The sequence below is a fragment of the Arthrobacter pascens genome (assembly GCF_017052465.1).
Classification (GTDB): Bacteria; Actinomycetota; Actinomycetes; order Actinomycetales; family Micrococcaceae; genus Arthrobacter; species Arthrobacter pascens.
Genome location: NZ_JAFHKT010000151.1, coordinates 113,813 through 170,334 on the forward strand (window position 1 = coordinate 113,813; position 56,522 = coordinate 170,334).

The 56,522-nt window shown below is 65.2% G+C and carries 54 protein-coding genes and 3 tRNA genes (1 of these 57 cut by a window edge); 27 read left to right on the forward strand and 30 right to left on the reverse strand.

Annotation, left to right across the window (positions count from 1 at the left end):
• From gyrA to JYA52_RS18705, 6 genes are all read left to right on the forward strand, one after another.
• On the forward strand, positions 1-103 hold the final stretch of the coding sequence (gene gyrA / locus JYA52_RS18685) for a DNA gyrase subunit A (RefSeq protein WP_205654755.1). Its footprint begins 2,579 nt before the window's first position; the window shows 103 of its 2,682 coding nt (coding positions 2,580-2,682); its start codon lies off the left edge, out of view; its stop codon occupies positions 101-103.
• The gene (locus JYA52_RS18690) at positions 100-765 is read left to right on the forward strand and encodes a DUF3566 domain-containing protein (protein ID WP_205654756.1); all 666 of its coding nucleotides are present in this window, start codon (positions 100-102) and stop codon (positions 763-765) included. The genes gyrA and JYA52_RS18690 overlap by 4 nt, the downstream gene beginning before the upstream one ends.
• Positions 766-865: 100 nt before the next feature.
• Positions 866-939: transfer RNA gene (locus tag JYA52_RS18695), tRNA-Ile, on the forward strand.
• Positions 940-997: 58 nt separating this feature from the next.
• Positions 998-1,114, forward strand: a complete 117-nt coding sequence (locus tag JYA52_RS22570) for a DLW-39 family protein (protein WP_307869443.1) — start codon at positions 998-1,000, stop codon at positions 1,112-1,114.
• A gap of 72 nt (positions 1,115-1,186) precedes the next feature.
• Positions 1,187-1,262: transfer RNA gene (locus JYA52_RS18700), tRNA-Ala, on the forward strand.
• An 88-nt stretch (positions 1,263-1,350) separates the two neighbouring features.
• Entirely contained in the window at positions 1,351-2,274 is a 924-nt protein-coding gene (locus JYA52_RS18705; RefSeq protein WP_205655268.1) for a DMT family transporter, read from the forward strand.
• Between the two features lie 34 nt (positions 2,275-2,308).
• Here JYA52_RS18705 and JYA52_RS18710 read toward each other — a convergent pair whose 3' ends face one another.
• Together JYA52_RS18710 and JYA52_RS18715 are read right to left on the reverse strand one after the other, a co-directional pair.
• Positions 2,309-3,184: a glycosyltransferase family 2 protein gene (locus tag JYA52_RS18710; RefSeq protein WP_205654757.1), complete on the reverse strand. Its 876-nt coding sequence runs from the start codon at positions 3,182-3,184 to the stop codon at positions 2,309-2,311.
• 128 nt (positions 3,185-3,312) lie between these two features.
• Positions 3,313-4,266, reverse strand: a complete 954-nt coding sequence (locus JYA52_RS18715) for a hypothetical protein (RefSeq protein ID WP_205654758.1) — start codon at positions 4,264-4,266, stop codon at positions 3,313-3,315.
• A 156-nt stretch (positions 4,267-4,422) separates the two neighbouring features.
• Here JYA52_RS18715 and JYA52_RS18720 point away from each other — a divergent pair, with 156 nt between their 5' ends.
• The 3 genes from JYA52_RS18720 (at position 4,423) to JYA52_RS18730 (ending at position 7,210) form a co-directional block, all read left to right on the forward strand.
• Complete coding sequence (locus JYA52_RS18720) at positions 4,423-4,968, forward strand: peptidylprolyl isomerase (protein ID WP_205654759.1); 546 nt, start codon at positions 4,423-4,425, stop codon at positions 4,966-4,968.
• An 8-nt stretch (positions 4,969-4,976) separates the two neighbouring features.
• On the forward strand, positions 4,977-5,858 hold the full coding sequence (locus JYA52_RS18725) for a rhomboid family intramembrane serine protease (protein ID WP_205654760.1): 882 nt from the start codon (positions 4,977-4,979) through the stop codon (positions 5,856-5,858).
• An 884-nt stretch (positions 5,859-6,742) separates the two neighbouring features.
• Positions 6,743-7,210, forward strand: coding sequence for a carboxymuconolactone decarboxylase family protein (locus JYA52_RS18730; RefSeq protein ID WP_205654761.1), 468 nt, complete (start codon positions 6,743-6,745; stop codon positions 7,208-7,210).
• A 191-nt stretch (positions 7,211-7,401) separates the two neighbouring features.
• Here the strand turns inward: JYA52_RS18730 and JYA52_RS18735 are convergent, their stop codons facing one another.
• Both JYA52_RS18735 and JYA52_RS18740 read right to left on the reverse strand, forming a co-directional pair.
• On the reverse strand, positions 7,402-7,998 hold the full coding sequence (locus JYA52_RS18735) for a DNA-3-methyladenine glycosylase I (RefSeq protein WP_205654762.1): 597 nt from the start codon (positions 7,996-7,998) through the stop codon (positions 7,402-7,404).
• A 16-nt stretch (positions 7,999-8,014) separates the two neighbouring features.
• Entirely contained in the window at positions 8,015-8,269 is a 255-nt protein-coding gene (locus tag JYA52_RS18740; protein WP_205654763.1) for a cell division protein CrgA, read from the reverse strand.
• A gap of 176 nt (positions 8,270-8,445) precedes the next feature.
• Between JYA52_RS18740 and JYA52_RS18745 the strand changes: the two genes are divergently transcribed.
• Positions 8,446-9,246: a class E sortase gene (locus JYA52_RS18745; RefSeq protein WP_205654764.1), complete on the forward strand. Its 801-nt coding sequence runs from the start codon at positions 8,446-8,448 to the stop codon at positions 9,244-9,246.
• A 170-nt stretch (positions 9,247-9,416) separates the two neighbouring features.
• On the forward strand, positions 9,417-10,058 hold the full coding sequence (locus JYA52_RS18750; protein ID WP_205654765.1) for an aminodeoxychorismate/anthranilate synthase component II: 642 nt from the start codon (positions 9,417-9,419) through the stop codon (positions 10,056-10,058).
• A gap of 28 nt (positions 10,059-10,086) precedes the next feature.
• Here JYA52_RS18750 and pknB read toward each other — a convergent pair whose 3' ends face one another.
• Genes pknB through JYA52_RS18785 form a run of 7 tightly spaced genes read right to left on the reverse strand, consistent with a single transcriptional unit; the run spans position 10,087 to position 19,780 of the window.
• On the reverse strand, positions 10,087-12,036 hold the full coding sequence (pknB, locus tag JYA52_RS18755) for a Stk1 family PASTA domain-containing Ser/Thr kinase (protein WP_205654766.1): 1,950 nt from the start codon (positions 12,034-12,036) through the stop codon (positions 10,087-10,089).
• Between the two features lie 3 nt (positions 12,037-12,039).
• On the reverse strand, positions 12,040-13,878 hold the full coding sequence (locus JYA52_RS18760) for a protein kinase domain-containing protein (protein WP_205654767.1): 1,839 nt from the start codon (positions 13,876-13,878) through the stop codon (positions 12,040-12,042).
• Positions 13,875-15,332, reverse strand: coding sequence for a peptidoglycan D,D-transpeptidase FtsI family protein (locus JYA52_RS18765; protein ID WP_205654768.1), 1,458 nt, complete (start codon positions 15,330-15,332; stop codon positions 13,875-13,877). The genes JYA52_RS18760 and JYA52_RS18765 overlap by 4 nt, the downstream gene beginning before the upstream one ends.
• Positions 15,329-16,789 (reverse strand): FtsW/RodA/SpoVE family cell cycle protein, encoded by a 1,461-nt coding sequence (locus JYA52_RS18770; RefSeq protein ID WP_205654769.1) that lies wholly within the window; start codon positions 16,787-16,789, stop codon positions 15,329-15,331. The genes JYA52_RS18765 and JYA52_RS18770 overlap by 4 nt, the downstream gene beginning before the upstream one ends.
• Entirely contained in the window at positions 16,786-18,558 is a 1,773-nt protein-coding gene (locus tag JYA52_RS18775) for a PP2C family protein-serine/threonine phosphatase (RefSeq protein ID WP_205654770.1), read from the reverse strand. Before JYA52_RS18775 ends, JYA52_RS18770 begins: the two co-directional genes overlap by 4 nt.
• Positions 18,559-18,560: 2 nt before the next feature.
• Positions 18,561-19,043, reverse strand: coding sequence for an FHA domain-containing protein FhaB/FipA (locus JYA52_RS18780; protein WP_205654771.1), 483 nt, complete (start codon positions 19,041-19,043; stop codon positions 18,561-18,563).
• On the reverse strand, positions 19,040-19,780 hold the full coding sequence (locus tag JYA52_RS18785) for an FHA domain-containing protein (RefSeq protein ID WP_205654772.1): 741 nt from the start codon (positions 19,778-19,780) through the stop codon (positions 19,040-19,042). The genes JYA52_RS18780 and JYA52_RS18785 overlap by 4 nt, the downstream gene beginning before the upstream one ends.
• 396 nt (positions 19,781-20,176) lie before the next feature.
• Here JYA52_RS18785 and JYA52_RS18790 point away from each other — a divergent pair.
• Positions 20,177-20,259: transfer RNA gene (locus JYA52_RS18790), tRNA-Leu, on the forward strand.
• Positions 20,260-20,357: 98 nt separating this feature from the next.
• Here the strand turns inward: JYA52_RS18790 and JYA52_RS18795 are convergent.
• A complete protein-coding gene (locus JYA52_RS18795) occupies positions 20,358-21,308 on the reverse strand; it encodes a 2-hydroxyacid dehydrogenase (protein ID WP_205654773.1) in 951 nt (316 codons plus the stop codon).
• A gap of 297 nt (positions 21,309-21,605) precedes the next feature.
• Between JYA52_RS18795 and JYA52_RS18800 the strand changes: the two genes are divergently transcribed.
• Genes JYA52_RS18800 through JYA52_RS18825 form a run of 6 tightly spaced genes read left to right on the forward strand, consistent with a single transcriptional unit; the run spans position 21,606 to position 27,949 of the window.
• Entirely contained in the window at positions 21,606-23,165 is a 1,560-nt protein-coding gene (locus JYA52_RS18800; RefSeq protein WP_205654774.1) for an ABC transporter substrate-binding protein, read from the forward strand.
• Positions 23,166-23,196: 31 nt separating this feature from the next.
• On the forward strand, positions 23,197-24,126 hold the full coding sequence (locus JYA52_RS18805) for an ABC transporter permease (protein ID WP_205654775.1): 930 nt from the start codon (positions 23,197-23,199) through the stop codon (positions 24,124-24,126).
• A gap of 8 nt (positions 24,127-24,134) precedes the next feature.
• Complete coding sequence (locus tag JYA52_RS18810) at positions 24,135-25,142, forward strand: ABC transporter permease (protein ID WP_205654776.1); 1,008 nt, start codon at positions 24,135-24,137, stop codon at positions 25,140-25,142.
• Positions 25,139-26,203, forward strand: coding sequence for an ABC transporter ATP-binding protein (locus JYA52_RS18815; RefSeq protein ID WP_205654777.1), 1,065 nt, complete (start codon positions 25,139-25,141; stop codon positions 26,201-26,203). Before JYA52_RS18810 ends, JYA52_RS18815 begins: the two co-directional genes overlap by 4 nt.
• Positions 26,196-27,221 (forward strand): ABC transporter ATP-binding protein, encoded by a 1,026-nt coding sequence (locus JYA52_RS18820; RefSeq protein WP_205654778.1) that lies wholly within the window; start codon positions 26,196-26,198, stop codon positions 27,219-27,221. Before JYA52_RS18815 ends, JYA52_RS18820 begins: the two co-directional genes overlap by 8 nt.
• Complete coding sequence (locus JYA52_RS18825) at positions 27,218-27,949, forward strand: sulfite exporter TauE/SafE family protein (RefSeq protein ID WP_205654779.1); 732 nt, start codon at positions 27,218-27,220, stop codon at positions 27,947-27,949. The genes JYA52_RS18820 and JYA52_RS18825 overlap by 4 nt, the downstream gene beginning before the upstream one ends.
• A 56-nt stretch (positions 27,950-28,005) precedes the next feature.
• On the opposite strand, the gene JYA52_RS18830 is transcribed toward JYA52_RS18825, so the two are convergent.
• A complete protein-coding gene (locus JYA52_RS18830) occupies positions 28,006-29,013 on the reverse strand; it encodes a 2-hydroxyacid dehydrogenase (RefSeq protein WP_307869446.1) in 1,008 nt (335 codons plus the stop codon).
• On the reverse strand, positions 29,010-30,311 hold the full coding sequence (locus JYA52_RS18835; RefSeq protein WP_307869447.1) for a glucarate dehydratase family protein: 1,302 nt from the start codon (positions 30,309-30,311) through the stop codon (positions 29,010-29,012). Before JYA52_RS18835 ends, JYA52_RS18830 begins: the two co-directional genes overlap by 4 nt.
• A 117-nt stretch (positions 30,312-30,428) precedes the next feature.
• Between JYA52_RS18835 and JYA52_RS18840 the strand changes: the two genes are divergently transcribed.
• A complete protein-coding gene (locus JYA52_RS18840) occupies positions 30,429-31,415 on the forward strand; it encodes a LysR family transcriptional regulator (RefSeq protein WP_205654781.1) in 987 nt (328 codons plus the stop codon).
• 40 nt (positions 31,416-31,455) lie between these two features.
• On the opposite strand, the gene JYA52_RS18845 is transcribed toward JYA52_RS18840, so the two are convergent.
• From JYA52_RS18845 to JYA52_RS18885, 9 genes are all read right to left on the reverse strand, one after another.
• On the reverse strand, positions 31,456-32,832 hold the full coding sequence (locus tag JYA52_RS18845) for an MFS transporter (protein WP_240460536.1): 1,377 nt from the start codon (positions 32,830-32,832) through the stop codon (positions 31,456-31,458).
• A 177-nt stretch (positions 32,833-33,009) separates the two neighbouring features.
• Positions 33,010-33,702, reverse strand: a complete 693-nt coding sequence (locus JYA52_RS18850; protein ID WP_205654782.1) for a FadR/GntR family transcriptional regulator — start codon at positions 33,700-33,702, stop codon at positions 33,010-33,012.
• 10 nt (positions 33,703-33,712) lie between these two features.
• Positions 33,713-34,840: an L-talarate/galactarate dehydratase gene (locus JYA52_RS18855; protein ID WP_205654783.1), complete on the reverse strand. Its 1,128-nt coding sequence runs from the start codon at positions 34,838-34,840 to the stop codon at positions 33,713-33,715.
• Between the two features lie 117 nt (positions 34,841-34,957).
• On the reverse strand, positions 34,958-36,886 hold the full coding sequence (locus tag JYA52_RS18860) for an HNH endonuclease signature motif containing protein (protein WP_205654784.1): 1,929 nt from the start codon (positions 36,884-36,886) through the stop codon (positions 34,958-34,960).
• A 35-nt stretch (positions 36,887-36,921) separates the two neighbouring features.
• Entirely contained in the window at positions 36,922-37,842 is a 921-nt protein-coding gene (locus JYA52_RS18865) for an AEC family transporter (RefSeq protein WP_205654785.1), read from the reverse strand.
• Positions 37,843-37,950: 108 nt separating this feature from the next.
• On the reverse strand, positions 37,951-39,279 hold the full coding sequence (locus JYA52_RS18870; RefSeq protein WP_205654786.1) for an enolase C-terminal domain-like protein: 1,329 nt from the start codon (positions 39,277-39,279) through the stop codon (positions 37,951-37,953).
• A complete protein-coding gene (locus JYA52_RS18875; protein ID WP_205654787.1) occupies positions 39,276-40,895 on the reverse strand; it encodes an aldehyde dehydrogenase (NADP(+)) in 1,620 nt (539 codons plus the stop codon). The genes JYA52_RS18870 and JYA52_RS18875 overlap by 4 nt, the downstream gene beginning before the upstream one ends.
• An 8-nt stretch (positions 40,896-40,903) precedes the next feature.
• A complete protein-coding gene (kdgD, locus tag JYA52_RS18880) occupies positions 40,904-41,818 on the reverse strand; it encodes a 5-dehydro-4-deoxyglucarate dehydratase (RefSeq protein ID WP_205655270.1) in 915 nt (304 codons plus the stop codon).
• A 147-nt stretch (positions 41,819-41,965) separates the two neighbouring features.
• A complete protein-coding gene (locus JYA52_RS18885) occupies positions 41,966-42,850 on the reverse strand; it encodes a LysR family transcriptional regulator (RefSeq protein ID WP_205654788.1) in 885 nt (294 codons plus the stop codon).
• 148 nt (positions 42,851-42,998) lie between these two features.
• Here JYA52_RS18885 and JYA52_RS18890 point away from each other — a divergent pair, with 148 nt between their 5' ends.
• The 4 genes from JYA52_RS18890 to JYA52_RS18905 are packed head-to-tail and all read left to right on the forward strand — an operon-like array spanning position 42,999 to position 46,485.
• Positions 42,999-44,000 (forward strand): tripartite tricarboxylate transporter substrate binding protein, encoded by a 1,002-nt coding sequence (locus tag JYA52_RS18890; protein ID WP_205654789.1) that lies wholly within the window; start codon positions 42,999-43,001, stop codon positions 43,998-44,000.
• 5 nt (positions 44,001-44,005) lie between these two features.
• Entirely contained in the window at positions 44,006-44,542 is a 537-nt protein-coding gene (locus JYA52_RS18895) for a tripartite tricarboxylate transporter TctB family protein (RefSeq protein ID WP_307869449.1), read from the forward strand.
• Positions 44,543-44,551: 9 nt separating this feature from the next.
• Complete coding sequence (locus JYA52_RS18900) at positions 44,552-46,084, forward strand: tripartite tricarboxylate transporter permease (protein ID WP_205654791.1); 1,533 nt, start codon at positions 44,552-44,554, stop codon at positions 46,082-46,084.
• Positions 46,081-46,485, forward strand: coding sequence for a universal stress protein (locus JYA52_RS18905; RefSeq protein WP_205654792.1), 405 nt, complete (start codon positions 46,081-46,083; stop codon positions 46,483-46,485). Before JYA52_RS18900 ends, JYA52_RS18905 begins: the two co-directional genes overlap by 4 nt.
• Positions 46,486-46,569: 84 nt before the next feature.
• Here the strand turns inward: JYA52_RS18905 and JYA52_RS18910 are convergent, their stop codons facing one another.
• The gene (locus tag JYA52_RS18910) at positions 46,570-48,963 is read right to left on the reverse strand and encodes an ATP-binding cassette domain-containing protein (RefSeq protein WP_205654793.1); all 2,394 of its coding nucleotides are present in this window, start codon (positions 48,961-48,963) and stop codon (positions 46,570-46,572) included.
• 67 nt (positions 48,964-49,030) lie between these two features.
• The gene (locus tag JYA52_RS18915) at positions 49,031-49,387 is read right to left on the reverse strand and encodes a VOC family protein (RefSeq protein ID WP_205654794.1); all 357 of its coding nucleotides are present in this window, start codon (positions 49,385-49,387) and stop codon (positions 49,031-49,033) included.
• A 235-nt stretch (positions 49,388-49,622) separates the two neighbouring features.
• Between JYA52_RS18915 and JYA52_RS18920 the strand changes: the two genes are divergently transcribed.
• A complete protein-coding gene (locus tag JYA52_RS18920) occupies positions 49,623-49,841 on the forward strand; it encodes a DUF2188 domain-containing protein (RefSeq protein WP_205654795.1) in 219 nt (72 codons plus the stop codon).
• A 67-nt stretch (positions 49,842-49,908) separates the two neighbouring features.
• Complete coding sequence (locus JYA52_RS18925) at positions 49,909-50,346, forward strand: SHOCT domain-containing protein (protein ID WP_205654796.1); 438 nt, start codon at positions 49,909-49,911, stop codon at positions 50,344-50,346.
• 12 nt (positions 50,347-50,358) lie between these two features.
• On the opposite strand, the gene JYA52_RS18930 is transcribed toward JYA52_RS18925, so the two are convergent.
• A complete protein-coding gene (locus JYA52_RS18930; protein ID WP_205654797.1) occupies positions 50,359-50,931 on the reverse strand; it encodes an MOSC domain-containing protein in 573 nt (190 codons plus the stop codon).
• An 89-nt stretch (positions 50,932-51,020) separates the two neighbouring features.
• Here JYA52_RS18930 and JYA52_RS18935 point away from each other — a divergent pair, with 89 nt between their 5' ends.
• Positions 51,021-51,356 carry a hypothetical protein gene (locus JYA52_RS18935; RefSeq protein WP_205654798.1) on the forward strand — a complete coding sequence of 112 codons (336 nt, stop codon included), beginning with the start codon at positions 51,021-51,023 and terminating at the stop codon, positions 51,354-51,356.
• A gap of 41 nt (positions 51,357-51,397) precedes the next feature.
• On the opposite strand, the gene JYA52_RS18940 is transcribed toward JYA52_RS18935, so the two are convergent.
• Both JYA52_RS18940 and JYA52_RS18945 read right to left on the reverse strand, forming a co-directional pair.
• Positions 51,398-52,405: a sugar phosphate isomerase/epimerase family protein gene (locus JYA52_RS18940; RefSeq protein ID WP_205654799.1), complete on the reverse strand. Its 1,008-nt coding sequence runs from the start codon at positions 52,403-52,405 to the stop codon at positions 51,398-51,400.
• Positions 52,402-53,580, reverse strand: a complete 1,179-nt coding sequence (locus JYA52_RS18945; RefSeq protein WP_205654800.1) for a Gfo/Idh/MocA family protein — start codon at positions 53,578-53,580, stop codon at positions 52,402-52,404. Before JYA52_RS18945 ends, JYA52_RS18940 begins: the two co-directional genes overlap by 4 nt.
• Positions 53,581-53,731: 151 nt before the next feature.
• Here JYA52_RS18945 and JYA52_RS18950 point away from each other — a divergent pair, with 151 nt between their 5' ends.
• Positions 53,732-54,736, forward strand: coding sequence for a LacI family DNA-binding transcriptional regulator (locus JYA52_RS18950; protein ID WP_307869450.1), 1,005 nt, complete (start codon positions 53,732-53,734; stop codon positions 54,734-54,736).
• A gap of 22 nt (positions 54,737-54,758) precedes the next feature.
• On the opposite strand, the gene JYA52_RS18955 is transcribed toward JYA52_RS18950, so the two are convergent.
• Positions 54,759-56,003: an RNA polymerase sigma factor gene (locus JYA52_RS18955; RefSeq protein WP_205654802.1), complete on the reverse strand. Its 1,245-nt coding sequence runs from the start codon at positions 56,001-56,003 to the stop codon at positions 54,759-54,761.
• Positions 56,004-56,039: 36 nt separating this feature from the next.
• Positions 56,040-56,468, reverse strand: a complete 429-nt coding sequence (locus JYA52_RS18960) for a YciI family protein (RefSeq protein WP_205654803.1) — start codon at positions 56,466-56,468, stop codon at positions 56,040-56,042.
• Positions 56,469-56,522: the final 54 nt, after the last annotated feature.

The window sequence follows — 56,522 nt, forward strand, 5'->3', positions numbered from 1 at the left end:
AGAGGCAGAAACAGCAGAGGCAGAGTCGGCAGTGCCCGCAGCATCCCAGGATGCGGACAATGACGCCGAGCTGAACGAAGACAACACCGGAGGTAACGAGTGAGTAATTCCGACTCATTTCCCAAGCCGAGCAGTAATGGTCCCGGCGGGATACGGCAGCCGGCGGCCGCTCCACGAGTGAACGCCCCGGTGCGTCCCCAGCAGAGCCCGGGCTCGGCGTCGGGACCTTCGGGTCAGCGGCCCGCTGCGCCCGGCCAGCGGCCGGGCCAGGAGCCAGGGCAGGGGCAGCGCCCCCAGGCGCCCGGACAGCGCCCCCAAATGCCCGGCCAGCGGCCCGCAGTGCCCGGCCAGCGGCCCGGGCAGGGTACCCCCGGGCTCGTAAAGCCCGCACCGAAGGCCAAGGTCCGCCGCGCGCGCCTGCTGGTCAGCAAGGTGGACCCTTGGTCCGTCCTGAAGATGGCCTTCCTCCTCTCGGTGGCCCTCGGGATCGTCACCGTGGTGGCGGCCATCGTGCTCTGGACGGTGCTGGACCTGACCGGCATCTTCGACCAGGTGGACAGCCTGCTCGGCACCCTCGCCGGCTCCGAAGGCGGCGGATTCGAACTGAAGAAGGTTGCGTCCCTCGGCCAGGTGGCTTCCTTTGCCACCATCATCGCCGTGGTCAACGTTGTGCTGCTGACGGCCCTGTCCATGCTGTCAGCCGTTCTGTACAACATCTCTGCCACCCTTGTGGGCGGCATCGGCGTCACGCTGACGGACGACTAAAAAAGCCCGTGATTCCGCGGAAATAGCACCACGGAATGCCTCGATTTGAGATCGGGCCGGGATGTGCTGTAAAGTCATGTCTCGGCCCGATGAGGCATCGGGGCGTATAGCTCAGGCGGTTAGAGCGCTTCGCTGATAACGAAGAGGTCCCAGGTTCAAGTCCTGGTACGCCCACGGAACCTGCACAGGTTCAAGTAAAGGATCAGGTAAAACTGACCGGAACGGGGTGCGTGTGAAGAAGTTGCTGGCAATTGCAGCTGCGGTCGCAGGCGTCCTGCTCTACAAGAAAGTGCAGGAATCCGAAGCCCGGAAAACGGTCTGGAGCAAGTCAACCGACACGGTTGAATAGTCCGGATCCCCGGTACGGAGGCTGGTCAGACAGCCTTCCGAACTAGGGTATGATTGATGGGTTGCTTCTTATGGGGGCATGGCGCAATTGGTAGCGCACCTGCTTTGCAAGCAGGGGGTTCGGGGTTCGAGTCCCCGTGCCTCCACCATAAGGAAAGTCCCGGTCAGAGATGGCCGGGGCTTTTTGCTTAACCAGGGTTTCGACAGGCTCAACCAGTGGCACACTACGCCGTAACCGTGACGTTCTTCCTCGCCGCCTTGGGCGTCCTCGGCGTGGCTTCCTCCGGCCCCCTCATCGCCGCAACCCTCGGTTCCACCACGGTGACGGCCCTGGCCGTTGCCTTCTGGCGCAACGCGATCGGTGCTGCGGTCATGGCGACTCCCACCCTCGTCAGGGAACCGGCGCAGTTCGGGCGGATCACGGGGCGGGAGTTCCGATGGTCGCTCATGGCAGCCCTCGCCCTGGCATTGCATTTCGCCTGCTTCATCACCTCCCTGCAGCTGACCTCCGTCGCCGCCGCCACCGCCCTCGTCTGCCTGCAGTCCGCCTGGATCGTCGTCATACAGCTGTTCCGCGGCGTGAAGCACCGGTGGCAGGTCCTCGCGGGCCTCGGCACAGCGTTCGGCGGCGTGGTGGCCATCACCGGCTTCGACATGGGCACATCACCTGACGCACTGCTGGGCGACCTCCTGGCCGTGGCTGGGGGCCTCTTGGCGGGCGTCTACACCCTGGCAGGGGGCAGGGCCCGGCAAAGCATGACGACGGGAACCTACACCACGCTCTGCTACGGGATGTGCGCCGCGTTCGTCGCGGTGCTGGCGCTCTTCACCAACCAGCCGCTCGTGGGGTTCGAGGCGGCCGGCTGGATGGGGATCATAGCCATCACTGTCTGCGCCCAGCTGATCGGGCACACGGCCTTCAACCACCTGCTGGCGACCATGAGTCCGCTGCTTGTGTCCATGATTATCCTGCTGGAGATTCCCGGGGCGGCGCTGCTTGCCGCCGTCTTCCTAAATGAGTCGCTGCCGGCGGGGACATACGGTGGCCTTGCGCTCATCCTGGTGGGGCTCGCCGTCGTCGTTGCAGGCCAGCGCACCGGCAAGGCCGGGCGCGGAAGACCTCTGGCGGAGCGGCCACTGGCGGATTTGGGCACAGACTGAGGGACAGCCGGCCGCGCCGGCCACCGGCCTGCAGCTACTGGCCGCCGCGGCGGGCGGGCTGGCTGGTATTGACGGTGTGGATGGCGCGAAGCAGCTTGGCGGGAAAGTACACGGAGAAGAAGACCACCATGGGGGCCTTGAGGGCCATTTTCTTCACGTTGTGCGCCTTGTACGTCCGGTCGAAGCGGGTCACGTAGTAGCGGTAATCGCGGGGCGAGTCTTCGAGGCGCCGGGCCGACATCCCGGAGACCATCTGCGGCCAGTACTGGATCCTCAGATCGTGGTCCGCAAGATGGAGGGAGAGGTCGATGTCCTCGTGCATCTCGTCTTTCTCATCCCGGCAGGCCTCGTTCCGGATGGTCTCCCACGCCGAGCGGCGGAGCGCCATGTTGGATCCGAAGAGGAAATGGTACTGATGCTTGGCCAGTTTGAGCATGAGTTGGCGCATCTTGTCGTCGGCTTTGAGGCCGAACCGGCGCATGGGCATGTCGTAGTAGACCACGGGTCCCGTGGCGGCCTGGGTGGACTGGTCCGCAAAAGCTTTCTGGACCTGTTCCACCCAGTCAGGTTCCACCACTGAGTCGGCATCGATGCGGCCAAGGATATCCCCGGTTGCGTGGTTGAGGCCGAAGTTGCGCGTGGGGATGAGGCCCTGTTCCTTGTCCTGGCTCAGCAGGATGATGGGGCTCTCGGGGTACTCCTGCTGCATCTGCCGGACAATGTCTGCCGTGCGGTCCTTGGACATGTTGTCCACAACGATGATCTCGTGAGCCGGAACGGACTGATAGACGGCAGCGATCAGGCACTGCCGGATGACGCTTTCCTCGTTATATGCCGGTATGACGATAGATACGCCCGGCAGCTGCGGAGCGTCATGCAAGGCATCCTCGGAGGATCTATCGGGTGACATCACCTCAAATTTAGCACCGATCAATTTTCTTCCCCGCTGGGCCGCAACCGCGCCGGGCAATGAAAGAGGGGCCCCGCACCAGGCGGGACCCCTCTACACGCACGCTCGTTCGGCGTGGGCGCTGCTGTTTACTTGTCAGCTGCCTTGCTGGCACCGTTGTCGATGTTGGCCGCAATGTTCTTGACGGCGGTCTTTGCGTCGGTGGTGGCATTGCCGGCGTCGGTGTCGGCGTCGGAATCCTCGGCGACGTGCTTGGCCTTCTCCGCCGAACCTTCGTCGGTGTCCTCGGCGGCGGCAGCCGCCAGGGGCGTGGGCTCGGCATCGGCTGCTGCCGGCTCCGTGACCGCCGTAGCCGGCACCGGGGACGGAGTCTCAGCGGCAGGGGTTGACGGCGCCGGCGTAACGGGCGCCGGGGTCTTCCACGGGTCCTCGACCGGCTTGGAAGCCTTCCAGGCGGCGACTCCTGCGGCCACTGCAGCGGCGATCACTCCAACGATCAGCAGCCCGCGCTTCTTCGGCTTTTCCGGCTGGACCAGCGCTTTGCCGGTGACCGCGCGGCTTGCCTCCGAAGCCGCCGACTTCAACTGGGTGCCGGCAACCTGCGCCTGCTCCTGCAGGGAGTGGATGATCCCGGCATCCCCAAGCCTTTGGGCTACGGCGTCCACGCGGGCCGGAGCGCTCTCAAGAGTGCGGTGCACCACCTCGGACGCCGTGCCGATCTGGTCGGAGAGCCGCGGCAGGTATTCCACCACCACGCGGTCACGGGCATTTGCAATCACGGGGGTGGCCTTGTCCAGGGCCTCGTGCAGCCGCGGCGTCGCACCTTCAACGGCGTCGTGAATCCTGGGTGCCAGGTGTGCCAGCCCGTCCTGGATGCGGGGCGTCACGGTGGCAACTCCGTCAGCCAGGTTGTAGGCCGCCGTCTTGAGCCCGTCCTGGATCTTGGGGGAAGCGGTGTCGATGCCATGTTGCAGCCGGGGTACCGCCCAGTCCACTGCGGCTTCCACCCGGTCTTTTGCGTTCTCCACTGCGGAACTGACCGACAACTCCAGTTCACGGGCAATACGATCCGATTTCTTCACAACTACCTCCCGATTAATGTGACGGTTCTGTTGTTAGCCTACGTGGAGGATGACCGGCGCTGCTATCGTTCCCGGGGATTGCGGGCGGATTTCACCCAACGCGGAACTGCCTTTGCCGCCCCGTGCCGCGTTGACCCTCCGTGAAAGAATGACCGTATGACTGCCACAGCAACTGCAAAAGCGACCATCCACACAAGCCTCGGCGACATCGTCGTGAACCTCTTCGGCAACCACGCGCCGAAGACCGTCAAGAACTTCATTGGATTGGCCACCGGCGAACAGCCGTGGACGCACCCCGAGACCGGCGAGGAAAAGACCGGCACGCCGCTGTACAACGGCACCATTTTCCACCGCATCATCAAGGACTTCATGATCCAGGCCGGCGATCCCCTGGGCCGCGGCACCGGCGGACCGGGCTACCGCTTCGACGACGAGATCCACCCCGAACTGAGCTTCAACGCCCCCTACAAGCTGGCCATGGCCAACGCAGGCATCCAGATGGGCAAGGGAACCAACGGCTCCCAGTTCTTCATCACCACCATCCCCACCGACTGGCTGCAGGGCAAGCACTCCATCTTCGGCGAAGTGGCTGACGAGGAATCCCGCAAAGTCGTCGACGCCATCGAGGGCGTTCGCACCGGCATGGGCGACCGTCCGGTCGAAGATGTGACGATCAACAGCATCGACATCGAGCAGCTCTAACCCACACTATGAGTTACGGAATTCCGTCGGTCGAGCCGTCCGCGCAGGTACCCGTGTGCCCCCGGCACCCGGACAGGCCCTCCTACGTGAGCTGCCAGCGCTGCGGGCGTCCCGCATGCCCTGAGTGCCAGCGGGCGGCCGCCGTCGGATTCCAATGCGTTGACTGCGTCAACGAAACAAAACGTACGACGCCGGCTGTCCGGACCGTCTACGGCGGAGCCGTGACGGAGGGCAAGCCGCTGGTGACTTTCGGGATCATCGCGCTGTGTGCAGTGCTCTATGTGCTGCAATGGCTGATTCCCGGCGATGAGGTCTATCAGAACCTTGCCTTCGCAACCGTTTATGCCACTCCGGAGTACGGGGTGTTCGAACCTTGGCGGATGCTGACGTCGGCGTTCCTGCATTCGCAGGGCTTTATCCTCCACATCGTGCTCAACATGTACATGCTGTGGATGTTCGGCCAGGCGCTGGAGCCGCTCCTCGGACGCATCCGTTTCCTGGCCGTGTATATCCTGTCCGCGATCGGCGGCTCAGTCGGCTACCTCCTGCTGACCGCCGGCTATGTTCCCGGCCAGCCCCTGACCGGAGTGGTGGGCGCCTCGGGGGCAATCTTCGGGCTCTTCGGAGCCATGCTCGTCGTCCAGCGTCACAGGGGCGGTGACACCCGACAGCTGTGGGTGCTCATTGCCATCAACGGCGTCATCGGATTCATGGTCCCCCAGATCGCCTGGCAGGCCCATCTCGGTGGCTTGGTCACCGGCGCGCTCTGCGCTGCCGCCATCGCCTATATCCCCCGCGGACCCCGCCAGCACCTTCTGCAGTTTGCCGGCCTGGCCGCCGTCCTGGCATTGCTGGCTGCCGCGACCTGGTACCGCGTCGTCGGCGGCTGACGGGCGCTTTCCCACTTCTCATACTCCGGCCGTGCCCCTGCGGCCTTGAACGGCTTCCTCCGCTGCTTCACGTGACCGTGCTTGCTGCTGCTCACGCGGCCGTTCGTCGCTGCACAGCACCGCTTCCCTGAACAGCGTCACTTCCCTTTACAGCGTCACTTCCCTGTAAGCACTTTCTGGCAGGTAATACTGTCCAGCACACCATCGCCGCGCCCTTCGGCGAATGCTTATAAGCCCCGCGTCTGTCCCACTCAGGCTCGTACCCACCGACGGGAACGCGGCTTCTTCGAAGAGTTTTCCACAGGAGTTATCCACACTGTTGGTAACTTACAAGCCTGTAGTTCAGCTCAGCACCCGCCGACTTCCCCGTCATCTAGGCGTTCTGGGGATTTCCGCAGCGGAACGTCCACAATTGTGGATAACCCCTAGGGAGCTGCCTGTGGTTAAGTGGACAACTTTTTCTGGGACGGGACGTCGGCGGCGCCCCGCCTGCCTAGGGAAAGCCACGGCCCAAACGTGAAACCATCCGCCTCTCGGCGTGAGGCCGCAGCGCGGCAAGGTCCGGCCATGCCGCCCGCCCGGACGCTCTGGATGTCAACAGGGTTATACACAACTGTTAATAACTTACATCGGTGTAGTTTGTCGGCGGGATGCCGTTCTGAGGCCTACATCGCGGTGCTTTCCGCCGTTCTTCCCCACAGGTTATCCCCAGCTGTGGATAAGTTGTGGGTACCCGCCTGTTGTTAAGTGGATAACCGGACCGCCACGGGTGGCAAGGATCGCGCCAGCCGGGACAGGCCGCGTGTAGTCTCGGACTAAACCGCCAGCCAGCGCTACTGTCCGCCGGTGACTTCCGGCAGGCTCATTCACCCAAGGAGTACGCCGTGAGCACCACCGAACACATCTTCCTGGACAAGTACCACCCCGCCTCATGGCGCGCCCTCAACGGCCTGGGACTCAAGGTGCGGGAAGCGGCCATTGAAGCCGGGCTGGATCCTAAGCTCATTGAATTGCTGAACGTCCGCACGTCGCAGCTCAACGGCTGCGCGTACTGCCTGGACATGCATGTAGCCGACGCACTCGAGGGCGGCGAGTCCAGCCAGCGGCTGGCTGTGCTCCCCGCGTGGCGCGACACGGAACTCTTTGACGGCATCGAGAGGGCAGCACTGGCACTGGCCGAGAGCATCACGAACCTCCCCGACGCGCGAACACGCGAATCCGAGGACGCCTACGCGCGCGATCACCTTACGGCCGAGCAGTATTCCGCCGTCAGTTGGCTGGCCATCACGATGAACGCGTTCAACAGGGTTTCCATCACGAGCCAGCACCCGGTCCGCCGGAAAAGTGACTAGGGCCGGCGTTATCCACAGAGTTTCCACACTTGTTAATAACTTGCGCGGGCCTTTTCGTGAGGGAAAACAGACATCAGAGGCCTTGACCCGCGTATCAGCCCAAAGCCCTTGCACGGATTATCCACACTGTGGATATCTTTACCAACATCTGTGGATGCCGGCCACCTGCATTGGGAGAGCCGAAAAAGCGTCTACGCCCAGACGCCTGATGTTCCGCGGCGGTGGCTGTCGATGAGATGGGTGTCCACCATGCCGATGGCCTCCATGAGGGCAAACATCGTGGTGGGGCCGACGAACGCGAAGCCCTCTTTCCTCAGTGCCTTGGACAGTGCAATGGATTCAGGGGACGTGGTGGGTACGTCAGCGTAGGTCATGGGCGCGGGAGTGGAAGCGGGCTGAAACTTCCACACGAAATCCACGAGCCCGCCCTCCTTGCGCAGGGCAAGGGTCGCGCGGGCGTTGGTGATGGCGGCACGGATCTTCAGCCTGTTTCGCACAATGCCGGGATCCTGGAGCAGCCGTTCGACGTCGTCCTCGGTGAACGCCGCCACAGTCTCGGGATGGAAGTTGGCGAAGGCTGCACGGAACGCGGGCCGCTTGCGGAGGATGGTTGCCCAGGACAGCCCGGCCTGGAACGCCTCCAGGCTGATGCGCTCGTACAATCCTTGTTCGTCCCGGACGGGCAGTCCCCATTCGGTGTCGTAGTACTCCCGCATCAGTGGATCGGTGGAGGCCCACACCGGACGGGCAAGGCCGTCGTCGCCGATGATGATGCCTTCGGGAGTCATGGCAACGGGACGGCCGTCAGGAACGCCAGCGCGTGGTCATGAGGAAGCCCATGATGGCAATGCCGAATCCGGCCACGATATTCCATGAGCCCCAGTCGCCCACGGGGAGCTTACCCTCGCTGATGTAAAAGGTGATGATCCAGAGCAGGCCGATGATCATCAGCCCGAACATGACAGGCTTGAACCACACGGCGTTGGGCTTGTTCGCCTGCGTTGCGGAGACGGACTCGGCCGCGCGGGCAGTCTTCTTACGTGGCTTTGACTCGGGCACATGTCCTCCTTGGCGGGATGAATCAAGAACGGCGACCTCGGCTTGATATCCTGCTAGCAGGAATATTGCCGGCGGTCTGCGCGCTCCTGGTCAAGTCTGAAGTCTTACTAGCAGCCAATTCTAGCTGTAGTTCAGGCCCCACCAGCGCCCACCGCACCCGCCTTGGAGGAGATTGCGTGGTACTGCAGGAGAAGGTGAGACCCCCTGCTGCGCCGGTTTCCGGCGTCGTAATCCTGCGAAGGGCCGTGCAGATCATCGGTGAGCTGCTGATCACTGCCGGCATTGTGCTCCTGCTTTTCGTCGCATGGCAGCTGTGGTGGACGAACGTTGCGTCTGATGCCAGGCAGGGCGAGGTGGTCAAGAACTTTGCCCGCGAACTGGCTGCACCGGTGACTCCCGCGCCCGTCCCCAGTCCGGGCGGATCGGCGGCAGAGTCGGGGACGGCCGACTATGGTGCCCCCGCGGTCGCCCGGGCACCCGGCCACGGTGGCACCATCGGCATCATGTACATTCCCAGGTTCGGCGAAAACTACACCCGGCCCATCGTTGAAGGTACCAGCCCGGACGTGCTGGACACCCTTGGCCTGGGCCATTATGGGAGTACTGCCATGCCAGGGGCGGTGGGGAACTTCGCCGTAGCCGGTCACCGGCAGACGCACGGTGCCGTGCTGGACAATATCCACACCCTGGTTCCGGGCGACAAGATCTACGTCCAGACCAAGGACGGCTACTACATCTACGTTTTCCGGAACAACCGGATCGTGATGCCGTCCAACGCTGACGTCCTGCTTCCGGTGCCCTCGCAGCCCGGAGCGAGGCCGACCGAAAGATTCCTGACCATGACCAGCTGCAACCCCCGCTTTGGTTCACAGGAGCGGATCATTGCCTATTCGGTCCTGGACCACTGGCAGCCCGTATCAGCGGGGCCCCCGCCCGAAATCGCGGCACAGGTGGCACGCGCCCGAGGGGAAGGCTGAGACTTGTACGGTTGGATATTCCGGCACCTTCCCGGCCCGCTCTGGCTCCGCATCCTCACATCTGCGGCGCTGATTGTCGGGGCACTGTTCCTGATGGTCGAGTTCCTGTTCCCCTGGATGTCACAGTTCACACAATTCACCGACTCAACGATTGGTGCGGCAAGCAACCCATGAGTACAACCAAGATCCTCGTCGTGGACAATTACGACAGCTTCGTCTACACCCTGGTGGGCTACCTCCAGGAGCTGGGCGCCGAAACCACCGTGGTCCGCAATGACGACGTCACGCTCGCCGAAGCGGTCGAAATGGCGGAAACGCGCGACGGCGTACTCATCTCGCCCGGTCCGGGCTCGCCGTCCGAGGCCGGCGTCTGCATCGAGCTGATCAGGTGGTGCGGAGACAACGACAAGCCCATGTTCGGCGTCTGCCTCGGCCATCAGGCCCTGGCCGAGGCATATGGCGGCACCGTGACACATGCGCCGGAACTGATGCACGGCAAGACGTCCCTGGTCCAGCACGGGGGCACCAGCGTGTTTTCCGGCCTGCCCTCCCCCGTCACGGCAACGCGCTACCACTCGCTGGCCGCTGTGCGGGAGTCCATTCCCGAGGTTCTCGAAATAACCGCGGAAACCGCCACTGGCGTGGTCATGGGCCTGCAGCACCGCACGGCGCCGCTGTGTGGAGTCCAGTTCCACCCGGAATCGGTCCTCACCGAGGGCGGCTACCAGATGCTGGGCAACTGGCTCGAGTCACTCGGCATGAAGGGTGCGGCCGAACGCGCCGCTAAGCTCAGCCCGCTCATCCAGCACTAGCAGCCCGTTCAGCCCGGGCCACCGGCTGCTAGCGCTTCCCGGTGGCGCTGGGCGAGGCCGTCGGCGATGGCGTGGGAGTCGGCTTTGGCGCCGGAGCCTTGGCCACAGTGATGGTGATGGATTTGCCTTGCTCCACGAGGGCGTTCAGCGGGTCGCTTTGTCCCGTCACCTTGCCCGGAGCCACCTGGGAATTTTCCACTTCCCGGATGACAACCGGCAGGCCCAGCTCCTTCAGCGCGGCCTCCGCTTCGGCTTGTATCATGCCGCGGAGCTCGGGCATGGGCACCTTGCCTGTGGAAATGATGATTTCCACGCTGCTTCCCACAGCAACCTGCTGGCCCGGAGCCGGCTTGGTGGTGATCACCAGGCCGCCCGGGACCGTTGTGCTGTTGGCCATGGTGGTGGACGGTGCGCCCACCAGTCCGACCTGCCTCAGGATGTCACGCGCTGCCGCCTCCGTCCGGCCAGGCAACGCTTCCGGGATCTTGACGGCGCTGGGCCCGGCCGAAACATTAAGGGTCACTTCCGAATCCAGATTGAGGAATGATCCAGCCGCGGGCACAGTTCCGATGGCGGTGCCCTTGGCGACCGTATCGTGCTGGACGCGCTTGATCTGGGGCCGCAGCTTGGCGTCATAAAGCACCTGCAGGGCTTCGGTTTCCGTGCGGGCTTCCACCGAGGGGACCGCAACCTTCACCGGCTCCGCCGGCGGCTGGTTCATGACGTTATACAGCCACAGTCCGCTGCCCGCCAGCACGAGCAGGGTAAAAATCACAAAGGTGGCGGTCCAGGCACGGCGGCGGGACTTCTGTACGGTCGTGCGCTCCCTTTCCCGCGGGAGACCCAGGGGAAGATCGTCCTGTTCAGCCGTCTCGTACATCGCGGCGGCCTCCGCGGGCAGAACCGCCTCGCCGCCGGAAGGCTCGTGGGCAGGACGGAGCCTGCCGCCCGGGGCATCGTCGAGGAAGCTGGCACCCGTCATGGAGAACGCTTCGGTGGGAGGCGTGCGCTGGGGGTGCGGAACGTGGTCGTTCGGGTCTGTCGGGGCTTCGCTGGCGGACACCCCGGGCACGGGGATGCCGTTCTGGGCGGCGCGGAGCGCACGCCTGAACGCCGCGGCATCCTGGAACCGGTCGACCCGGTTTTTCTGGAGTGCCTTCGCCAGGACGCTGTCGAGCGCTTCAGAAACGTCCGGGTTGAGGCTGCTGGCAGGCTCAGGAATCTCGCGCACGTGCTGGTACGCCACGGATACCGGGCTCTCACCGATGAACGGCGGGCGGCCGGTCAGCATTTCATACAGCAGGCACGCGGCGGAGTACAGGTCGCTGCGGGCATCCACGGTCTCGCCGCGGGCCTGCTCCGGCGACAGATACTGGGCAGTTCCCACGACAGCCTGCGTCTGCGTCATGGTGGCGGAGGAGTCCGCCATGGCACGGGCGATGCCGAAGTCCATGACTTTCACCATGTCCGAGTTCCTGCAGAACATCACGTTGGCCGGCTTGATGTCCCGGTGCACGATTCCGGCCTTGTGGCTGTACTCGAGCGCGGACAGGACACCCAGTGTGTAGCTGATGGCCTGGTCGATGGTGATATCCTTGGCCCTGATGAGGTCCCGCAGGGTTTGCCCATCGACGAATTCCATCACAATGTAGGGCACACGGACGTGGTCATGGTCGTCCCCGGGCAAAGCATGGTCCCCGGTGTCGTAGATGGCAACGATGGACGGGTGGTTCAGGGCCGCAACCGCCTGCGCCTCGCGTTTGAACCGTGCCTGGAACTGGGGGTCCCGTGCCAGGTCCGGGCGCAGCAGCTTGATGGCCACTGTCCGCCCTAGCCGCGTGTCGGTGCCGCGGTGTACATCGGCCATGCCTCCCCGGCCTATGAGCTCACCGAGCTCATAGCGTCCGCTGAGGATGCGCTGGGCAGTCACCGGGATACGGTCTTCCCGGTGCGACGGCGATCGTGGCGGCGTGGTCACAACTTATCCCTGGCCCAAAGGGGTGCTCGGAATGACACTGGGGCTGGGGCTGGGGCTTACGGTGGGCGTTTCGGCGGGAGCCTTGGCAAGGTGATACGTCACCACAGATCCGACAGCGGCTTCGCTGCCGCTGCCCGGCTCTGAGCTGACGAAGGTGCCGGGCTCCTGTCCCGGATTACCCTCCACATCAGGTCCCTTGACCCAGCGCAGCTTCGCGTTTTCGATCGCAGTCCGCACCTGGCCCTCGGTGCTGCCCGGGCTGAGGCTCGGCACTGTGGCCTTCTCAGGTCCCTTCGAGTAGGTGACCTTGATGGTTTCGCCCGGCTGGACCGGGCCTGTCGGGTTGATTTCAGTGACCGTACCGGGAGCCGCCGCATTGAAGACCGGTTCTCCGTCCACGCGGAGCCCCAGCGCATTCAGTTCATCCCGCACATCGGTGAACTGCTTGCCCAGGTAGGCAGCGGGAATGATGTTGACCGCCTCCGGAGTGCTTTGTGTGGGGGTCGGCGTAGGCGTCGCCGATGTGCTGGTAGGCGTGGGGCTGGCACTAGTTGAGGTCGCACTGCTGGCGGCACTCGACGTGGTACCGGCAGGTGACTGCGGCGGGAACAGGAGCCCCGACTGAGTCAGCAGGATACCCACAACGGCGAAGATCACCAGCAGGATCAGGGCAATCAGCGGCCAGGTCCACGGGCTGCGTCCGCGCCGCTCCGGCTCATCCGCCGGCTCGTCGTCGTACCGTTCCTCTTCCTGCACCCAGCTGCGCTCAGCGGCGAGGGCGTCGGCCCGCGACAGCGTGCTGCCGGCGCGCGTGGGCGCGCCGTCCGTTCCTGCGCCGGCGGCACCCGCCGCCGCACCGGCAGCCGCCGCGCCGAGGACCGGCAGGGCGGAAGTCGCCGTCGGACTCTTGTCGGAGCCGATGACGCCGGTGGGAGCCGTCTGCATATTGACCGGCGCCGTCATGGGTCCGGTGGCACCCTCGTAAAGCAGCATGCCGGGAACGGCCGCGTGCGCCGCCTGGATATCCCCGTTCCGGATGGCCTCGGCGGCTTCCGAAAGTTTGATGGCGTTGGCCGGCCGGTTCTTCGGATCCTTGGCCAGCATGGACATCAGGAGCGCCCGGACCGGCTTCGGAAGGGTGTCCGGCAGGGGCGGCGGGGCATCGTTCACCTGTGCCAGGGCGATGGCGATCTGGGACTCGCCCGAGAACGGCCGGTGGCCCGTGAGGCACTCGTAGCCGATGACGCCCAGCGAGTAGATGTCCGAGGCTCCGGTGGCCGTTTGGCCGGTGGCCTGTTCGGGCGCGAGGTACTGGGCAGTTCCCATCACCTGGCCGGTCTGCGTGAGCGGCACCTGGTCGGCAAGGCGGGCGATGCCGAAGTCGGTCACCTTGACCCGGCCGTCGGGGGTGATCAGGAGGTTGCCCGGCTTGATGTCGCGGTGCACCAGTCCCTGCGCGTGGGCGACGGACAGCGCCCGGGCGGTCTGGGCCATCATGGACAGGGTGCGGTCCGGGGAGAGGACCTGCTCATGTTCGATGATGCTGCTCAGCGGCTGGCCGGGCACCAATTCCATGACGAGGTACGCGGAGCCCTCCTCCTCGCCGTAGTCGAACACATTGGCGATGCCCACGTGGTTCAGGAGCGCGGTGTGGCGTGCCTCGGCGCGGAACCGCTGGAGGAAGCCGGGATCGCCCGTGTACTCCTCCTTGAGCACCTTGATGGCAACGATCCGCCCGAGGATGAGGTCTTTGGCCTTCCAGACTTCGCCCATGCCGCCGATCGCAATACGCGTGGTCAACTGGAATCTGCCGCCGAGGGTGATTCCTGATGTAGGCCTCACTTATTCAACACCGCCTCAAAAATCTTCTTTGCGTTCGGACTGGTTAGCTGTGCGCCGGTGGTGATGTCCACGCCCTGCATGACGATCGTGACGGACACCTGCGGGTCATTCGCGGGGGCAAACCCGGTGAACCAGGAGTTGTTCAGGCCATCGGTTCCGAGTTCGGCAGTGCCGGTCTTGCCGGCAACCTGCACGCCGGGCACTGCTGCGCCGGCACCGATGCCCTCACTGACCACACTGGTCATCCATTCAGTGATCTGACCGGCAATTTCCGGGGTGGTGGAGGTCCGCAGCGGAACCGGCTTCGGTTCTTCGAGGACGCGCAGATCAGGTGACCGCACGGCCTTGATCAGGTTTGGGGTCATTTGTACTCCGCCATTGGCGATGGCCGAGGTCATCTGCGCGATCTGCAACGGTGTGGCGCGGACGTCCCGCTGGCCGATGGCCGACTGGGCCAGCCCGGCTGCGTCCAGGTCCCGCGGGAAGATGCTCTCGGCGTAGTCGAGCTTGAGTTGGTCGCCCAGTCCCTGTCCCCAGCCGAATTTGGCTGCCTGTCCGGCGATCGCCTCCTCCCCAAGCTTTTCCGCGATGCTCGCGAACGGCGTGTTGCACGATTGCTGGAGCGCGAACGCGAAGTCGGCGGTGTTGCGGGTGTAGCAGTTGCCGCCCGCATAGTTCGGAAGCCGGTATTGGATGCCCGGGAAGGACATCTCGGCGGGATTCGGGAGCTGGCTGTCCGCGTTGTACTTTCCGGAGCCCAGGGCGGCCGCAGTATCAACGATCTTGAAGACCGAGCCCGGTGCCAAGAGGGCACCCGTGGGGCCGCTGACGGACGGGTTCAGGTTGATTCCGGGGACCTTGATGATCTCGTTGTAGCTGGCCTGCTCCTTGGCCGCGTCCTGGGTGGCAATGAGGTTGGGGTCGTAGGACGGCTTGCTGACCATGGCGAGGATGTTGCCGGTCTTGGGATCCGTGACCACGATCGATCCCCGCTGCCCGTCGGGTATGAGGTCATACGCGAGTTTCTGGATCTCGGGGTCGATGGTCAGTTCCACGGACGCGCCCTTGGGCTGGTTGCCCAGGAAAAGCTGCCCGATGCGGTCGAGGAAGAGCTGGTCCGAACTTCCGGCCAGCTGGGCGTCCATGGCGCGCTCCAGGCCAGTCACGCCGTAGTTCTTGGAGAAGTACCCCGTGATGCCGGCATAGAGCTCAGGCTGGGTGTACGTCCGCTGGAACTTGCAGGTTTCGTTGCCCTCCACGGACTCGGCAATGGCAGTGCCGGCCACGAGGATTGCACCGCGGTCATTGCAGTAGTTCTGGAGAATGGCACGCTTGTTCCACGCGTTGGCCTTGAGTTCGTCGGCGCCGACCACCTGGACGTAGCTGAGGGCACCGAAGATCAGGGCAAACATGGCGATCGCGGCAACCCATGAGTGTCGAATGGCCTGGTTCACAGTTGTTTCACCGCCTCGGTGGGAGCGTCCGGAAGGGTCTGGGTGGCGTTCTTGCCGGGTCTGTTGCCCGGAGCCGCGGCAGGCTTCCCGGGAGTTTTCTGCGCCTCAGGCGTCCTGCCCGGCTGCATGGGTGTGGTGTCTACAGGGCCGCGGGCGGTATGCGAAATCATCAGCAGGAGGCCCACGATGATCCAGTTGGCCAGCAAAGAAGAACCCCCAGCTGCCAGGAACGGGGTGGTCAGGCCCGTCAACGGAATAAGCCGCGTGACGCCGCCGATGACGACGAAGCACTGCAGCGCCACAGCAAAGGACAGACCGCATGCCAGCAGTTTCCCGAAGGCGTCCCTCGTGCCGAGTGCGGCGCGGAAGCCGCGGGTGAACAGCAGGAGGTACATCATGACGATGGCGAACAGCCCGATCAGGCCAAGCTCCTCGCCGAATGACGCGATGATCATGTCGCTGTTGGCAAAAGGCACAAGGTTGGGGCGGCCCTGGCCGAGCCCCGTACCGACGAGTCCGCCGCTGGCCATGCCGAAGAGCCCCTCGACGATTTGGCCGCTGCCGCCCGGGGAGCGTCCGAAGACCTCCTCCGTGAATGCGTTGAGCCAGGAGTCGATGCGAAGCGCGACGTGGGAGAAGACCTGGGAGGCAATGAAACCTCCGCCGAGGATGAGCGAGAGGCCGATGACCACCCAGCTGATGCGGCTCGTGGCCACATAGATCATCACAATGAACAGGCCGAAGAACAGGACGGAGGAACCGAGGTCCCGCTGGAAGATCAGCACGCCAATGCTGACGAGCCAGGCGGTGATCATGGGTCCCATGTCCTTGAACCGCGGGAACTGCAGGGGCCCGATCTTCCGGCCTGCAAGCATGATGAGATCGCGGTTGGATGATAAGTACCCCGCGAAGAATATAGCCAGCGTGATCTTCGCGACCTCGCCGGGCTGGAATGTCATGGGGCCAAGCCGGATCCATACGCGCGCTCCGAGGATTTCACCGGCGGAAATGCCGGGAACCAGCGGGAGGATCAGCAACAGCGCGCTGACGGCCAGCGAAATGTAAGTGAAGCGGCGAAGGATCCGGTGATCCTTGAGGAGCCAGATCACGGCGATGGCCACCGCCATGGCAATGAGGGTCCAGCGCATCTGGTTGTTGCCGGTGTCCTCGCCCGGGGCGTCCAGACGGTGGATCATCGCCAGGCCGAGGCCGTTAAGGGCAACGACCAGCGGAAGTATTACCGGATCAGCATACTTAGCCCGGATCCGGAGGACCACGTGGAAAGCAAGGGCTGCCACGGCCAAGAGGCTGGACTGGAACCAGAAGTCAGTATCGAACGCATTCTGGTCATCGATGCTGATCAGTGCGTTGGCGCCGATGCTGACGGCAAGGGCCAAGACCAGCAGCAGCAGCTCCACGTTCCGTCGGGGCTTGGGCATCGTGTCGGCGTGGGTCATTGGCCCCCCTCACAGGTTGGGGTTGGGGACGGCGTGGCGGCCGCGCCGGCGGCGGCGGTCTGCGACGCCGTCGGCTTGGAACTGGCCGCGGCGGCAGGCGCCTTGGCGGCAGCGGTTCCCGTAGGCGTGGGAGTGGGCTTGGCAGAGGTGGCGCGGGGAGACGGGGACGCAGTGGCCGTCGGCGAAGCCGTGAGGCACTCATCCGACGGGGCCGTCGTGCCGGTGCGCTCAAGGTTCTTCACGATGCGCTGGGCGTCGTAGAGATCGCGCGCGGGCACGGTCTGGCGGACGCGCTGCTGCGAGAACTGGGGCAGGGATTCCATCTTAATTTCGGTGACAGCCTCAAGCGTGGACAGCTGAATGGGTCCCAGGCGCTGCGAAACGCCATTGAAGATCGCCACCCGCTGGTCGAATTCGCCAATGTAGTACCGGGTCTGCGTCCAGGCGTAGCCGAGCCAGAGACCCACCACGAGGACCACGAGAGCCGCAGCCGCGATGCCCATGCTAACCCAGCGGCGCGGCCGACGTTCCGGGCCGAGATCCTCAGCCTCGTCGCGCGACGGTTCGGCCTTGTGGGTGAGGACTGTGGCCGCCCGGCGGGCCACGGTGCGCCCGGCAATGGTCGGAATGGAACCGGTCTCGGCCGCTGTGACGGCCGCACCGACGAGGAGATGGGGGCGTGAGGACAGTTCCTCGCGCAACACCTCGGCGGACAGGTGCTCGCCGAGGTGCGGGTCGGTGGTTGCCGTGGGCTCCTTGGATTCAGCCTGGCCGGAGTCCGGGGCGGTGCCGTTGCCGTCCCCGGCGTGGCTGTCAGCCCCTGCATCGTCAGGCTTCGGGGCCGCAGTGGCAGCCTCAGGCGCGGATGCCGTTGCCGGCTCGGTCTGATCGTCCGGTGCCACAGTTGCGGTCACGGCCGTCGCGGCCGTGGTGGTGCTTTCCGGTGCGGCGAGTTCCGCGGGAGGCACGATGTCGACGGCGGCTGTCTTGACGTCGTCGACCGTCTCCTCGGCGATTTCCACCATCACCACGGTGACATTGTCCGGGGCGCCTGCTTCAAGGGTGAGGTCCACGAGGGTTTCCACGCACTCGTGGATGTTCTGGGTTTCGCGAACTGTGCGCTCAACGACGTGCCCGGCCACATAGTTAAGGCCGTCCGAGCACAGCAGCCAGCGTTCGCCCGGCTGCACCTCCAGGGTGGCCAGGTCCAGTTCGGGGCTCGCATCGACATCGCCGAGAACCCGCATGAGGACATTCTTGTGGGGGTGGGTTTCGGCCTCTTCAGGGCGGAGCCGGCCCTCATCGATCAGGCGCTGGACGAACGTGTGGTCCACGCTGACCTGTTCGAATTCGCCGTTGCGCAGCCGGTAAGCCCGTGAATCGCCGATGTGCGCGAAGTGCAGCTTGCCCTCGGCGAGCAGCAGGGCCGTCACGGTGGTGCCCATGCCGGCGAGTTTGGGGTTGATGTGGACGAGTTCCGACAGCAGGGAGTTGGCCGTCTGGATTTCGTCGGCCAGAACGGTTTCGGCGTCGCCTTCGTAGTCGTCCGAGTCCAGGTGGATCATGTCCAGGACGGTGGCCGCGGAGGCTACGTCACCTCCGGCGTGGCCCCCCATGCCGTCTGCCACGACGGCGAGGTGACGCCCCACGTAAGCGGAGTCGTCATTTTTCGCCCGGACGCGGCCGACGTCGGACCGTGCGGCGTAGCGCATGATCAGGGGACGCGGAGAGGCTGGCGCCTTCTCCGCGGGAATGTCCGGAGCGGCCATGGCTATGGCCTCAATTCAATGACCGTCTTGCCGATTCTCACGGGTACACCGAGGTCCACGGGAAGGGCCCGGGTGAGCTGCTGGTCGGCCAGGTACGTGCCGTTGGTGGAACCGAGGTCTTCAATGAACCAGCGGCTTCCCTGCGGGAACAGGCGTGCGTGCCGGCCGGAGGCGTAGTCGTCCTCCAGCACGAGGGTGGCTTCCTGTGCCCTGCCCAGCAAAATGGGACTGGCTGCCAAGGGAATGGTGCGTCCCTTGAGCGGGCCTTCAGTGACCACCAGTTGGCGGGCCTGCTGTTTGACCGGGGCCGGGGCCGCTTCGGCCAGTTCAGGATTCTTGCGCACCTGCCGCGCCGTGGGGACACCCGTGGCTGCCTTTCGGCCGATCATGAGGTCCCGGCGCATGGCGGAAACGATGCTGAAGATCAGAACCCAAAGCAGCAGCAGGAAGCCGAAGCGCAGGGCGGTTATGGTCAGTTCGCTCATGGGCGGCCGCCAGTGTTGGCGGGCAGGAGGCGGAAGATGATTTTGGTCCGTCCCATCGTGATGGTGGAGCCGTCGGTAAGCTCCATGCTGCCGGCGACTTTGTGCCCGTTGACGTAGCTGCCGTTGGTGGAACCGAGGTCCACGGCAGTCGTAGTGCCGCCGGCAGTCTGGATTTCCAGATGGCGACGGGAAACTCCGGTGTCGTCCACCAGGATGTCGGCTTCTGATGAACGGCCAAGAACGACCGAAGGAGCGTTGAGTGAATACCGCTGGCCGTCGATGTCCAAGACGGGCTGCAGTCGGACGGGCTGACGGCTGGGCGCTGCAGGAAGGTTGGCCCGCGGCGCTGCTGCAGCAGGTGCCGACGCCTTCTCGGTCTTGGATGTGATCTCGAAATCGCCGGGACGGTGTGCTTCATCGTGCCGGAACGAGATGCGGACCGGCCCCTGCAGGGTGTAGCCCTGGCTGCGGACGTGGTTGATCACCACATCGCACAGTTCCTCGGCCAGCGGGGTGCCCCATTCCTGGGCCCGCTGGAAGTCGTCGTCGCTGAGCAGCACGTCAAAGACATTGGGTGCCAGGGTGCGGCCGGCGGCCACGGTGATGGCCTTGTGGTCCACTTCCCGGCGCAGCCGGCTGGCAATTTCCACAGGTTCGACCTGTGCTTTGGAACCGGTGGAGAAGACGCCGCGGACGGCCTTTTCGATGCCGCGCTCGACTTTGTCCAGCAAGCCCATGGTCCTTCTCCTTTCCTTGCCACTGCGGGCAGTGCGCCTCGTGTTGCTCTATCCGCCACGCACGTCACAACAGAACAGTGAGCCCGCCGGTAGCGGGCACCTATACATCCGATACTACTTGCCACCCCTGCGAATGACCTTAATCCACAACGTGCCGGAGCTCAGATTCGTTCATGCCGGGCCTTTCCTTTGTTGCGGTGATCACACCGGTAGATGGGTGATGAGCCGTGATTTCCCCGGGGCCGGGGCCGGCGCGAAGCCCCTCAGCCTGGCTGTCCGCGGGCCGCAAACCGGCCGATTGGCATTTTGCCGTGATTGTCCGTTATGCTTGATCTCGCTGCTTTTACGAGGTTGCAACTCCGGAATCCGGGGTTGCAATTGGGTATAAGAAGTTGCGCGCGAGTGGCGGAACGGCAGACGCGCTGGCTTCAGGTGCCAGTGTCCGAAAGGGCGTGGGGGTTCAAATCCCCCCTCGCGCACGCAATTGAAACACCCCGGTCTTCGGACCGGGGTGTTTTTTGTTGCCCAAAGGCATGGGGCGTTGGCGTTGTCCGTGAAAGTGCGTAACCCGCACACGTCAGGACACGGGGGTCACCAGGGTCCCGTCAGCTGCGAACTGCGCGAGGTTCGCAAGCGTGAGCTCCGCCATGGCTGCGCGGGTCTCGTTTGTTCCGCTGCCCAAGTGCGGCAAAAGGACCACGTTGTCCATGGACAGCAAATCCTGTGGAACCTTCGGTTCATCGGCAAAGACATCCAGGCCGGCTCCGCCGAGACTTCCGGCCAGCAACGCCGCGACGAGGGCCTGCTCGTCCACAACTGAACCCCGTGCGATGTTGATGAGGTAGCCGTTGGGACCGAGCGCCTCGATGACCTCATGGTCAACCACGTGCACGGACTCCGGCCCGCCGGCGGCTGCCACAATCAGGACGTCCGCATTCCTGGCCAGCTCCACCGGCGAGGACGCATACTCGTACGCAACCCCGGGGGCCTTCTTGCGGTTGTGGTAACTGATGGTGCAGTCGAAGCCCTCGAGCCTGCGGGCAATCACTTTTCCGATCCGGCCCAGGCCCAGAATCCCCACCCGCTTGCCGCTCGCCTTGGTGGCGAGGGGGAAGTTGCCATGTCGCGCCCAGTCGCCCCGGCGGACGTAGCGGTCGGCAGCGCTCGTGCGGCGCAACACGTCCACGTAAAGCGCGACGGCGGTGTCAGCCACGCAGTCGTTCAGGACATCCGGTGTATTGCTGACGGCGATTCCGCGTTCCGTGGCCTGTCTCGTGTCCGTGGTGTCGTACCCGACGCCGAAGTTCACAACTGCACGGAGATTAGGGAGGGCCTGCATCAGTTCGGTTCCTACCCCGAAGCGCCCCGACGTGACGGCGACGTCAAAAGTGTGGCCGCGGTGCCCCAGGAACTCGGCCTGGTCCGCTGGGGAATCGGGCAGCCGGACCGCGCCGTACACGTTGGCCACCGTGTCTTGGACAGTTTGCATGAGCGGTCCTACCTGCAGGACGGCGACGTTGTTGTTCATACCCTGCACAGTAGGTTCGGCCATCCATATGCGTCCAACATGCAAATAGCATTGATCGATGCCGGATGTGTATTGATATGTCGAGTTTCGCGGAATTCCGCGGCCGGCGGGGCCGCGTGGTGCCCGTCACACCGTATTGCCCTGCCGCCGGGGACTCGACGCACGGCCCTGCGGGGCGTCCCTCCCCTTGTGGTGCTTTTGGAAGCTCCACTAGCTTGAGTCCAGCGCGGCCCCCAGCTCCCTTTTCACACCTCACAAAGCTGCAGCCTGCTGCGCTCCATTAATCCGGAGGATCCAATGACGTCTTCTTCAACACCCCTGTTCCCGGCATCGGCGGTCAAGTGGCCCGCCCTCGCAGCCGGAGCGCTGCTGGCACTGAGCGGCTGCTCTGTCGCCAATTCCGAAGCGGCGCCAGCATCCGCAAGTGCACTTCGCGTGGTCCTCGGCCAGGAGCCTCCCACCTTGGAGGCCTGCGAATCGAACCTCACGTCCACCGGTGTGGTGGTGCGCTCAAACGTGACCGAGCCCCTCGTCGAGCGGAATCCCCAAACCGGCGAACTTGAACCGCTGCTCGCAACGGAATGGAAAGCCACATCGGACACTGTATGGACTTTCAAGCTGCGCGAAGGCGTGAAATTCCAGGACGGCACGCCGTTCAATGCGGAAGCCGCAGCGTTCACCATCAACAGGGCCGTCAACTCCAAGCTGGGCTGCAACGTGGAAGGCTACGTGTTTGGAGACGCCGACCTCAAGGTAAAGGCCGTGGACGACACAACCCTCACAGTCACCACGCCGGAGCCGGACCCCATCCTCCCGCTGCGGCTGTCCTTCCTGGAGGTGGTGCCGACGTCGACGAGCACCACCGCGAAGGTTCGCGAACCGGTCGGCACCGGCCCGTACAAAATCGAGACCTGGGATGCCGGCCAGAAAATCACGCTGACCAGCTGGGACGGCTACTGGGGCGATAAGCCGGCCTACGCCAAGGCCGAGTACCAGTGGCGGTCTGAAAGCTCGGTGCGGGCAGCCATGATCACCAGCGGTGAAGCCGATGTGGCCATGGGCCTCAGCCCAGACGACAACATGGGCGAGCTCGGTGTCGACTACCCCAACAATGAGACGGTTGCCCTTCGGATGGAGGCCACCAAGGCGCCGCTGAATGATATCCGCGTCCGCCAGGCGGTGAACTACGCCATCGACAAGGAGGGAATCGTCAACTCCCTCTACCAGGGCAAGCACAAGGTGGCGGCCCAGCTGGTACCTGAGGGCATCGTGGGCCACAACGCGGATCTGAAGGGGTGGGCCTTCGATCTGGACAAGGCCAAGTCGCTCGTCGCCGAGGCTAAGGCCGACGGCGTGGATACCTCCGCTCAGATTTCACTCGTGGTCCGCAGCGCCCAGTTCCCCAAGATCACCGAACTCGCGCAGGTACTCCAGGAGCAGTTGAGCCAGGCCGGACTGAACGTGAAGCTGAAGATGCTCGAAACCAGCCAGCACCTGACCTACCAGGTTCGCCCGTTCCCTGACGATGAGGGCGCAGTTGCCCTGATGACTCAGCACGGCAACCAGGCCGGCGATGCCGCCTTCACTGTTGACCAGTACATGCTGTCCACCGGGGCGCAGAGCTACTTCGGCACTCCGGAATTTGACGCCATGATCAAGAAGGCGGATGCCGCGTCGGGCGATGACCGGAAGAAGGGCTTCGAGGACATCTTTGCCTACCAGAACGACAAGGTTGTCCAGTTTGCCCACATCTCCCACCAGACCGGCATCATCGGCAAGTCCAAGTCCGTGAACTACACGCCGAACTCCTCCAGCGGCGACGAGCTCCGCGTTTCGGAAATGACCCCGGCAAGCTAGCCCGGGTCTCCAGGAAAAAAGAAGGACAGCCATGCTGATCTACTTGAGAAAGCGGATAATCTCCAGTGCTCTGCCGCTTGCGGTGGTCATTGTCGGTGTTTTCGCGCTCGCACGGATGACCGGAAACCCGGCCAGCCTGTACCTGCCCCTGAACGCCACCCAACAGATGCGTGATGACTTCACCGCACGCAACGGCCTGGACCAGCCTCTGCTGGTGCAGATGGCGGACTACTTCGGCGGGGTGCTGAAGCTCGACTTCGGCCAGTCCCTCCGGACGGGGCAGGACGCCGCCGCCATGGCGCTTCGTGCCTTCCCCGCAACCTTGCAGTTAGCAGCCACCACCATGGTGCTGGCCGTGGTGCTGGCACTGCTGGTGGGTTGCTGGGCCGCGCTGAAGCCGAACGGCGTTGCCGACCGCATCTCAAGTTTTATCTCCATGGCTGCCGCTTCGATTCCAGATTTCTGGCTCGCCATCGTGGGCATCTGGGTCTTCGCCATAACCCTGGGCTGGCTCCCGACCTCCGGTGTGTCGGGGGCCGGCGCCTGGGTCCTGCCGATTGCGACCCTGCTGCTCAGGCCATTCGGCGTCCTGGTCCAGATCGTCCGGGGGTCCATGGTCTCCGCTCTGTCGGAGCCGTACATCAAACTGGCCCGCAGCCGCGGCGCCGGCGAGCTGCGGGTGGTGACCCATCACGCTCTACGCAACGCCGCGGCTCCGGCCCTTACGGTGGCCGGTGACCTGACGGTGGGTTTGGTGAACGGAGCTGTGGTGGTGGAAACCATCTTCGGCTGGCCCGGGATCGGAAAACTCATGATCGATTCCATCCTGCAACGGGACTTCGCTGTGCTGCAGGCCGCAGTGCTGCTCACCGCAGTGGCGATCTTTGCATTGAACATCCTCATTGATATGGGCTACGCGCTGCTTGATGCACGAGTCCGCCCCGTCACGGCAAAGGCTTAGGAGTAGCCATGAAAACTTCATTGAATGAGCCGGCGGCACCGGACCAGGTTGCAGCGGCAGGGCAGCCGCAGTCTGTAAAAGAGCAGCCCGTCAGGGACAAAAAGGACGGGAACCTTAACCTCCTCCGGCTCCTGCTGAAGGACCGCTTTGCCACGGTGTCCGCGCTGCTCCTGATGGTGATCGGGCTGACCGCCCTCATCGGCCCTGCCCTGATGGGCGACCTGGCTACTAAACAGAACCTCCTCTTCGCCAATAAGGCACCCTTCTCCCTGGCCTATGGCTGGGAGTACTTCCTGGGCAGTGATTCCCTGGGGCGAAGCATGCTCGCGCGCCTTGTCGTCGCCAGCCGCACCACGTTCTCCGTGGCGCTGCCCGCCGTCGCCGTGGCCCTCGTGATCGGTTCGCTGTGGGGCGTCTGGGCCGGATACCACCGCGGCTGGCGGGAAAACGTGTCGATGCGGATCGCCGACGTCATCATGAGCTTCCCGTCCCTGCTGCTCGCCGTCGTCGTGCTGTATGTCTTCAGCCCCAGCGCCGGAAACATCGTGCTGATCCTCGCGCTCACCCGGATCCCCATCTACCTGCGCACCGCCCGGGCCGAATCCGCGGAGCTTCAAAGCAGGACGTTCGTGGACGCTGCCCGGACCTTTGGCGCCAGGCCGAACGCCATTATCGGCCGCCATGTCATCCCCGTGGTCCTGCCGACGCTCCTCACGCTGGCCACGCTCGAATTCTGCTACGTCATGCTGGCCGAGTCGTCCCTGAGCTTCCTCGGCATCGGAATCCAGCCGCCGGACGTCAGCTGGGGCCTGATGGTTTCGCAGGGCAGGCAGTACCTGCAGACAGCATGGTGGCTGTCGATCTTTCCCGGCGTAGCAATCGTGCTCACCACCATCGCCGCCAACGTCCTCGCGGCCTGGTTGCGCATCGCCACCGACCCGGCCCAGCGCTGGCGGCTCGCTCTTCCCCGCAAGCGCCTCATTGCCCGCATTCCAGTCAAGGAGGCAAAGCCGTGAAAACTGCTGCCCAGACCGTGCTCCCCGGAAAGACCCGGGCGCAAGATGTCGTTCTCAGTGTCAGGGACCTGGCTGTGGACATCCGGACGTACCGCGGAACTGTCCGGGCCGTCAACGGCGTGGACTTTGAGGCCCGTGCGGGGGAGACCCTGGCGCTGCTCGGAGAATCCGGTTGCGGAAAATCCATGACGGCCAAGGCCCTCGCCGGAATCATGGACCCGGTCTGTGACCTGGCCGGCGGGGAGATCGTCCTCAACGGGACAGACCTGGCAGCCCTGACGCCCAAGGAACGGCTCAAGTTCGCCGGACCGGAGCTTGGGATCGTTTTCCAGGACGCCCTGACGGCCCTCAACCCCGTCTATACGGTGGGGACACAGCTCGGCGAGGCATTCAGGATCCATCAGGGACTCAGCGCCAGGGAAGCCAAGGTCCAGGCCATTGAGCTGATGAAACGCGTGGGAATTCCCGAACCCGAATCCCGGGTCAATTCTTATCCCCACCAGTTCTCCGGGGGTATGCGCCAGCGCATCCTGATTGCCATGGCCGTTGCTCTGAATCCGCGCCTGCTGATCGCGGATGAGCCAACCACGGCACTGGACGTGACGGTCCAGGCGCAGATCATGCAGCTCCTGCGGAAGCTCCGGGAGGAGGGGCAGATGGCCGTAGTGCTGATCACCCACGACCTGGCGGTTGTTGCGGAGGAAGCAGACTCCGTGGCTGTCATGTACGCCGGAAACGTGGTGGAAAGCGGGCCGGTTTCCCAGGTCTTCAGCGATCCGCGGCATCCCTACACGAAGGGACTGCTCGAGTCCGTGCCCGTCCACGTGGAGCGCGGCGCCCACCTGAAGTCGATCGCGGGGAGCCCACCGGAGCTCCATGACATCCCTTCCGGCTGCGTCTACCAGTCCCGGTGCCCGCTCGTGCAGGAGATCTGCAGGGCCGAGCGTCCCCGGCTGCTGCCGGTGAATGGAAGCGCCACCAACAACCACTCCGAGACCCTGCCGCCCCGGCCGGGCCGGGCCGCAGCCTGCCACTTCAGCGAGGAGTTAAACAATGCCTGAGCCCCTTCTGCAGATCGATGGTTTGTGCAAGACGTTCCATGTGGCCAAGAGCGCCAGCGGCAACACCCGTCTCAAGGCCCTGGATGGGATCAGCCTGACGGTGGGCCGCGGGGAAACGCTTGGACTCGTAGGTGAGTCGGGCTGCGGCAAATCCACGCTGGCCCGGACCCTCATGATGCTCGAGACGCCGGATGAGGGGACCGTGACCTTTGAGGGAACGAATCCGTTCGGTCTCCGCGGCAAGGAACTGCTGAGCTGGCGGCGCAGGGTCCAGATGGTGTTCCAGGACCCGTTCGCCTCCCTCAACGCCCGCATGAGCGCTGGCGACATCGTCTCCGAGCCCTGGGCCACCCACCGGAGCCTCTACCCGTCGCCGCGTGAGCGCCAAGCCCGCGTGGGCGAGCTGCTCCAGATGGTGGGGTTGCGCCCATCGGACGCCCGTAAATCCCCGCAGGAGTTTTCCGGCGGCCAGCGCCAGCGCATAGGCATTGCGCGTGCGCTGGCCCTCAACCCCGACGTCATCATCCTGGATGAACCGGTTTCCGCACTGGATCTTTCCGTCCAGGCGCAGGTCCTCAACCTGCTCAATGACATCCAGCAGGACCTCGGCGTTTCCTACATCTTCATTTCCCACGACCTGACTGTGGTGCGGCATGTGGCCGATCGCGTGGCCGTCATGTACCTGGGCAGAATCATCGAAACGGGAAACACCGAGGAAGTTTTCGACCATCCGCGGCACCCGTATACGGCGGCGCTGATGTCAGCCTCACCGAAGCTCGACGTCACAGGCGCGACGCGGGACCGCATCGTCCTCAAAGGTGAGCTGCCATCCCCGCTGGACCCGCCGTCGGGCTGCCGTTTCCGTACCAGGTGTTGGAAAGCCCAGGACATCTGCGCCGACGCGGCGCCGGAACCGCGGGTGACTGCTGCCGACGACGGGGCACTGCACCTGGCCGAATGCCACTTTCCACTGGAAACCATCAAGGGCCTCACACCCGCCACAACCACCGCCGGGTGACGGGCACAGAGTATGCAGTCATTGCCGGTGTGATTTTCCTGGCCGCCTGCCTGCAGGCCTCGACGGGCTTCGGCATGGGCATGCTCGCCGCGCCGGTGGTGGCCATGGTGGATCCGATGCTGTTGCCGGCCACGCTCATCCTCCTGGCACTGCTCGTGACCATCCTCGTGACTGTCCGTGAGCGGCAGCACCTGGATCTCCGCGGGACCGGCTGGGCCCTCATGGGCCGGATCCCCGGAAGTTTCCTGGGAGCGTGGCTTGTGGCGGTGCTGTCCAAGGAAGGACTGGCCTGGGTTGTTGTGGTGGTGGTCCTCACCGGCCTGGTGCTAGCCCTCAGGGGGTGGGCACCCAGGCCGGTCCGGGTTAACCTCATCGCGGCCGGTGCAGCCTCGGGCATCATGGGCACCGCAACATCCATCGGCGGACCTCCGATGGCCCTGGTTTGGCAGGGGCATCAGGGATCGCGGCTGCGGGGCACAATGAGCGCGTTCTTCATGGTCGGTTCCGCAATTTCGCTGGCTTCCCTGGGAGTCGCAGGCGCCGTGACTGCTGAAGTATTGACCCTCGCGTTGTGGATGGTGCCTGCGGTGCTGGGCGGGTATCTCGCCTCGCGTTTCGTGAACCGCTTCCTGAACGCCGCCCGGCTGAGGATGCTGGCGCTGGGGGCGTCCGCGCTGGGAAGCCTGCTGTTGACGGGGCAACTCGCCCTGGCTGCTATGCAGCCCTGACTGGGCCCCTGGTGGGGACGCCCCTGACCCGGACGTCTCCAGCTCAGCCGCCCGTCCTAGTCTCGAGGCACCACGTTAAACAGCGCCTGGCCTTCCGTCAGCCGCCTGATGTTGGCGGCAATGTCCGCCGCCCGGCGTTCGAACGTGATCCGCGCATGCCCGGAGTGGTGCGGGGTGAGGACGGTATTGGGCAGGGACGCGAACGGCAGTTCCGCCGGAGGCACTACCCCGTCAGCTGGGGAACCCCACCACACGTCGATGCCCGCCCCGGCGATGCGCTGGGACTGCAAGGCATCGAACAGCGCGTGCTGATCCACCACCGGCCCCCGCGCAACGTTAATAAGGAGTGAGGTGGGCTTCATGGCTGCCAACTCCGCTGCGCCGATCATGCCCCTCGTGGAAGCGTCCAAAGGCACAGTGACAACCACGACGTCGGACGCGGCCAGCAACTCCGGCAGCTGGTGGTTGCCGCCCACCCAGCTCAGCGCCACTCCGTCCGGAATGCTGCCGTCCGGGTTCCTCCGGACGGCGCGGACATCCATGCCGAGCACACCGGCCATGCGCGCCACTTCGGCCCCGATGGAGCCCATTCCCACGAGACCCATGGTCATTCCACCGAGGGTCGGGTGGAAAGGAACGTCCGGATCGGTGGCAATGGTTTTCCAACTGCCCCCGCGTACGGCCCTGTCAGCCGCCAGGACATTGCGGGACAGCATCAGCGTGGTCATCAGGACGTGTTCGGCAATGGGCCGTGCATGATGGAACGTGTTGGCAACAACGGCCCCCGGGGGCAGCCCCGGAAAGGAGATCCTGTCGTAGCCTGCCCCTGTGACGTGGACCAGTTCCAGCCTGGCGGCGGCGGCCGCCTGCTGCGGGTTCAAGGAGGAACAAACGACGACGTCGGCACTCGCCAGCGCGTCCAGCTGGCGATCGGGGGTCCAGGCCGCCGCCATGTCCCAGTGGTGCGCGCCGCCGTCGTGCTTTAGCTGATCCTCAAAACGGCTGATGATGGCGTCGGTGACCACGATCCTCAGGCTCTTTCGTGAGGGGCCTGGGGTGCTCACCAGCGGGGGCTCTGAAGCACGAAGGAAGGGTCCAGCCTTCTCATGTATCCGGTGTCGTCGCGGCTCCTGATCCCGCATTCCAGATACTGGAGGTGGAGGCGCTCCAGGGCGTCGCGGTCCAGTTCGATTCCAAGCCCGGGTCCTGTGGGGACCTTCACGGATCCCTTGTCGAAGGCGAAAGTTCCGGCACGGACGACGTCCTCTTCCGGATCCTTCCACGGCCAGTGCGTGTCGCAGGCGTAATCGAGGTTCGGCGTCGCGGCCGCAAGATGGACCATGGCGGCGAGGCTGATGCCGAGATGGGAGTTTGAGTGCATGGACAGGCCCAGGCCGAAGGTGTCGGTGATGCCGGCCAAGGACTGGGAGCGGCGCAGGCCTCCCCAGAAATGGTGGTCCGAGAGGATGACATCCACGGCACCTGCCGCAATGGCTGGGGCAACGTCGGAAAAACTTACGACGCACATGTTCGTGGCGAGCGGCATCCCTACCTCGCGCCGGACGGCGGCCATTCCCTCAATGCCCGGGGTGGGATCCTCGAGGTACTCCAGGATGCCGTCGAGCTCCTTGCCCACCCGGATGGACGTATCCACGGTCCAGGCCCCATTGGGATCAATCCGGAGCGGCATTGCCGGGAATTCGGCCCGAAGGGCCTTGACGGCGGCAACTTCCTCCTCGGGGGCGAAAACGCCGCCCTTGAGCTTGAGTGCCGAGAAACCGTACTCGTCCACCATCTTCCGGGCTTGCCGAACAATTCCGGCCGGATCCAGCGCCGGACCCCACGAATCGTCGTTCTGGCCGGGGTGTCCTGACCATTTGTAGAACAGGTAACCGCTGAACTGCACGGTGTCACGGACGGCGCCGCCGAGAAGATCGCTGATGGGACGGCCGAGGAGCTTTCCCTGGATGTCGAGGGCAGCGACGTCGAAGGCCGACAGGACGCGGTCCGTGGTGCTGGAACCGGTCACCATTCCGCTCATGCCATGGCCGCCCCGGACCTGATCGTGTTGGAGTGCGGCTGCTATCCGGCTGCGGAGTTCGTTGATGTTGAAGACATCGGTGCCGGGAAGGGCCGCAGCTGCGGCTTGAAGGCGGGCCAGGTGGCCGGCGTCTCCGTAGGTCTCGCCCACCCCGCTGACGCCGGAATCCGTGTGGACTTCCACGATGGCCCGGAGGGCATAGGGCTCATGGACACCAACGGTGTTCAACAGCGGCGGGTCCTTGAAGGCCACCGGTGTAATGGTGACGTTCGTGATGGTCACCTGGTCCAGGTGTTCTGCCTGCTCGTTCACGGGGTTCACTCCGGTGTGCTCCTAGCTGCTGGTCGGTTTCTCAACTGCCGTCCAGATGACCATAATGGGAGCAATTGATCCAGGTCCAAGCCAATTAGTGCACTCGATCATCCATGAAAGGTATCGATGTTTACCTTGCCCCAGCTGGAGGCCTTTGTTGCGGTCGCTGAAGAGCTGCATTTCGGTGCGGCAGCGGAGAGACTCAACATGACGCAGCCTCCCTTGAGCCGGCAGATCCAGATCCTCGAGAAGAAGCTGGGTACGCAGCTCTTCGGCCGCACCAGCCGCAAGGTTGAGCTGACCTCGGCGGGAGCAATGCTGCTGCCCCGGGCGAGGCAGATCCTGGACCTGTGCATCAAGACTGAGCTGGATGTGCGCAGGGTTTCCTCGGGGGAGGCGGGAGCCATGACGGTGGGCTACACGGCGATCGCCGGCCAAAGTGCGCTGCCGCTGTTGCTGCGCCGGGCGGCCGACAGCATGCCCGGGGTCTCGTTCATGCTGCGGGAACTTGTGTCCACCGACCAGATGGACGGCCTGGTGAAGGGCAGCGTGGACCTTGGACTCTTGAGGCCGATTGTGGCCCGCCCAGGGATCGTGTCACGCCCCCTCATGAAGGACCGTTTGGTCGTGGCGCTGCCCGCCGGGAGCTCATTGCTTGGAGGCATGCCCATCAAGGAAGGCGCCCCGCTGCCCCTGGGGAAACTGGACCGACTTCCCCTGCTGATGTACTCCACGAAGGAAGCCAGGTACTTTCACGATCTGGTGCTCCGCCTGTTCGCCAGCGCCGGTGCCCACGCGAACATCACCCAGTACGCCAGCCAGATCCCTGCGCTCCTCGCCTTTGTCCAGGCAGGGCTGGGAGTCACGCTGGTGCCGGCGTCCGCCATGGCCTCGGCACCGGCGGGGGTCGACTTCCACGAAATCGACGGGAGTCACGGCATTCAGGAGCTCAACCGGGTGGACCTTGAGCTGGCCTGGAACGAAGAGACGGCGAACCCCGCGGTCAGGCGCCTTCTCGAGCTGATCGACTCCGAGGGGTTGGGTGTGTCCGACTCTGCGGGGTCGAGTGCTTCTGACCCCAAGGGGTTGGCTGCCTCCGAACCGGACAGCTAGCCGGGAGGGCTGTGTCCGATCCGGACGGCTGGCCGGGGGGCTACTTTGACCCGGCGGCGGCCAGTCGGGTCTGCGCTTTCTGAGAGGTTTCCACTTCATCACGCCGCTCAGCTGCCACTCCTGCCCCGGGCCCCTTGCGCTCCTTCAGGAAGTACACGAGTCCGGCGGCGAGGGTGGACGCCGCGGCCAGGGCGAAGAGTCCCGGGACCACGCTTCCGGTCTGCTCCTTGATGATGCCGAATCCGAAGGGGGCCACGAAGCCGCCCAGGTTTCCGAGCGAATTGATGATGGCGATGGCCGGAGCCAGGACCAGCGGATGCAGCGCGGACTGGGGGATCGTCCAGAACAGCGGCGAGGCGCTCTTGAAGCCCATGGCCGCGATGGCCAGGAAGACGAGGGCAAAGACCGGGGAAGCGATAGCGGCAGCGAAGGTTCCGACTGCGGCCACGAGGAGTGCGGCGACCAGAAGCGGGCGCTTGGACTTGGCCTTGTCCTGCCATTTCGCTGCGAAATACATGGCGAAAACGGCACAGACCCAAGGAATGGAGGAGAGGAAGCCGACGCTCAGGTCCGTGGTGCCTGGGATCTGCTTGACGATGCTGGGCAGCCAGAACGTGTTTGCGTAGATGGACAGCTGCACCGAGAAGTAGATGCCGCACAGCAGAAGAATCTGAGGGTTGAGCAGCATCTTCCAGCGGTTGACCTTGCCGCCGTCAGCCTTGGTGTGCTGGGCATCCTCCTGGCCGATCGCACTGGTCAGTGCCGACTTCTCGGCAGCCGTGAGCCACTTGGCATCCTGGATTTTGGCATCGAGGAAGAAGAACACAGTGATGCCGACGACGACGGAGAGCGCTCCTTCGAAACCGAACAGCCACTGCCAGCCGCGCAGGCCCAGAACGTCATGAAGGCTCAGGAGCAGCCCGGCGATGGGTCCGGAAAGGGCCGCCGCCACCGATGAACCTGCGATGAAGATTGCCGTGGCCTTGCCCCGCTGGCCTGCCGGAACCCAGCGGGCAAAGTAGAAGATGACGGCGGGGAAGAATCCGGCTTCGGCAGCACCCAACAGGAAGCGCAGAACGTAGAACATCGTCTCGTTCTGGACAAACGCCATCAGGAAGGACACGATGCCCCAGCTGACCATGATCCTGGTCAGCCAGACCTTGGCCCCGTACCTCTCCATCATCACGTTGCTGGGAAGCTCGAAAATGGCGTAGGCAATGAAGAAGAGTCCCGCACCGAATCCGTAGGCCGCAGCGCCGATCCCGACGTCTGCCTGCAGGTGGTCCTGGGCGTAGCCGATGTTGGACCGGTTCAGCTGGTTGCATACCAGCATGACCAGCATGATGGGCAGCACCCGCCGGAAAAACTTCTTGGTGGCCGAAGCCAGATCCGTGACAGCGGTGTCTACAGACTGCATGGGGGGGAATCCTCTTTGATAGATCAGCAAGCTCACGCTGCGGGGCCGACGGTATACTCCGTGTGCTCCTCGCCACAGCACCTCTTAACTGTGACAGTTGCTTTCATGCCCGTCCAACACGAATGTTGCATTGCGTGATACCCACGGAGACTGATTCCCCAGAGAAGGCCTCCCGCTTTACCGTCCTGCGCGGAGCCGGCGGCGGGAATTGGCGAGGTGGCTGCGCATGGCCGCGGCAGCGGAGGGCCCATCCCCGTCGGCAATGGCGGCATAGATCGAGCCGTGCTCGTGGACGACCTGATCGAAGTGGTCCCGGGCATAGTGTTCGACGCCGGTCATCAGCCGGGTCCGGGGCATGGCAATCATCGTCTGGCCCAGGGAAGCAAGGCAGTCCGAGTAGAAGGGGTTTCCGGAGGCTGCGGCGACGGCGCGGTGGAAGTCATAGTCGGACTTCATGGCGTGCGCGGGATGTTCCACACTTGCTGTGAAGTCATCGAGCGCCTTCTGCAGGACCTTGAGTTGGCGGTCGGTGCGGTTCGTGGCGGCCAGGATGGCGGCTTCAGCTTCCACCCCGATCCGGAACTCCAGAAGGTGGAGACGGTCCTCCATGGTGACGACAGGCCTGGTGACCTGTCCCGCTGTCGGACCCTCGGGGGGCGGGGTCAGCGCAAAGCTGCCCCGCCCACGTTCGGTTTCCACGAGTCCTTCGGCCTGGAGCCGCGTGAGTGCGGATCGGACCACGGTGCGGCTCACACCGAACTCGCTGATCAGGGTGTTTTCGCTCGGAAGCTTGTCCCCGGGCTGGATGACGCCGTCGACGATGCGGGCGCGAAGGTCGGCGGCGAGGTCCGCGGTCAGGTTCCGGCTCATGGGTTCAAGATTACGCGCCGAATTCCACGGTCTCCGTGGTCCAAGCGCGCGCCTGGTCGCTGAGCGTCACGCCGAGTCCGGGGCGGTCCGGAACCATCATGCGCCCGTTCTTCGTTTCGAGGCGCTCGTTGAACAGCGGGTCGAGCCAGTCGAAGTGCTCCACCCAGGGCTCGCGGGGATAGGCAGCGGCGAGATGGAGGTGGATTTCCATGGCGAAGTGCGGGGCCAGGCCAAGACCACGCTCGTCCGCCAGGGCTGCCAGGCGCAGGAACTGGGTGATACCGCCGACTCGCGGGGCGTCAGGCTGGATGATGTCGCAACCGTTGGCGGCGATGAGGCCCTTGTGCTCGGCCACGGAGGCGAGCATTTCGCCGGTGGCGATGGGGGTGTCCAGGACCTGGGCGAGGTGGGCGTGGCCTTCGAAGTCGTAGGCGTCCAGCGGCTCTTCGATCCAGATGAGGTTGAATTCCTCGAGCTGGCGGCCCATACGCAGGGCCGTGGCGCGGTCCCACTGCTGGTTGGCGTCCACCATAAGCGGGACGTCCCAGCCGATGTGATCACGGATGCCGGCCACGCGGCGCAGGTCCTCTTTGCTGTCCGGGAGCCCGACCTTGATCTTGATGCCGCCGATTCCTTCTTCGACCGACTGCGTCGCACGGGCCTTGACCTCGTCCAGCGTGGCATTGAGGAATCCGCCCGAGGTGTTGTAGGTCTGGACGGAGTCGCGGTAGGAGCCCAGCAGCTTGGCGAGGGGGAGCCCGGCGCGCTTGGCCTTGAGGTCGTAGAGTGCGATGTCGATGGCGGCGAGGGCCTGCGTAGCGACGCCTGAGCGGCCCACGGAGGCGCCGGCCCAGAGCAGCTTGGTGTAGATCTTGCCGATGTCATTGGGGTCTTCACCGATGATTCCTTCGGCAACTTCTTTGGCATGGGCGTACTGGGCGGGCCCGCCGGCGCGCTTGGAGTAGCTGAAGCCGAGGCCGGTGTGGCCCTGTTCCGTGGTGATCTCGGCGAAGAGGAAAACCACCTCGGTCATGGGCTTTTGGCGGCCGGTGAAGACCTTGGCGTCACTGATGGGAACGGCCAGTGGAAGCCTCGCGGTGGAAAGTTTTACATGGCGGATGAGATCTACGGTGCTCATGGATGCTCCTCGAAAGCAGGATAGTGGGCTGCATCGCCCTCCCCCTTAGAGTACAAGTAACCAACTTGTATTACAAGTATTCTTTTGCGGGAGTAATTAGGGAGCGGCGGGAGGAATTCAGCATCTGAAGTAGTTGTTTCGTTGTGGTTGTTGGCGGGGGTCGATATGGGGTGGGGGTTTGAACCAGGGCACACCGTTCTTGACCTGGATGGTCCATTGTTCTTTGTGGATGAGGTGGTGGTGATGGGAGCAGAGGAGGGTGCCGTTGTCGGTGCCGGTGGTGCCGCCGTGTGACCAGTAGGTGATGTGGTGGGCTTCGCACCACGGGGCGGGGATGCTGCAGTTGGGGAAGGCGCAGCCTTGGTCGCGGGCGGTGATGGCTTTGCGGATGTGGGGCGGGAAGATCCGGGTGGTGCGGCCGATGTCGAGGATGCGTCCTTCGCTGCCGAGAAGGACCGGGATGATGTCCGCGTCGCAGGCGATTTTCCGGACGGTGGCGGCGTTGATGGGTCCGGTGAACGTGAACGATCCGGTGCCGGGAATGCCCGGGGCGCCGGGCCCGCTGGCGGCTGCGGCCGTGGGTCGGCTCGGTGCGGTGCTGCGGTTGGTGTTGCGGTGGCGGGGTCCCTGGCTGGTTTCGTGTTCGAGGCGGTCCAGGAGGTCGACGTAGTCGATGGTGACCATGACCTGGGGCCGGAGCCCGCCTGCTGTGGGGAGTGTTCCGGTAGTCAGGGCTGCTTTGCAGGCGCCGACCAGTCCGTCCAGGTGCCGTTGCGGGCGGGTCCGGCGGTCCAGGTCAACGCCCGGCACCGAATCCCAGCCGGTGGTTGCGGTGTCCTGCCCGGCCCGGTCCCCGTCTGCGCTGTCGTTTGTGCCGGTGGCGTTGGCGGTGGTGCGGGGGTTGGTGGCCGTGTTCATCACGGTCAGGAGGGGTTCGAACTGATCGGGGGTGGCGAAGATTTCCAGGTGGTGGAGCCCGTGCCGGGTCGGGCGGATGAAGGCGCCCTGCCGGCGGCGGAGTTCTTCTTCGCTGGGTTCGGGCCCGTCCTGGTCGAGCCCGTTGATCCAGCGCCGGGCGATTTTGGACAGGTAGTCGGCGTCGTTCTCGGCCGCGGTGCGGGTCAGGGCGTGTTCCATCCGGGCCAGGGCTTCGTCCGGAGCATGCCGCCGGACCTGGTCCAGGGCGAGCGTGATGATGGTCGCGGGTTGGGAGGCGATGGTCCCGGCCGCCAGGGCAGCGCCGAGTTCTTCGCGTTCGGGCGGCTCGGGGTGGCCGGAGAACCCGGTCCGGGGCAGCGCCGAGTCGGCGAGGGCGATCCGGCGGCGGGCCTCCCGGCCGCTGATCCGCAGCCTGCCGCGCAGGAACTCCTCCGCGTTCCGGAACCCGTCATCAGCCGGATCCGGCTCGGCCGCTGCCCGCCGAACGCCGGGGGTTTGGCAGGCCGCCAGGCCGCTGCCACCCTGATCAGACTCCACCTGCGCAGAAGCTGGCCAGCCGTTCGCTTCCGGGGCACTTTCGGCCTCGCCGTTAGCCGCCGCGCCGCCATCGCACATGCCGCTTTCCGCAGAATCGGCTGAGCCGGTCACCCAGCCCGTTGCGTCGTGGGCGACCGCTTCCGCGCCCCAACCGGTGACCCAGCCTACCGCCGCACCCGAGCCCGAGCCAGACCGCGCAGCCAGTGTCGCCTCTCGACGGCTCCGGTTCACCGCCCCGGCCGCGACCACCTGCAAATACCCAATAGCGCGGGAAGCGTCCTCGACCTTGGCGGCGAAGTCAGCGGCCTCACGGAAACCCATCAGCGCGGCGTCAGCGGCCGCCGTCGAACACACGCCCTTCAACAGCTCAAGGCCCCGGGCAAGACCACCGGAACCGCCGCCGTCGGACGCTAAGTCAGACCCGAAAGCAGCCGCCAACCCAGCTAATTGCACCGTCCCGGCGGGGACACTACGGAGCCTGCGGAAGCGCGCCTCGGGAAGCACGGCGGCACCGGGCAACACTGCCCACGGCCCTGCGCCTCCTGCCGGATCCTCCCCCATGGCTTCCATATGGACACTCTGCCGGAGGGGTGTGACATTAATAGCTATCCAACCGCCCAAGCGACCACTAACAGCGCCCCGACGCTGAGCAGCGTGGTGCAGAGGATCACGTCCCTGGCGACGGCCATTCCCCTGCCACACGGGGAAGCGAAGAGGAACACGTTCTGGGCGGTCGGGAGGGCGGCCATGATGACGCTCGCGAGGAGGTGCTGGCCTTCGAGGCCGAAAACGAACGTGCCCAGCACCCAAACAACCAGTGGCATGCCCGCGATCTTCAGGAAGGTCGCCACCAGGGTTTCGATGCGCCCATCGCCCTCTTGCAGGGGTGCCTTTCCGGCCAGGGAGAGGCCAAAGGCCAGCAGCACCATGGGAACGGCGCCGCCGGCGAGCATGTCGATGGGCTTTTGCAGGAGGTCCGGGGCGCTCCAGCCGGTTAGGGCAACAACTGCGCCGAGTGCGGAGGCGATGATCATCGGATTGGCGAACGGTTGGACCAGCATCTTTTTCCACGAAATCCTGGCTCCGGCGGTCAGCCCCAGAACCGTCAGATAGAACGGGGCCAGAACCAGGATCTGCACCAGCAAGACGGGTGCCACGTGTTGGGCTGTTCCCACGGCGTAAAGCGAGACCGGAATGCCGATGTTATTGGCGTTTGCATAGCTGCTGGCCATGGCACCCACCGCGGTTTCCGCTACCGGACGGCGGAAAAACAGGAAGCTCATGAGGGAATAGAGAAGCCCCACTATCGCGGCAGACAGCAGCGCGAGTGGGGCATCCGTTCCGAGCGCTGCCCGGATGTCACTCCCGGCCACTACGGTGAAAAGCAGGGCCGGGTTGGTGACGTAGAACGCGGTGCGGGTCAGAGCGCCCTGGACCTCCGGTCCCAGAATCCTCAGGCGGGCCGCGATGTAGCCAACGGCAATGACGGCGGTAACGATGAGTATTCCGGAGACGACGCCGCCCAAACCTGAGCCCTTCTATATAAAAGTCTTGTTGGGTTCCGCACGGCCGGCTCCTGTTGCGGGGGAGGTCCGGCCGTGCGGAAGATGTTGTTCCTTATCTACAGCACGGTACTAGCGCACCAGGCAGGGGCGCTTCGGGTCAAAGGACCAGCCGTCGATGTAATACTGCATGCCGATGCTGTCGTCGCGGGCGTCGAGACCGTGCTGCAGATACAGCTCGTGTGCCTTGCCCAGGGCGTCGCGGTCCAGTTCGATGCCGAGACCTGGTGCATCGGGAACCTCGATCGCGCCGTTCCTGATCTGAAGCGGGTCCTTGGTGAGGCCCTGGCCGTCCTGCCAGATCCAGTGCGTGTCCAGCGCCGTGATCTCGCCCGGTGCGGCCGCCCCGGTGTGCGTGAACATGGCAAGGGAGATGTCGAAGTGGTTGTTGGAGTGCGAGCCCCACGTTAGGCCGAACTCGTTGCACAGCTGCGCAACCCTCACAGAACCGTGCATGGTCCAGAAGTGCGGGTCTGCCAGGGGGATGTCGACGGCGTTGCTGCGGATTGCGTGCGACATTTCGCGCCAGTCCGTGGCGATCATGTTGGTGGCCGTCTTCAGGCCCGTGGCACGGCGGAATTCCGCCATGACTTCGCGCCCGGAGAAGCGCCCTTCCGCCCCGCAGGGATCCTCGGCGTATGCCACCACTCCCTGCATCCGCTTGCCGAGCCGGATGGCCTCCTCGAGGAGCCATCCACCGTTGGGGTCAAGGGTGACGCGGGCTTCGGGGAAGCGCTTGGCGAGTGCCGTGACAACGTCCACCTCGTCGTCGCCGGACAGCACGCCGCCCTTGAGCTTGAAATCGCTGAATCCGTAGCGCTCCTGAGCTGCTTCGGCCAGGGCAACCACCGCTGCGGGGGTCATGGCCTCCTGCCGGCGCAGCCGCTCCCAGCGGTCAGCCGGTGCATCCTCGACCAGGTACGGCAGGTCCGTCCGGCGCCGGTCGCCGACGAAAAACAGGTAGCCGAGCATCGGGACCGAACTGCGCTGCTGTCCGTCGCCGAGCAGCTCCGCGACCGGGACTCCGAGGAACTGGCCGTGGAGGTCCAGCAGGGCCGATTCGACGGCGGTAACGGCGTGGACGGTGGTGCGGAGGTCGAAGGTCTGCAGTCCGCGGCCGCCTGCGTCGCGGTCGGCAAACTCCGCGGCGATCTCCCGCAGCAGGGACCGGTAGCGGGCCACCGGCTTGCCGCTGATAAGGGTTCCGGCTTCCTCGATGGTGGTGCGGATCTTCTCGCCGCCGGGAACCTCGCCAAGGCCGGTGCGGCCATCCGAATCCGTAATGATGACCACGTTGCGGGTGAAGAACGGCCCGTGGGCGCCGCTGAGGTTCATCAGCATGCTGTCGTGGCCCGCGACCGGAACGACTTCCACGCGGGCGACGGTTGGCTGGGCGCTCATGCGTTGACCTCTTCCTTTTCTTCGGCTTCGGCCTGGACAACTGTGCCGTCGATCCGGCGGTTGAGGTGCCAAGGGTTGGTGTCCTGCAGTGGTACGGGCAGGAGTTCCTGGGGGATGTTTTGGTAGGCGACGGGCCGGAGGAAGCGGTTGATGGCCAGGGTTCCGACGGAGGTGGTTTTGGTGTCGGAGGTTGCGGGGAAGGGGCCGCCGTGGACCATGGCGTGGCCGACTTCGACGCCGGTGGGCCAGCCGTTGACGATGATCCGGCCGACTTTTTGCTCGAGCGCGGGGATCAGGGGTGCGGCGGTGGGGTAGTCCTGTGCGGTGAGCTGCAGGGAAGCGGTGAGCTGGCCCTCGAGCCGGTGGATGGCGTCGAGGAGTTCCTCGGTGGTGGTGTAGCGGATCACCAGGGATGCGGCGCCGAAGATCTCTTCGTGGAGCACGTGGTTGGAGACGAAGTCTTGGACCTGGGTTCCGAAGATCGTGGGAGCAGGCGCGTTTTTCGTTGCACCTTCGGTTCCGCGGCCGACGACGTCGACGCCGGCTGCGGAACCGAGCGCTTCGGCGCCGGCGTTCCAGGAGCCGGCGATGCCTTCGGTGAGCATGGTTTGGCCGGTGCAGGCGGAGACGGCGCGGGCGACGGCGGCGGCGAGTTTGTCGCCGGCCTCGCCGGTGGGGGCGAAGAGCAGGCCGGGGGAGGTGCAGAGCTGTCCGGAGCTGCCGGTGACGGCGGTGACGTACTGCTGGGCGAGGGCGTCGATGTGTTCGGCGGGGCCGGTCAGGGCGCCGGGGAAGACGAAGACCGGGTTCAGTGAGGACATTTCGGCGTAGACCGGGATGGGTTCGGGGCGGGCGGCGGCGGTGCGCATCAGGGCGATGCCGGCGGCTTGGGAGCCGGTGAAGCCGACGGCTTTGATGGCGGGGTCGGCGACGAGGGCCTGGCCGATGCTGGCGCCGGGGCCGTAGATCAGGGAGAACACGCCGGGGTGCAGCCCGGCGTCACGGACGGCTTTGATGATGGCGTGGCCGACGAGTTCGCTGGTGCCGGGGTGGGCGTTGTGGGCCTTGAAGACGACGGGGCATCCGGCGGCGAGGGCCGAGGCGGTGTCTCCTCCGGCGGTGGAGAAGGCCAGCGGGAAGTTGCTGGCGCCGAAGACGGCGACGGGGCCGAGCGGGATCTGGCGCTGGCGGATGTCGGCGCGGGGGAGCGGGGTGCGCTGCGGCAGGGCGGGGTCGATGCGGACGCCGCGGAAGTCGCCCTGGCGGACCACGGAGGCGAACAGGCGGAGCTGGCCGGTGGTGCGGGCGCGTTCGCCCTGCAGCCGGGCGGTGGGCAGGCCGGTTTCCTGGCCGGCGCGGATGATGAGTTCCTCGCCGATGGCCTCGATGTTGTCCGCGATGGCGTCCAGGAACCCGGCGTGCGTCTCGGGGTCCAGGGTGCTGAAGGACGGCAAGGCCTCGGCGGCTGCGGCGGTGGCTGCCGTGAGCTGGTCTTCGGTGATCAGCGTATAGGCCGGTTCGAGCTGTTCGTTGGTGGCCGGGTTGAAGCCGAAGGCAGTCTTCCCCTCGCCGGCGACCTGCTGTCCGGCGATCAGTGAATGTCCGTTGAGTGTCATGATTGGTCCTAGGAGACGGTGGCGATGAGGGCTTTGAGGTCGGCGAGGTCCTGGGGAGCCAGGTTCTGCAGCGGCGGGCGGACTCCGCCCGCCGAGCGGCCGATGGCGTCCAGGCCGCCCTTGACGATGGACACGGAGTAGCCCTTCACCCGGTCGCGGATGTCCAGGTACGGGATCACGAAGTCGTTGAGCTTCTTGTTGACGGCGACCCGGTCCTGGTTGCGCACGTCCTGGTAGAAGTCGAGGGCGAACTGCGGGACGAAGTTGTACATGGCGCTGGAGTAGGTGCTCATGCCCAGCTGCAGCAGCGGAAGGGCGAAGGTCTCTGCGGTGGGCAGGCCGCCGAGGTAGAACAGGCGGTCGCCGAGCTTGGCGTAGACGCGGGCATCGTGCTCGAGGTCGCCCACACCGTCCTTGAAGCCGATCAGGTTTTCGTGGCGGTCGGCCAGGGTGGCCACCGTGGTGTCCTTGTAGATCGCGTTGGCGCGGTTGTAGATGATCACGCCGAGCGACGTTGCCTTGCAGATGGCGCTGACGTGCTCGATCAGGCCGCCCTGGTCTGCTTCGGTCAGGTACGGCGGGAGGAGCAGGATGCCCTCGGCACCCGCGGCTTCAGCAGCCCTAGCATTCTCAATGGCCTGGGCGGTCGAACCGCCGGCCGACGCCAGCACCGGTACGGTGTTGCCGACTTCCTCGACGGCGGCACGGACGACTCGTGCCGACTCGGCAGGCGTGAGGGAGAAGCCTTCGCCGGTGCCGCCGGCGGCGAAGAGACCGGCAACCGGATAGCTGGCCTGCCACGCGAGGTGCTTGCGGTAGTTTTCCTCGTCGAACTGCAGTTGTGCGTCGAAGGACGTGACCGGGAAGGAGAGCAGCCCGTTCTTGAGAGTGTCGGCAAGTTCCTGGGGCGAGTATTTGGCCACGGTGTGGTCCTCCATATCGGCGCCGCTTCGGTGCGGCGAATGAGTTCGTTCCTTCCACACTAGGGAGGCTTTTGATGCCTGTCTAAGTTCATTTTTGTATGCATTGATACCGTCCTGGCATCATCCCTCTCGCTGCCGAACCTTGGTTCAGTTGTCGCCGAATTCCAGTGCGCGCAGCAGGCGGGACAGGGCAGGGTTCCGGATGTTGCGGTTCCAGATGGCGTGGAGTTCAACAGGATCCCCCACGCTGCTTTGCAGCGGCAGGAACTCGACCGCCTGGATGCCCAGCAGGGTTGCGGAGTGCGGGACGAAAGCCACGCCTCGTTTAGCGGCGACCAGCGAGACCATGGTGAGGATCTGGCTGACCGTATGGATCACGTTGGCGTGCTGCACGGGGATCATGCGGACCACCAGGTCATAGAAGTATCGGGCCTTGGTTGGCGAGTGCATGATCAGGGGCTCGTTCTTGAGGTCCTCGTTGGTGATGTCCCGATCAAGGTCCGCCAGTGGATGGCCTGAGGGGACGGCCAGCACCATGGCTTCCCGGTACAGCAGGTGGGAATCGAAAACCTCGCTGTCGAAGGGCGGGCGGGCGAGGCCAAGGTCCAGTTCGCCGGTCTGAAGGCCCATGATCTGCTCACCGGTGACAAGCTCCTGGAGGTCGATGTCGACGTCGGGAAGGATTTCCGCGGCCTCCTCGAGCAGTGGCCCAAGGATGCTGAACCCGCTCGCGGCGGTAAATCCGATCCGCAGGTGCCCCGACCGGCCGGACGCTATCCGCCGGGCAGTGACCGGTGCCCGTTCCGCCAAGGCGATCAGCCGCCGGGCCTCGTCCAGGAAGGCCCGGCCTGCCGGCGTCAGCTCGACCTTCCGGTTGTCGCGCTCAAGCAGTTCGGCGCCCACCGTTTTTTCAAGCTTCTGGATCTGCCGGCTCAGGGGCGGCTGGGTCATGTTGAGCCGCTCGGCTGCCCGGCCGAAGTGCAGTTCCTCGGCGACGGCGATGAAACCTGCCAACTGGTCGAATGTAAACATGATGCCTTCCCGGTATCACCCGATGCACATTTGGGCTTAGACATGCATCATAGCGGCTCCCTACACTCGAGAAAGCGAACCGGCAGTGACCCGGTTCACAACTACTGATCGGGCACCCCCCGCCCCGCAGTGCAAACGAGGAGTTTCAATGACGCACTTCCCCTCCCGCCGTTCCATTCTCGGAGCAGCATCCGCCGTCGCGCTTCTGGCCCTGACTGCCTGCGGCAATGTCGCGGGCGGCGGCGCGGATTCATCGAAGTACCCGAGCGGTCCGGTTAACCTGACGGTTGGCCAGGCGCCCGGCGGCAGCACCGACCTTATTGCCCGTGCCATTTCAGAAGGCGCGTCCAAGACCCTCGGCGCCCCGATGCCCGTGGTGAACAAGCCCGGCGCCAACGGTGCCCTGGCCTCCAAGGAGGTGGCGGGCAAGCCTGCTGACGGCCAGAACCTGGTCCTGCTCAACGCTTCGCTGATCACCATCACTCCGCTGGCCGTGACCGCAGACGAGGCAGTCAACATTGATGATTTCGACGTCATCGCCGGCTTGTCCCAGGATGACTACGTGCTGATTGCCAGCGACAAGTCCGGCTTCAAGACCATCAAGGATGTGACCGGCGCCGGCCGCAACATCACGTTCGGCACCACCGGCGTGGGCACCGGAAGCCAGCTCGCCCAGACCGTGCTTTTCAAGCAGGCGAATGTTAAGGGCACCGACGTTCCCTTCGACAGCGGCAAGCCGGCACTGACCGCCGTGCTGGGCAACCAGGTGGAACTGGCAACCATCCAGCTCGGTGAGGCAATGCCGCAGATCAAGGCCGGCAAGGTTGCGCCGCTGCTGGTCTTCTCCGAGGAGCGCAACAGCTTCCTGCCGGACACGCCCACCGCGAAGGAATCGGGCTACGACGTTCCGGTCGCACAGTACCGGGCAGTCGCCGCACCCAAGGGCACGCCGCAGGAGGTCAAGGACAAGCTGGTGGCAGCCTTCCAGGAGACCTTCAAGGCGGACGCTTACAAGGCATTCAACGAGCAGAACCTGCTGACGCCGAAGGAAATCTCCGGTGAGGAAGTTGTCACGCAGTGGAAGGAATACGCCGCGAAATACAAGGCCCTGGTGGAGAAATACAGCATCAGCCTCAGCGGAACGAAGTGATTCCTGTGAAGCCAACACCCGCGGTGCCCGCAGTTCCCGACGGCGACCTGGACGATCTCACGCCGGAACAGTTGGCGGCACAGTGGGAAGAGGAAAAGCCGCCGGCCGCCGGGGCTCTGGCCAATGCGGCCTCGTCGCTGGTAGTTCTCGGCGTCGGCGTCGGCGCAGTCATCCTGTCGCTGGCGATGGGCCTGGGTACCCCGGCAGCCCCACAGCCCGGACTCTGGCCTTTCATGATCAGCTGCGTGATGGTGGCGCTGGGTCTCTTTCAGCTGGTCATCGGCCGGCATAACCGCGACGCGGAGAAGTTCACCCGCATGTCCACGGCGCCCCTGACCGGCCTGGTGACCCTGGCCCTCATGGTCGCGCTGATGCCGACCATCGGATTCGAACTGCCGGCCCTGGCGCTGTGCATCGTCTGGATGCGGTTCCTGGGCAGCGAGACCTGGCGCTCCACGCTCGTGGTGAGTGCCGTCGTCGTCGGAGCGTTTTACGGGCTGTTTGTCCTGGCGCTCAACACATCCATCCCCCACCTCTTCTAGGAGACACCCGTGGATTTTCTAAATCCCGTGATCAACGGATTTGCGGTTGTCCTGGAGCCGACAAACCTGCTGTACTGCCTGGTCGGCGTCGTGATCGGCATGCTCATCGGTGTGCTGCCAGGGCTTGGCCCGGCCGCCACCATCGCCATCCTTCTCCCGCTGACCTACAACGTGGAGCCGGTGACCGCCATCATCATGCTGGCCGGCATCTTCTACGGCGCGCAGTACGGCGGAACCATCACCTCGGTGCTGCTCCGGCTTCCCGGCGAGGCGTCTTCGGTGGTGACCGTCTTCGACGGCTATCAGATGGCCCGGCAGGGCAAGGCCGGGACCGCACTGGGACTGGCTTCCATCGGATCCTTCGTTGGCGGCACCGCCTCCATCATCGGCCTGACCTTCCTCGCCCCCATCGTGGCGAGTTTTGCTCTGGACTTCGGCGCGCCGGAGTACTCCGCCCTCGCACTGCTGGGCATCCTGCTGGTGGCAACGATCAGCAGCGGCGCGAAAACCAAGGCGCTCATCGCCGCGGCCCTCGGGCTGCTGCTCGCCACTGTGGGCCGAGACGTCTTCACCGGCGAGAGCCGCTTCACGTTTGGCAGCCTGGAGCTCGCCGACGGGATCGACTTCGTGCCGATCGCCATGGGCATCTTCGGCCTTGGCGAGATTCTGTACAACCTCGAGGAACGCCACCGTGCCGCCAAAGCGCCGTCCAAGGTCGCCAATGTGTGGCCATCACGCAGCGACCTGAAGCAGGCCGCCGGTTCGATCGGACGCGGCTCCATCCTGGGCTTCTTCCTTGGCATCCTGCCGGGCGGCGGCGCCACGATCTCGTCCATGGCCTCCTACGCCATGGAAAAGAAGCGGGCCAAGCAGCCCGAACGGTTCGGCAAGGGAGCGCCCGAGGGCGTTGCGGGGCCCGAGACGGCGAACAACGCGGCCGCCACGTCATCCTTCATCCCGCTGCTCACGCTGGGTATCCCGGCCAACGCCACGATGGCACTGATGTTCGGAGCGCTTCTCATCCAGGGTGTGACCCCTGGCCCGCAGTTGGTCGAGGAGAACCCGGACCTCTTCTGGGGCGTGGTGAACTCGATGTACATCGGCAACATCCTGCTGCTGATCATGAGCCTTCCGCTCGTTGGCCTGTTCGTGAAGATCCTGCGCGTCCGCGCCGCGATCCTCGCCCCCGTCACGGCACTGATCACCCTGCTCGGTGCCTACACGATCAATAACAGCATGTTCGATGTCACGCTTGTGGTGGTGTTCGGCGTCATCGGCTACCTGATGAAGAAGTTCGGCTTCGAGCCTGGCCCGCTGGTCCTGGCGTTCGTGCTGGGTTCGCTGCTGGAAAGCTCGCTCCGCCGCTCCCTGCTGGTCTTCGGCGGGGATCCGACGGGCTTCTTTGGCCGGCCGATCTCGGCCACGCTGCTCGCTGTGTTCGTCCTGGTGGCCGTGCTGCCGGGGATCCGCAGCCTGCTGGCAAAGCGCAGGGCGGCTGCTGTTGCAGAGCCCGGTACCGTACAAATCAAGGAGAAGGTATGAGCATCATCGTCGGTTTCGTCCCCACGCCCGCCGGTGAGGCGGCCCTGAGCGCAGGTATCGCCGAAGCGCAGCTTCGGAAGCAGGACCTGGTGATCGTCAACTCCGCCCGCGAAGGGGCGCTGGTGGATAAGGCGGTGGCCCCGGAGGACGTACTTGCACGGGCCTCACGGCAGGCCGAGGAGGCAGGTGTGAAGGCGACGGTGATCCAGCCGCCGTACCAGCACGACCTGGCGGACGAATTCCTCGAGGTCGCCCGCGAAGCCAACGCCTCGCTGATCGTCATTGGCCTCCGGCACCGGTCGCAGGTGGGCAAGTTCATCCTCGGTAGCCACGCGCAGCGGATCCTGATGCAGGCCGACCGTCCCGTGCTCGCCGTCAAGGCCGGCGACGGCCACTTCTAGTCATCCCCCACCGCACGAGGCGGGCCGGCAACCCCACAGGGTTTCCGGCCCGCCTCTGTTTGTACACGGAATCACTAACCGAGGTCAGGCGCCGACATAGGCCGCCAGGTGTTCGCCGGTGAGGGTGGAACGGGCGGCTACGAGGTCGGCGGGCGGGCCCTCGAAGACGATCCGGCCGCCGTCGTGCCCTGCTCCGGGGCCGAGGTCGATGATCCAGTCGGCGTGTGCCATCACCGCCTGGTGGTGCTCGATGACGATGACGGACTTCCCGGAGTCGACGAGCCGGTCAAGCAGGCCCAGCAGGTTCTCGACGTCGGCGAGGTGCAGGCCGGTGGTCGGCTCGTCGAGGATGTAGATCTCACCCTTCTCGGACATTTGCGAGGCGAGCTTGAGCCGCTGGCGTTCGCCGCCTGACAGGGTGGTGAGCGGCTGGCCGAGGGTGAGGTAGCCGAGTCCGACGTCCTCGAGCCGGTCGAGGATCTTGTGCGCGGCCGGCGTGCGTGCCTCGCCGTCGGTAAAGAACTCCTCGGCCTCGGCGACGGGCATCGCGAGCACTTCGGCGATGTTCTTGCCACCCAGCGTGTACTCAAGGACAGCCGCCTGGAACCGCTTCCCCTCGCACTCCTCGCAGGTGGATTCGACCGTGGCCATGACGCCGAGCTCCGTGTAGATGACGCCGGCGCCGTTGCAGGCGGGACAGGCGCCCTCGGAGTTGGAACTGAAGAGAGCCGGCTTTACGCCGTTGGCCTTGGCGAACGCCTTGCGGATCGGCTCGAGCAGGCCCGTGTACGTCGCCGGGTTACTCCGTCGCGAACCGCGGATCGCACCTTGGTCGATCACCACCACGCCGTCGCGGCCAGCGACCGAACCGTTGATCAGCGAGCTCTTGCCGGAGCCGGCGACGCCCGTGAGTACGCAGAGCACCCCGAGCGGGATGTCGACGTCCACATTCTGGAGGTTGTTCGTCGATGCGCCGCGGACCTCCATCGCACCAGAGGATGAACGCACCGAGTCCTTGAGCCGCGCCCGGTCGTCGAGGTGGCGGCCTGTAATGGTGTCACTCGCCCTCAGCCCCTCAACAGTGCCCTCAAAGCAGACGGTACCGCCCCCGGTGCCGGCGCCGGGGCCGAGGTCGACGACGTGGTCAGCGATCGCGATGGTCTCCGGCTTGTGCTCCACGACGAGTACAGTGTTGCCCTTGTCCCGGAGCTGCAGCAGCAGCTGGTTCATCCGCTCGATGTCATGCGGGTGCAGGCCGATCGTGGGCTCGTCGAAGACATAGGTGACGTCGGTGAGCGAGGAGCCGAGGTGGCGGATCATCTTGGTGCGCTGGGCCTCACCGCCGGAGAGCGTGCCGGCCGGCCGGTTCAGCGAGAGGTAGCCCAGGCCGATTTCGGCGAACGAGTCGAGCAGGTGCCGCAGTCCTTTGAGGAGGGGCGCGACCGACGGCTCGTTCAGCCCGCGGACCCAGCCGGCGAGGTCGCTGATCTGCATCTCGCACAGGTCGGCGATGTTCTTGCCCTGAATTTTCGAGGACCTGGCCTCCGGGCTGAGCCGCGTGCCGTCGCACTCGGGACACGCCTGGAACGTGATGGCACGCTCCACGAAGGCCCGGATGTGAGGCTGCATCGCGTCGACATCCTTGGAAAGCATCGATTTCTGGATCTTCGGGATCAAGCCCTCATACGTTAGGTTGATGCCCTCGACCTTGATCTTGGTCGGCTCCTTGTAGAGGAGGTCGTGCATCTCCTTCTTGGTGAACTTCGCGATCGGCTTGTCCATGTTGAAGCCGGCGCCGCTGAAAATGCGGCCATACCAGCCGTCCATGCTGTAGCCCGGAATGGTCAGCGCACCCTCGCCCAGCGACTTGCTGTCGTCGTAGAGCGCAGTGAGGTCGAAGTCGGAAACCGAGCCCATGCCCTCGCAGCGCGGACACATGCCGCCTAGGTACACAGCGCCCTGCACCACACTCTTCTCGACGCGGCCGTCTGCTTTCTCGGTGCTCATTACGCCGCTGGCCTTGCGCGTGGGGACGTTGAAGGAGAATGCCGTGGGCGGTCCGACGTGCGGGGTGCCCAACCGGCTGAAGAGGATGCGCAGCATGGCGTTGGCGTCAGTAGCTGTGCCGACGGTGGAGCGGGGGTTTGCCCCCATCCGCTCCTGGTCGACGATAATCGACGTCGTGAGGCCTTCAAGCAGGTCGACGTCAGGCCGGGCCAGGTTCGGCATGAAGCCCTGCACAAAGGCGCTGTACGTCTCATTGATCATCCGCTGAGATTCAGCGGCGATCGTGCTGAACACCAGCGAGCTCTTGCCGGAACCGGAGACGCCGGTGAACACCGTCAGCCGGCGCTTCGGGATCTCCAAGCTGACGTCCTTGAGGTTGTTCTCGCGGGCGCCCTGCACGCGGAGCAGGTCGTGGCTGTCGGCGACGTGCTGCGCGGGCTCCTGCGTGTCAATACTGGGGGCCATGCTCATCGTGTCTCCATCTGTTGATCGGGCGGCAATCGTCGTAGCGGCTCTGAGTTCCGGAGCGGGTTGGCGCTCAGCGGTCCTGAAGCAGCCCCAGGATGTTGCCATCGGGGTCGGCGACGGTGGCCACCAGACGGCCGCCACCGACGTCATGCACGGGCTCCTTCACGGTGGCGCCCGCGGCGGTGACCTCGGCCAGCTTGGCTTCGATGTCCGGCACATGCCAGTAGGCCACCGGTGACGTCATGCCCTGCGGCCCGCCGCCCGGCACCAGCCCGATGTGCTGGCCCGCGGCTTCGAAGCCGACGTAGTAGGGTCCGTCGGCCTCCGGGGCCACGCCGAGCAGGGCCGTGTACATAGTCTTTGCCGCAGCCAGGTCGGACACGGGATGCAGCACGGTCTTGATTCCCTGGGTGGATGAGTCGCTCATGGTCACTCCTATGGTCGTGGGCCCACATCGACCCGGCGCGTACGGTCGTGTTGTCGATGGGATTCATGCTAGCCGCAGCTCTTGGCGGGCGCTCGTGGTCTGCCTCACTTTCTTGAGCTGATCTTGCGTTGGCGCTGCCCGCGTCTTGAGCCTCTGGGGTGAGACTGTGAGCGGCGGCGGTGCAGCAGCATCGTGGCCGGCATTAGCATGAACGATTCTTGGGGAAGGATCTGTGATGACCGGAAGCAATGTCGAGACGTTCTATGAAGACCTGCTGTGGAAGACGCGCCATGAAGGAAGTGCGCAATCCCTCGTCGTGAGCACCAGTCAGTCTGAGGCGTTGGATGCTGGAAGGCGTGCCGCGGTGCGCGACCGGGTAGATCACCTCATCCGGGACATGGACGGCAGGCTCCTGTGCCAGAACAGCTACCGGGACCTTCCGAAGAGCTATTAGCCCCGGCGCCCGGCTCGTGGACCGATATGCTTTCCCTCAGTTACTGGCGTTATTCCAAGGGGGAGGCATGGAGGGTACCGCGCTGCACGACCCCAGAACCCGGCGCGGCTGGATCTGGCTCATTGTTGCCGGATTCGCTGTCTCGGTTGCCGGCATCATTGTCGGCCTGCAGAAGGCGGGCCCGCTGTGCGGGAGCCCGTTGATTCCGCAAAGCCGGCAGGCTGAAATCTTCGACGCGCTCCGGACCGGTTCACGGGTGGCGGGTGAGTGCTATCGGAGAATCGACGCCGCTGCGGCCCCGACCTGGATGCTGATTGCGGCGGGAATCGTGGTGGTCCTGGCCGCGGTCATCATCCGGGTTGTCTCGATCAACCGGTACTCTGCCGTTGGGGCGGCGCCGTCCTTGGCGACACAGATCGAGGACCTGGAGCGCCAGTACCGCGAGGGTCTGATCAGCACCGAGGAGTTCGACGTCAAACGGGCCCGGCTGCTCGATCAGCTCTAAGGGAAGCAACGGCTAAGGCAGCCGGGTCGGCCGCAGCAGCGTAGGGGCGCCCGCGCGTTCCGGGTCGAGCGGTACAGGGCTGATCAGCACAGCCGGACCGCGGTGCAGGATGCCGTCCGAAAGTGGTTCGCAGCGTATGCCGCCCCGCCCGCGCATGGCCTTGTGCGCGCCGGGGGCGAGCATCTGGTCCATCCAGGCGCAGGGATGGGCAGGGCGTCCGGCCCTGAAACGCACCAGATCCCCGTGCGATTCCAGCGCGAACTCCCCGCCAAGCAGCGGAGCCAGGTGGGCACCTCTGAGGACGACATTGCGGCGTGTCAGCAGCGGGTCAAACGGGGCGGCCCCCAGTTCCGCGGCGATGGCATCGAGGGCCTCGGCCGCGATCAGTGTGACTGCGGCATCCATGTGCGCGGCCTTGCCGAAGAACCGGTCGCCCACAATGCCCTTGCCGGCTACCAGCTCCACCCGGTCGGCGTCGGTCGTGGGGACGTCCGCCGCACCCTCGCGGGCACGGCCAAAGTACGCGTGCGCCGGCGACACGAGCAGGTGCAGGACCTCCACGTCGTACCTGTAGGGGACTGTCATGCCATCCAACTATCCTCGCTCGCAGGAACCGGCACACCATCCCGGCACCGTCGGCTTAGAATCGACAGTAGTCAACTACTGAGGAAATCATGAAGAAACTCACCACTGCCCTGCTGGCTGCCGGGCTTCTCCTGTCCGCTTCGGCCTGCGCCTCACCGCAACTTTCCACTGCGGAAACCTGCGACCGGGTGAGGACCGTAGTTTCCAGTCCCACAGGAAACATGGGCAAGACCGGCATGATCAAGCTTGCCAACCAGATCCGGCCGATCGAGGCAGTGTCCTCGGACGATCTGAAGCCTGCCCTGCAGGCAATCCTGAACTACGCGGACGAGTCCGTGAAAGAGCACCCCGACAACGCAAAGCTCACCGAGCTTACTGCCGCCTACCAGGAAGCGGGGAGCACGTACAGCAAATTCTGCAGCTGAATTCTGAGGGCGTTGGGCCGCCGGAGTGGCGGCCCAACGCCTTAGGCTGAGACGCTCAGGGCTGCGTCTGCGTCCTTCAGAACCTTGGCTGCGACCTCGAGGCCCTCGATGCGGCCCAGCTCGACGTCTTCGTGTTCGATGTTGACGAGCATGTCGGGGTCCACGTCGTGGAGGGCGCGCAGGAACTCGGTCCAGTACGCAGTGTCGTGGCCCTTGCCGAGGGCGACGAAGTCCCAGGCGGCGGGCTTGGGCCATTCGTTGGCCCACTCGTCGCCGCCGAGGTTGGTGCGGTTCTCCTCGGGGGACAGCCTGCGGAAGCGGTTGTCCAGGACGCCGTAGATGGCGGCTGTCTCCTTGTTGACGCGGACATCCTTTGCCGCGGCCTGGAAGACCAGCGGGCCCAGTTCACGGACGACGGCGACCGGGTCCATCTGCTGCCAGAACAGGTGGGAGGCGTCGAGTTCAACGCCGACGTGGGTGGCGCCGGTCAGTTCAACGAGTTTGTACACGTCGGCCGGGTTGAAGACGAGGTTCTGCGGGTGCAGTTCGAGGGCGACCTTGACGTCCAGGTCCCGTGCCAGCCGGTCGGTCTCCTTCCAGAAGTCCGCGGCGATTTCCCACTGGTAGTCCAGGACGTCCAGGGCGGCGGAGTTCCAGGCATTGACGATCCAGTTCGGCACGGTGGCTCCTGGTTCCCCGCCGGGAAGTCCGGACATCGTCACCACACGGTTCTGTCCCAGCCGGTGCGCGAGGCGGATGGAGCGGCGGATGTCCTCGGCATGCTTGTCACCGATGGTCCGGTTGGGGTGCAGGGGGTTGCCGTTGCAGTTCAGCCCTGCGATGGAGACCCCGGTGCCTTCGAAGATGGCAAGGTAGTCGTCGCGGGCCGCGTCGCTTTCGAGGATGTCGTCGAAGGTGGGGATGTGCACGGCCGGCAGGAAGCCGCCGGAGTTGATTTCGATGCCGGTCAGGCCGAGGCCGGCGATGACTTTCAGGGCTTCGGGGAGCGGCCGGTCGTGCAGGATCGCGTTGTAGACGCCGAGTTTCACAGGGTTACCTTCTTTCCGGAGCCGAGCGCTGATTCTGCCACTGCGGCGAGGAGTTCCATGTTGTGTACGCCTTCGTCAAACGTGGCGCAGCGGGGGAGTGATGTTGCTTCGTCCAGTCCTGCGACTTCTTCGAGGAAGGCCCGGGCCTGGTAGCCGAAGGCGTCGTTCTGGCCGAAGCCGACGCTCGGCGCGTCCATGGCCAGCCCGCCGGAGAGGTAGGGGTGTTCGGGGCCGAGGATGACCTGGCGGTAGCCGTTCTCCGAGGAGGGGCCGGAGTTGAGGAAGAGCTCGATTTCCGCCGGACGGCGCTGGTCGAACCGTGCCGCGCCGTTTTCGCAGAAAACTTCGAAGATGAGGCTGTTGGCGTGTCCGGCGGCGACGCGGGAGACCTCGAAGCCTCCGGAGCCGTGGTCGAACTCGGCCGAGAACGCCGCATAGTCGTCGTTTTCGACGGTCTCGAAGACGTCGCTGACGGCCGCGTGGTCGTGGCCCATAACGGCGCCCAGCGGGAGCGGGCGCTTGTTGATGGCGGTGCTGAAGCGTCCGCCACTGATGGAGCGGATGTCGCCGCACAGGAATTCAGCGACGTACGTCAGGTGGGATCCGACGTCGGCCAGGGCGCCGGAGCCGGGTCCGCCCTTGTACCGCCAGCTCATGGGCGCGTCGGGGCTGAAGCCGTAGTCCGTCCAGTAGCGGCCGCTGAAGTGCAGAACCTTTCCCAGGGTTCCGTTCCGGATCAGGTCCCGGATGTAGGCGATGCCGGGCGTGCGGCGGAAGGTGAACCCGATCCGGGCGATCGAGGACGCGTTCCGGGCGGCTTCGGCCATGGCCCGGGCGTCTTCCAGGGTGTCGCTGAGCGGCTTTTCGCACAGCACGTGCTTGCCGGCGGCGAGGAGGCCCTCGACGACTTCACGGTGCAGTGAGTTGGCGATCACGACGCTGACGACGTCGATGTCATCGGCTTCGGCGATGGCCTGCCATGAGGTGTCGTTGCGTTCATATCCGAACCGCTGCGCGGCGATGGAGCCGAACTGCGGATTCACATCACCAATGGAGACCAGCCGGACCGGCGGAAGAACCGGGTTGTACAGTGCGGACGCTGTCCGGAAGGCCGCGGCGTGGGCCTTGCCGGCCATGCCGGCCCCTATGACGGCGACGCCGATATCTTTGGGCATTGGTGTTCTCCTTCGAACTCAGCCGAAGCTGCGCGGACTCAGCCGCTGAAATGGGGGTCAGATTAAATGGAGCGCTCCAGAAACACGATAGAGGCCGGACTTTGTCCTGTCAATATCTCAATCGCGGGCGGGAATGCGTCACAATGGCAGGGTGACGCAGGAAATCGGCAAACGCCCGAATATTTACGACGTAGCCTCCGCAGCCGGGGTCTCCAAGTCCCTGGTCTCACTTGTTCTGCGCGGTGCGCCCGGGGTATCGCCTGCCCGTCGGGCCGCCGTCGAGGAGGCCATTGAACGGCTGAACTACCGTCCCAGCCGTGCTGCAGCGACCCTCGCCGGGAACAGGTCCCGCACCATCGGCGTGGTCCTGGATGACTACCGGAACCTCTGGTTCGTCGACCTGCTGGCCGGACTGCACGATCGGCTCGCACCCCTCGGATTCCGGGTGGCCGTGGCCGATCCCTCGTTCAATGCGCACCTTGACCGGACGCCCGTGGACGGCCTCCTGTCGATGCGCGTGGACGGCGTTGTGATCGCCACCGAGCCCACCGAGGAGATGTTCGCCGCGGTGGATGTCCCCGCGGTGGTAGCCGGAAACCGTGACATGGTCGTCCCTGGGGCTGACATCGTGGCTAATGACGACGTGATGGGCGGCCGCCTGGCCACCGAGCACCTGATCGGACTCGGACACCGGGAAATCGGCCACGTGACCGGCGCCGGTGGCGCCGCCCGCCTGCGCGCCCAGGGTTTCGACGCCATGATGCGCGGAAGCGGGCTACGGCCGCAAGTTGCCCAGGGCCAGGGACTCACGATGGAATCTGACGGATACGAGGCCGCACTGCGGCTGCTGGAAGAAAACCCGTCCCTCACCGCGATTTTTGCGGCCAACGACACCATGGCACTGGGCGCAGCGGGCGCGGCCCGGGACAGGGGACGGCGCATCCCCGAGGATCTGTCCCTCATCGGCTACGACAATTCGCCCTTGGCATCGGCCAACCTCTTGAGGCTCACCACAATCGATGGCCGGAACCGGCAGGTCGGAGACGGCGCCGCGGAGGCCCTCCTGGAGCGGATGAAGGACCCCGCGACGCCCGTGCACACGAAGCTGGTGGAGCCGGAACTGGTCCTCAGGGCCTCCACCGCTGCCCCGGCCTAAAGCGCGGTTTCCCCCCAGCAGGTCAGAGGTCCGCGGCCCTCGCTTCCAAGACGGCCCGGGTGCGGTCGTTCCTGGCGAGGGCGGCCGCCGTCGTAAATTCCGCGCGGGCTTCGTCGGTCCGCCCCAGCCGGGCGAGCAGTTCGCCGCGGACGCTGGGCAGCAGATGGCCGCCGCGCAGGGCCCCGTCCGAGGCGAGGCGGTCCACGATCGCCAACGCCGCGGCGGGGCCCGTGGCCATGGACACGGCCACGGCCCGGTTGAGGTCCACGACGGGGCTGGGCGCCACGCGGCCGAGCACCTCGTAGAGCAGGACGATGCGCGCCCAGTCCGTCTGCTCAACACTCGGCGCCACGGCATGGCATTCGGCGATCGCGGCCTGCAGCGCGTAGCTGCGGCGGCCCCGGCCCAACGCGTCGGCCCGGGCCAGAGCTGCACGGCCCCGCCCGATCTGGCCACGGTCCCACCGGGTGCGGTCCTGGTCTGCCAGCAGTATTGGCGTTCCATCGGGCCGGGTGCGGGCGGCAAAACGTGAGGCCTGGAACTCCATGAGGGCCACCAACGCATGGGCTTCGGGCTCGCGCGGAACCAGCCCGGCGAGAACGCGCCCGATGCGCAGTGCCTCGTTGGCCAGGTCGGGCCGGATCCAGCGGTCCCCCGTAGTGGCCGAATAGCCCTCCGTGAACATGAGGTACACGACGCCCAGGACCGCGCTGAGCCTGCCTCCCCATTCATGCGGTTCGGGGACCTCGAAGGGCACCTGTGCCGCGGCCAGTGTTTTCTTTGCCCGCACGATCCGCTGCTGCACTGTGGCGACCGGCACGAGGAACAGCCGGGCGATCTCCTCCGTGGTCAGGCCTCCCACCACCCGCAGAGTCAGCGACATTTGCGCCTCACGGGAGAGGACGGGATGGCATGCCGTGAACACGAGCCGGAGCACGTCGTCGTCCACCGGCTCCCATGACAGGCCCTCAGCGTCCGGGAGGCCGTGGGCGATGGTGCGGTACCGCTCGTCCAGCATCTCCGCGCGCCGCCAGGCGTCGACCGCCTTGCGCTTGGCGACGGCGGTGAGCCAGGCGGCGGGATTCCGCGGGACACCGGCCTCTGGCCACTGGGCCAAGGCATCCGCCACGGCCTCCTGGGCCAAGTCCTCGGCAAGACCGAAGTCCCGGGTGGCTCTGGCGAGGGCCGCCGTGATGCGGGGGCCCTCGATGCGCCACAGGGCATCGATCCGGCGCCGAACTGCGTCGACTGCCGCTGCCTCACTCACCGCAGCCTCCCGGCTCACCGCTGCGCGGGTCGCGGATCAGGGCTTGCCCAGCTCCTCGCGCCACAGCGCCTCCTTCTGGATGTACTCGTTGTCCGCGAAGTCTGCGAAGTCGTCAGCTTCTGCGACCCGGCGGACCTCCAGCTTCGAACCCGGTCCTAGCGGGCAGCGGCTGGCCCATTCTGCGGCTTCCTCCTTGGAGGCAACCTGGACGATCCAGAACCCGTTGAACAGCTCATGCGTTTCGCCGTAGGGGCCGTCAGTCACCACGGGCGGCTCCTCGGAGAAGTCGACCACAAAGGCGGAGCCCTCCGAGACGTCAGCGAGGCCCTCGCCGGCCAGCATGACGCCGGCCTTGATGAGTGATTCGTTGTAGGCACCCATCTTGTTGAGGATCTCCTCGAACGGGACCTGCTTCGAGGCCTCAATTGCCTCGTCGGTGGCGCGCATGATGAACATGTACTTCATGGGACTCTCCTTGCCTTGGATGAGGACGCCGTATGCGTCCTTCTACTATCCCGT

Bases quoted from the DNA above. Each gene is read 5' to 3' on its own strand.
- JYA52_RS18710 (WP_205654757.1), bottom strand. From the start codon at position 3,184: ATGTCACCCGATAGATCCTCCGAGGATGCCTTGCATGACGCTCCGCAG.
- JYA52_RS18720 (WP_205654759.1), top strand. From the start codon at position 4,423: ATGACTGCCACAGCAACTGCAAAAGCGACCATCCACACAAGCCTCGGC.
- JYA52_RS18725 (WP_205654760.1), top strand. From the start codon at position 4,977: ATGAGTTACGGAATTCCGTCGGTCGAGCCGTCCGCGCAGGTACCCGTG.
- JYA52_RS18735 (WP_205654762.1), bottom strand. From the start codon at position 7,998: ATGACTCCCGAAGGCATCATCATCGGCGACGACGGCCTTGCCCGTCCG.
- JYA52_RS18750 (WP_205654765.1), top strand. From the start codon at position 9,417: ATGAGTACAACCAAGATCCTCGTCGTGGACAATTACGACAGCTTCGTC.
- JYA52_RS18770 (WP_205654769.1), bottom strand. From the start codon at position 16,789: ATGACCCACGCCGACACGATGCCCAAGCCCCGACGGAACGTGGAGCTG.
- JYA52_RS18775 (WP_205654770.1), bottom strand. From the start codon at position 18,558: ATGGCCGCTCCGGACATTCCCGCGGAGAAGGCGCCAGCCTCTCCGCGT.
- JYA52_RS18780 (WP_205654771.1), bottom strand. From the start codon at position 19,043: ATGAGCGAACTGACCATAACCGCCCTGCGCTTCGGCTTCCTGCTGCTG.
- JYA52_RS18785 (WP_205654772.1), bottom strand. From the start codon at position 19,780: ATGGGCTTGCTGGACAAAGTCGAGCGCGGCATCGAAAAGGCCGTCCGC.
- JYA52_RS18795 (WP_205654773.1), bottom strand. From the start codon at position 21,308: ATGAACAACAACGTCGCCGTCCTGCAGGTAGGACCGCTCATGCAAACT.
- JYA52_RS18800 (WP_205654774.1), top strand. From the start codon at position 21,606: ATGACGTCTTCTTCAACACCCCTGTTCCCGGCATCGGCGGTCAAGTGG.
- JYA52_RS18805 (WP_205654775.1), top strand. From the start codon at position 23,197: ATGCTGATCTACTTGAGAAAGCGGATAATCTCCAGTGCTCTGCCGCTT.
- JYA52_RS18810 (WP_205654776.1), top strand. From the start codon at position 24,135: ATGAAAACTTCATTGAATGAGCCGGCGGCACCGGACCAGGTTGCAGCG.
- JYA52_RS18820 (WP_205654778.1), top strand. From the start codon at position 26,196: ATGCCTGAGCCCCTTCTGCAGATCGATGGTTTGTGCAAGACGTTCCAT.
- JYA52_RS18840 (WP_205654781.1), top strand. From the start codon at position 30,429: ATGTTTACCTTGCCCCAGCTGGAGGCCTTTGTTGCGGTCGCTGAAGAG.
- JYA52_RS18845 (WP_240460536.1), bottom strand. From the start codon at position 32,832: ATGCAGTCTGTAGACACCGCTGTCACGGATCTGGCTTCGGCCACCAAG.
- JYA52_RS18850 (WP_205654782.1), bottom strand. From the start codon at position 33,702: ATGAGCCGGAACCTGACCGCGGACCTCGCCGCCGACCTTCGCGCCCGC.
- JYA52_RS18855 (WP_205654783.1), bottom strand. From the start codon at position 34,840: ATGAGCACCGTAGATCTCATCCGCCATGTAAAACTTTCCACCGCGAGG.
- JYA52_RS18860 (WP_205654784.1), bottom strand. From the start codon at position 36,886: ATGGAAGCCATGGGGGAGGATCCGGCAGGAGGCGCAGGGCCGTGGGCA.
- JYA52_RS18870 (WP_205654786.1), bottom strand. From the start codon at position 39,279: ATGAGCGCCCAGCCAACCGTCGCCCGCGTGGAAGTCGTTCCGGTCGCG.
- JYA52_RS18875 (WP_205654787.1), bottom strand. From the start codon at position 40,895: ATGACACTCAACGGACATTCACTGATCGCCGGACAGCAGGTCGCCGGC.
- JYA52_RS18885 (WP_205654788.1), bottom strand. From the start codon at position 42,850: ATGTTTACATTCGACCAGTTGGCAGGTTTCATCGCCGTCGCCGAGGAA.
- JYA52_RS18890 (WP_205654789.1), top strand. From the start codon at position 42,999: ATGACGCACTTCCCCTCCCGCCGTTCCATTCTCGGAGCAGCATCCGCC.
- JYA52_RS18905 (WP_205654792.1), top strand. From the start codon at position 46,081: ATGAGCATCATCGTCGGTTTCGTCCCCACGCCCGCCGGTGAGGCGGCC.
- JYA52_RS18910 (WP_205654793.1), bottom strand. From the start codon at position 48,963: ATGAGCATGGCCCCCAGTATTGACACGCAGGAGCCCGCGCAGCACGTC.
- JYA52_RS18915 (WP_205654794.1), bottom strand. From the start codon at position 49,387: ATGAGCGACTCATCCACCCAGGGAATCAAGACCGTGCTGCATCCCGTG.
- JYA52_RS18920 (WP_205654795.1), top strand. From the start codon at position 49,623: ATGACCGGAAGCAATGTCGAGACGTTCTATGAAGACCTGCTGTGGAAG.
- JYA52_RS18925 (WP_205654796.1), top strand. From the start codon at position 49,909: ATGGAGGGTACCGCGCTGCACGACCCCAGAACCCGGCGCGGCTGGATC.
- JYA52_RS18930 (WP_205654797.1), bottom strand. From the start codon at position 50,931: ATGACAGTCCCCTACAGGTACGACGTGGAGGTCCTGCACCTGCTCGTG.
- JYA52_RS18935 (WP_205654798.1), top strand. From the start codon at position 51,021: ATGAAGAAACTCACCACTGCCCTGCTGGCTGCCGGGCTTCTCCTGTCC.
- JYA52_RS18945 (WP_205654800.1), bottom strand. From the start codon at position 53,580: ATGCCCAAAGATATCGGCGTCGCCGTCATAGGGGCCGGCATGGCCGGC.
- JYA52_RS18960 (WP_205654803.1), bottom strand. From the start codon at position 56,468: ATGAAGTACATGTTCATCATGCGCGCCACCGACGAGGCAATTGAGGCC.